At 57.4% G+C, this 56,361-nt stretch carries 59 protein-coding genes (2 of these 59 running past the window's edge); 27 read left to right on the top strand and 32 right to left on the bottom strand.

Features of this window, described 5'->3' with window-relative positions; translation table 11 throughout:
- The 7 genes from C7964_RS03630 to pdeM all read left to right on the top strand — a co-directional run.
- Positions 1–562, top strand: partial view of a type II secretion system F family protein gene (locus C7964_RS03630; RefSeq protein WP_110278274.1) — the 3' portion only. Its footprint begins 410 nt before the window's first position; 562 of the gene's 972 nt are visible here — the last part of the coding sequence; the start codon falls outside the window, past its left edge; its stop codon occupies positions 560–562.
- Between the two features lie 6 nt (positions 563–568).
- On the top strand, positions 569–1,132 hold the full coding sequence (locus C7964_RS03625) for a tetratricopeptide repeat protein (protein WP_110278273.1): 564 nt from the start codon (positions 569–571) through the stop codon (positions 1,130–1,132).
- A gap of 27 nt (positions 1,133–1,159) precedes the next feature.
- Complete coding sequence (locus C7964_RS03620; RefSeq protein WP_110278272.1) at positions 1,160–2,014, top strand: tetratricopeptide repeat protein; 855 nt, start codon at positions 1,160–1,162, stop codon at positions 2,012–2,014.
- Between the two features lie 12 nt (positions 2,015–2,026).
- Positions 2,027–2,512, top strand: coding sequence for a prepilin peptidase (locus C7964_RS03615; protein ID WP_110278271.1), 486 nt, complete (start codon positions 2,027–2,029; stop codon positions 2,510–2,512).
- A 124-nt stretch (positions 2,513–2,636) separates the two neighbouring features.
- Positions 2,637–3,947 (top strand): DUF8689 domain-containing protein, encoded by a 1,311-nt coding sequence (locus C7964_RS03610; protein ID WP_110278270.1) that lies wholly within the window; start codon positions 2,637–2,639, stop codon positions 3,945–3,947.
- Between the two features lie 103 nt (positions 3,948–4,050).
- A complete protein-coding gene (locus C7964_RS03605) occupies positions 4,051–6,456 on the top strand; it encodes a ligase-associated DNA damage response DEXH box helicase (protein WP_110278269.1) in 2,406 nt (801 codons plus the stop codon).
- Between the two features lie 38 nt (positions 6,457–6,494).
- Entirely contained in the window at positions 6,495–7,136 is a 642-nt protein-coding gene (gene pdeM, locus C7964_RS03600; protein ID WP_076661048.1) for a ligase-associated DNA damage response endonuclease PdeM, read from the top strand.
- Here the strand turns inward: pdeM and folD are convergent.
- From folD to ruvC, 16 genes are all read right to left on the bottom strand, one after another.
- Positions 7,133–8,026, bottom strand: coding sequence for a bifunctional methylenetetrahydrofolate dehydrogenase/methenyltetrahydrofolate cyclohydrolase FolD (folD, locus tag C7964_RS03595; protein WP_110278268.1), 894 nt, complete (start codon positions 8,024–8,026; stop codon positions 7,133–7,135). The two genes, pdeM and folD, sit on opposite strands and share 4 nt — an antisense overlap.
- A gap of 60 nt (positions 8,027–8,086) precedes the next feature.
- Positions 8,087–9,763, bottom strand: a complete 1,677-nt coding sequence (locus C7964_RS03590) for a formate--tetrahydrofolate ligase (protein ID WP_110278561.1) — start codon at positions 9,761–9,763, stop codon at positions 8,087–8,089.
- A gap of 142 nt (positions 9,764–9,905) precedes the next feature.
- A complete protein-coding gene (locus C7964_RS03585) occupies positions 9,906–10,484 on the bottom strand; it encodes an MOSC domain-containing protein (protein WP_110278267.1) in 579 nt (192 codons plus the stop codon).
- 107 nt (positions 10,485–10,591) lie between these two features.
- Positions 10,592–12,511: an ATP-dependent zinc metalloprotease FtsH gene (ftsH, locus tag C7964_RS03580; RefSeq protein ID WP_502693549.1), complete on the bottom strand. Its 1,920-nt coding sequence runs from the start codon at positions 12,509–12,511 to the stop codon at positions 10,592–10,594.
- A 79-nt stretch (positions 12,512–12,590) separates the two neighbouring features.
- On the bottom strand, positions 12,591–13,865 hold the full coding sequence (gene tilS / locus C7964_RS03575) for a tRNA lysidine(34) synthetase TilS (RefSeq protein ID WP_110278266.1): 1,275 nt from the start codon (positions 13,863–13,865) through the stop codon (positions 12,591–12,593).
- Positions 13,856–14,668, bottom strand: a complete 813-nt coding sequence (gene ybgF / locus C7964_RS03570) for a tol-pal system protein YbgF (RefSeq protein ID WP_110278265.1) — start codon at positions 14,666–14,668, stop codon at positions 13,856–13,858. The genes tilS and ybgF overlap by 10 nt, the downstream gene beginning before the upstream one ends.
- A gap of 22 nt (positions 14,669–14,690) precedes the next feature.
- Positions 14,691–15,218: a peptidoglycan-associated lipoprotein Pal gene (gene pal, locus C7964_RS03565; RefSeq protein WP_110278264.1), complete on the bottom strand. Its 528-nt coding sequence runs from the start codon at positions 15,216–15,218 to the stop codon at positions 14,691–14,693.
- 79 nt (positions 15,219–15,297) lie between these two features.
- A complete protein-coding gene (gene tolB / locus C7964_RS03560) occupies positions 15,298–16,614 on the bottom strand; it encodes a Tol-Pal system beta propeller repeat protein TolB (protein ID WP_110278263.1) in 1,317 nt (438 codons plus the stop codon).
- Between the two features lie 105 nt (positions 16,615–16,719).
- Positions 16,720–17,838 carry a cell envelope integrity protein TolA gene (gene tolA, locus C7964_RS03555; protein ID WP_110278262.1) on the bottom strand — a complete coding sequence of 373 codons (1,119 nt, stop codon included), beginning with the start codon at positions 17,836–17,838 and terminating at the stop codon, positions 16,720–16,722.
- A 3-nt stretch (positions 17,839–17,841) separates the two neighbouring features.
- The gene (locus tag C7964_RS03550; protein WP_110278261.1) at positions 17,842–18,318 is read right to left on the bottom strand and encodes an ExbD/TolR family protein; all 477 of its coding nucleotides are present in this window, start codon (positions 18,316–18,318) and stop codon (positions 17,842–17,844) included.
- 1 nt (position 18,319) lies between these two features.
- Entirely contained in the window at positions 18,320–18,994 is a 675-nt protein-coding gene (tolQ, locus tag C7964_RS03545) for a protein TolQ (RefSeq protein ID WP_181417095.1), read from the bottom strand.
- A gap of 113 nt (positions 18,995–19,107) precedes the next feature.
- Positions 19,108–19,494 carry a tol-pal system-associated acyl-CoA thioesterase gene (ybgC, locus tag C7964_RS03540; protein ID WP_110278260.1) on the bottom strand — a complete coding sequence of 129 codons (387 nt, stop codon included), beginning with the start codon at positions 19,492–19,494 and terminating at the stop codon, positions 19,108–19,110.
- A complete protein-coding gene (locus C7964_RS03535; RefSeq protein ID WP_286163736.1) occupies positions 19,491–20,120 on the bottom strand; it encodes a hypothetical protein in 630 nt (209 codons plus the stop codon). Before C7964_RS03535 ends, ybgC begins: the two co-directional genes overlap by 4 nt.
- Positions 20,121–20,149: 29 nt before the next feature.
- Positions 20,150–21,169, bottom strand: coding sequence for a Holliday junction branch migration DNA helicase RuvB (gene ruvB / locus C7964_RS03530; protein WP_110278557.1), 1,020 nt, complete (start codon positions 21,167–21,169; stop codon positions 20,150–20,152).
- A gap of 9 nt (positions 21,170–21,178) precedes the next feature.
- Positions 21,179–21,838, bottom strand: coding sequence for a Holliday junction branch migration protein RuvA (gene ruvA, locus C7964_RS03525; protein ID WP_110278259.1), 660 nt, complete (start codon positions 21,836–21,838; stop codon positions 21,179–21,181).
- Positions 21,835–22,341: a crossover junction endodeoxyribonuclease RuvC gene (gene ruvC / locus C7964_RS03520; RefSeq protein ID WP_110278258.1), complete on the bottom strand. Its 507-nt coding sequence runs from the start codon at positions 22,339–22,341 to the stop codon at positions 21,835–21,837. Before ruvC ends, ruvA begins: the two co-directional genes overlap by 4 nt.
- A 310-nt stretch (positions 22,342–22,651) precedes the next feature.
- On the opposite strand from ruvC, the gene C7964_RS03515 reads away from it, so the two are divergent.
- The gene (locus C7964_RS03515) at positions 22,652–22,861 is read left to right on the top strand and encodes a DUF1127 domain-containing protein (RefSeq protein ID WP_055296229.1); all 210 of its coding nucleotides are present in this window, start codon (positions 22,652–22,654) and stop codon (positions 22,859–22,861) included.
- A gap of 74 nt (positions 22,862–22,935) precedes the next feature.
- On the opposite strand, the gene C7964_RS03510 is transcribed toward C7964_RS03515, so the two are convergent.
- The 5 genes from C7964_RS03510 to C7964_RS03490 all read right to left on the bottom strand — a co-directional run bounded on the left by C7964_RS03510 (position 22,936) and on the right by C7964_RS03490 (position 26,967).
- Positions 22,936–23,316 carry a hypothetical protein gene (locus C7964_RS03510; RefSeq protein ID WP_286163734.1) on the bottom strand — a complete coding sequence of 127 codons (381 nt, stop codon included), beginning with the start codon at positions 23,314–23,316 and terminating at the stop codon, positions 22,936–22,938.
- Between the two features lie 66 nt (positions 23,317–23,382).
- Entirely contained in the window at positions 23,383–24,261 is an 879-nt protein-coding gene (locus tag C7964_RS03505) for a 50S ribosomal protein L11 methyltransferase (protein ID WP_110278555.1), read from the bottom strand.
- Between the two features lie 30 nt (positions 24,262–24,291).
- A complete protein-coding gene (locus C7964_RS03500) occupies positions 24,292–25,041 on the bottom strand; it encodes an SGNH/GDSL hydrolase family protein (RefSeq protein ID WP_286163733.1) in 750 nt (249 codons plus the stop codon).
- Positions 25,034–25,684 (bottom strand): peptide-methionine (S)-S-oxide reductase MsrA, encoded by a 651-nt coding sequence (gene msrA / locus C7964_RS03495; RefSeq protein WP_110278257.1) that lies wholly within the window; start codon positions 25,682–25,684, stop codon positions 25,034–25,036. Before msrA ends, C7964_RS03500 begins: the two co-directional genes overlap by 8 nt.
- 53 nt (positions 25,685–25,737) lie before the next feature.
- Positions 25,738–26,967, bottom strand: a complete 1,230-nt coding sequence (locus C7964_RS03490) for an MFS transporter (RefSeq protein ID WP_110278553.1) — start codon at positions 26,965–26,967, stop codon at positions 25,738–25,740.
- A gap of 198 nt (positions 26,968–27,165) precedes the next feature.
- Between C7964_RS03490 and C7964_RS03485 the strand changes: the two genes are divergently transcribed.
- The 14 genes from C7964_RS03485 to C7964_RS03420 all read left to right on the top strand — a co-directional run bounded on the left by C7964_RS03485 (position 27,166) and on the right by C7964_RS03420 (position 43,205).
- Complete coding sequence (locus tag C7964_RS03485) at positions 27,166–29,523, top strand: choice-of-anchor F family protein (RefSeq protein ID WP_220000156.1); 2,358 nt, start codon at positions 27,166–27,168, stop codon at positions 29,521–29,523.
- Between the two features lie 146 nt (positions 29,524–29,669).
- The gene (locus C7964_RS03480) at positions 29,670–30,320 is read left to right on the top strand and encodes a DUF924 family protein (protein ID WP_110278255.1); all 651 of its coding nucleotides are present in this window, start codon (positions 29,670–29,672) and stop codon (positions 30,318–30,320) included.
- A 107-nt stretch (positions 30,321–30,427) separates the two neighbouring features.
- Positions 30,428–31,576 carry a Hint domain-containing protein gene (locus tag C7964_RS20195; RefSeq protein WP_286163732.1) on the top strand — a complete coding sequence of 383 codons (1,149 nt, stop codon included), beginning with the start codon at positions 30,428–30,430 and terminating at the stop codon, positions 31,574–31,576.
- Between the two features lie 145 nt (positions 31,577–31,721).
- Complete coding sequence (gene ccoG, locus C7964_RS03470) at positions 31,722–33,137, top strand: cytochrome c oxidase accessory protein CcoG (protein ID WP_110278254.1); 1,416 nt, start codon at positions 31,722–31,724, stop codon at positions 33,135–33,137.
- Positions 33,134–33,586 (top strand): FixH family protein, encoded by a 453-nt coding sequence (locus C7964_RS03465; protein WP_110278253.1) that lies wholly within the window; start codon positions 33,134–33,136, stop codon positions 33,584–33,586. Before ccoG ends, C7964_RS03465 begins: the two co-directional genes overlap by 4 nt.
- Positions 33,583–35,730 carry a heavy metal translocating P-type ATPase gene (locus C7964_RS03460; protein WP_110278252.1) on the top strand — a complete coding sequence of 716 codons (2,148 nt, stop codon included), beginning with the start codon at positions 33,583–33,585 and terminating at the stop codon, positions 35,728–35,730. Before C7964_RS03465 ends, C7964_RS03460 begins: the two co-directional genes overlap by 4 nt.
- On the top strand, positions 35,727–35,885 hold the full coding sequence (ccoS, locus tag C7964_RS03455; RefSeq protein ID WP_055687411.1) for a cbb3-type cytochrome oxidase assembly protein CcoS: 159 nt from the start codon (positions 35,727–35,729) through the stop codon (positions 35,883–35,885). The genes C7964_RS03460 and ccoS overlap by 4 nt, the downstream gene beginning before the upstream one ends.
- Before the next feature lie 268 nt (positions 35,886–36,153).
- Positions 36,154–36,438, top strand: coding sequence for a co-chaperone GroES (locus C7964_RS03450; protein ID WP_055296136.1), 285 nt, complete (start codon positions 36,154–36,156; stop codon positions 36,436–36,438).
- A gap of 48 nt (positions 36,439–36,486) precedes the next feature.
- On the top strand, positions 36,487–38,130 hold the full coding sequence (gene groL / locus C7964_RS03445; RefSeq protein ID WP_110278551.1) for a chaperonin GroEL: 1,644 nt from the start codon (positions 36,487–36,489) through the stop codon (positions 38,128–38,130).
- 169 nt (positions 38,131–38,299) lie between these two features.
- Positions 38,300–39,394 carry a carboxynorspermidine decarboxylase gene (locus tag C7964_RS03440; RefSeq protein WP_110278251.1) on the top strand — a complete coding sequence of 365 codons (1,095 nt, stop codon included), beginning with the start codon at positions 38,300–38,302 and terminating at the stop codon, positions 39,392–39,394.
- Between the two features lie 27 nt (positions 39,395–39,421).
- Positions 39,422–40,663, top strand: coding sequence for a saccharopine dehydrogenase family protein (locus C7964_RS03435; RefSeq protein WP_110278250.1), 1,242 nt, complete (start codon positions 39,422–39,424; stop codon positions 40,661–40,663).
- 63 nt (positions 40,664–40,726) lie between these two features.
- A complete protein-coding gene (locus C7964_RS03430; RefSeq protein WP_110278249.1) occupies positions 40,727–41,572 on the top strand; it encodes an NAD(P)-dependent oxidoreductase in 846 nt (281 codons plus the stop codon).
- An 18-nt stretch (positions 41,573–41,590) separates the two neighbouring features.
- Positions 41,591–42,427: a DMT family transporter gene (locus C7964_RS03425; protein ID WP_110278248.1), complete on the top strand. Its 837-nt coding sequence runs from the start codon at positions 41,591–41,593 to the stop codon at positions 42,425–42,427.
- Positions 42,428–42,479: 52 nt separating this feature from the next.
- Entirely contained in the window at positions 42,480–43,205 is a 726-nt protein-coding gene (locus C7964_RS03420) for a lipase family protein (RefSeq protein ID WP_110278247.1), read from the top strand.
- On the opposite strand, the gene C7964_RS03415 is transcribed toward C7964_RS03420, so the two are convergent.
- From C7964_RS03415 to C7964_RS03405, 3 genes are all read right to left on the bottom strand, one after another.
- Entirely contained in the window at positions 43,202–44,272 is a 1,071-nt protein-coding gene (locus tag C7964_RS03415) for a 5-(carboxyamino)imidazole ribonucleotide synthase (RefSeq protein WP_110278246.1), read from the bottom strand. The two genes, C7964_RS03420 and C7964_RS03415, sit on opposite strands and share 4 nt — an antisense overlap.
- Positions 44,265–44,753, bottom strand: coding sequence for a 5-(carboxyamino)imidazole ribonucleotide mutase (gene purE, locus C7964_RS03410; protein WP_110278245.1), 489 nt, complete (start codon positions 44,751–44,753; stop codon positions 44,265–44,267). The genes C7964_RS03415 and purE overlap by 8 nt, the downstream gene beginning before the upstream one ends.
- A 72-nt stretch (positions 44,754–44,825) precedes the next feature.
- Positions 44,826–45,044, bottom strand: a complete 219-nt coding sequence (locus tag C7964_RS03405) for a YdcH family protein (protein ID WP_110278244.1) — start codon at positions 45,042–45,044, stop codon at positions 44,826–44,828.
- 164 nt (positions 45,045–45,208) lie between these two features.
- Here C7964_RS03405 and C7964_RS03400 point away from each other — a divergent pair, with 164 nt between their 5' ends.
- Both C7964_RS03400 and C7964_RS03395 read left to right on the top strand, forming a co-directional pair.
- Positions 45,209–45,622, top strand: coding sequence for an Hsp20 family protein (locus C7964_RS03400; protein WP_110278243.1), 414 nt, complete (start codon positions 45,209–45,211; stop codon positions 45,620–45,622).
- 3 nt (positions 45,623–45,625) lie between these two features.
- Positions 45,626–45,850, top strand: a complete 225-nt coding sequence (locus tag C7964_RS03395; RefSeq protein WP_076661025.1) for a DUF1150 family protein — start codon at positions 45,626–45,628, stop codon at positions 45,848–45,850.
- 46 nt (positions 45,851–45,896) lie between these two features.
- Here C7964_RS03395 and C7964_RS03390 read toward each other — a convergent pair whose 3' ends face one another.
- Complete coding sequence (locus C7964_RS03390) at positions 45,897–47,606, bottom strand: bifunctional sulfate adenylyltransferase/adenylylsulfate kinase (RefSeq protein ID WP_110278242.1); 1,710 nt, start codon at positions 47,604–47,606, stop codon at positions 45,897–45,899.
- A 178-nt stretch (positions 47,607–47,784) separates the two neighbouring features.
- Positions 47,785–48,753, bottom strand: coding sequence for a thioredoxin-disulfide reductase (gene trxB, locus C7964_RS03385; RefSeq protein ID WP_110278241.1), 969 nt, complete (start codon positions 48,751–48,753; stop codon positions 47,785–47,787).
- 163 nt (positions 48,754–48,916) lie between these two features.
- Here trxB and C7964_RS03380 point away from each other — a divergent pair, with 163 nt between their 5' ends.
- Positions 48,917–49,417 carry an Lrp/AsnC family transcriptional regulator gene (locus tag C7964_RS03380; RefSeq protein ID WP_110278240.1) on the top strand — a complete coding sequence of 167 codons (501 nt, stop codon included), beginning with the start codon at positions 48,917–48,919 and terminating at the stop codon, positions 49,415–49,417.
- 62 nt (positions 49,418–49,479) lie between these two features.
- The gene (locus C7964_RS03375) at positions 49,480–50,592 is read left to right on the top strand and encodes a Hint domain-containing protein (protein WP_286163731.1); all 1,113 of its coding nucleotides are present in this window, start codon (positions 49,480–49,482) and stop codon (positions 50,590–50,592) included.
- A gap of 139 nt (positions 50,593–50,731) precedes the next feature.
- Here C7964_RS03375 and ccoP read toward each other — a convergent pair whose 3' ends face one another.
- The 4 genes from ccoP to ccoN are packed head-to-tail and all read right to left on the bottom strand — an operon-like array spanning position 50,732 to position 54,169.
- Positions 50,732–51,604: a cytochrome-c oxidase, cbb3-type subunit III gene (gene ccoP / locus C7964_RS03370; RefSeq protein ID WP_110278239.1), complete on the bottom strand. Its 873-nt coding sequence runs from the start codon at positions 51,602–51,604 to the stop codon at positions 50,732–50,734.
- The gene (locus C7964_RS03365; RefSeq protein ID WP_110278549.1) at positions 51,601–51,792 is read right to left on the bottom strand and encodes a cbb3-type cytochrome oxidase subunit 3; all 192 of its coding nucleotides are present in this window, start codon (positions 51,790–51,792) and stop codon (positions 51,601–51,603) included. The genes ccoP and C7964_RS03365 overlap by 4 nt, the downstream gene beginning before the upstream one ends.
- A gap of 12 nt (positions 51,793–51,804) precedes the next feature.
- Positions 51,805–52,560, bottom strand: a complete 756-nt coding sequence (gene ccoO, locus C7964_RS03360) for a cytochrome-c oxidase, cbb3-type subunit II (RefSeq protein ID WP_110278238.1) — start codon at positions 52,558–52,560, stop codon at positions 51,805–51,807.
- Positions 52,561–52,573: 13 nt separating this feature from the next.
- Entirely contained in the window at positions 52,574–54,169 is a 1,596-nt protein-coding gene (gene ccoN, locus C7964_RS03355) for a cytochrome-c oxidase, cbb3-type subunit I (protein ID WP_110278237.1), read from the bottom strand.
- 220 nt (positions 54,170–54,389) lie between these two features.
- Here ccoN and C7964_RS03350 point away from each other — a divergent pair, with 220 nt between their 5' ends.
- On the top strand, positions 54,390–55,223 hold the full coding sequence (locus C7964_RS03350) for a universal stress protein (RefSeq protein WP_110278236.1): 834 nt from the start codon (positions 54,390–54,392) through the stop codon (positions 55,221–55,223).
- Positions 55,224–55,252: 29 nt separating this feature from the next.
- Here C7964_RS03350 and fnrL read toward each other — a convergent pair whose 3' ends face one another.
- A complete protein-coding gene (fnrL, locus tag C7964_RS03345) occupies positions 55,253–55,975 on the bottom strand; it encodes a transcriptional regulator FnrL (RefSeq protein ID WP_110278235.1) in 723 nt (240 codons plus the stop codon).
- A 94-nt stretch (positions 55,976–56,069) separates the two neighbouring features.
- Positions 56,070–56,361 carry the end of an IclR family transcriptional regulator gene (locus tag C7964_RS03340; protein WP_110278548.1) on the bottom strand. The gene runs 488 nt beyond the window's last position, so 292 of the gene's 780 nt are visible here — the last part of the coding sequence; the start codon falls outside the window, past its right edge; it ends in the stop codon at positions 56,070–56,072.

Below are 56,361 nucleotides of genomic sequence, written 5' to 3'. Positions count from 1 at the left end.
CGAGGCCACGACACAGCAACTTGCGATGTGGATCTTGATCCCAGGCGGTTTTGGTTACGTCTTGCCAAAATACTGGGTGACACGTCGCCAACAAATGCGTCAGGAGGCAATCACGAACGCTTTCCCTGACAGTCTTGACATGATGCTCGTCTGCGTTGAAGCAGGCCAATCCTTGGACCAGTCCATCATCCGCGTTGCACGCGAACTGAAGTCCGGCTTTCCTGATCTCGCTGATGAGTTCGAGATCGTAAGCCAAGAATCCAAAGCCGGTAAGGACAAGAACACTGTTCTCAAGGACATGTCCGATCGCTGTGGTGTTCCGGATATTGCCAGCTTTGTCACTGTGCTCGTGCAATCCTCGCAATTTGGTACCTCCATCGCTGACGCGCTGCGGGTCTATTCCGCAGAGATGCGCGACAAACGCGTGATGCGCGCTGAGGAGAAAGCGAACAAGCTGCCAACGAAAATGACCTTGGCAACCATGATGCTGACCGTGCCGCCACTGATGGCAATGCTGATTGGCCCGTCAATCTATGCGATCGCCGTAAACCTGGGAGGCTAGCCCGCCATGAAGCTACGGCCGCTTGGTATTGGCCTCGTCATGCTATCTTTGGCCGCCTGCGCGACAGGCGGCCTTAATCGTTCTCCGGATGGCGTATTTGCGCCCGGTGTGGCCCGTGGTGAAAGTGCAGACGGCCTGATCGTTGGCCACCGCCTGATGGCGGCAGGTGAATATGAATTGGCCCTCAAAGCCTATAACCGCGCCGCCGCACAGCAGGGTCTCAATGTCGATACGATGTCCGCCATCGGTTCGGCCAACCTTAATCTGGGGCGCTTGGGACAGGCCGAACGATGGTTGCGCCGTGCTGTTGAAGAAGATCCGACATTCCCCCCCGCCTGGAACAATCTTGGCGTCATCTTGATGGAAAGGGGGAATGTCAGTGAGGCAAGCGAGGTTTTCCGTCGCGCATTTGCCGCGGATAACGGAAATTCGGACGAAATCCGCGACAATTTGCGCTTAGCACTCGCAAAATTGGAAAATCCGATCAATACTGAGGAACAAGAATATCAGAACTTTAATCTGATCCGGCGCGGTGCAGGTGATTTTGTATTGATGTCGGAACCACTATAGGCAAGAGCAGCAAGAGGACGCAGAAAAATGCGCCACCCAATTATACTGACGCTTTTTGCGGCAACCGTCGGGTTGTCCGCTTGTGATCAATCCGGCGAGGCACAAGTCGAGCGTGCCATGCAAGATATTAACGTTGTCGACGAAACCAACCTCAACGATGTAATGCTGACAGTCGGTGACCCCGATGAGGCCGTGCGCTATTTTGCCAACGCCAACGCCAATGACCCCGGGCGGATCGACCTGCAGCGCGGCTTGGCAAAGTCACTGATCCGCGCCAAGCGACCGACAGAGGCCATCACAGCATGGCAGGCTGTTGTCGCAAACGAAGATGCGACGAACACCGACCGCGTTGAACTGGCCGATGCATTCATCCGTGCAAATCAGTGGGACGAAGCGGCGGCGACGCTCAATACCGTGCCCCCGACTTATGAGACATTCCAGCGTTACCGGCTTGAGGCAATGGTCGCAGATAGCCGCCAGCAATGGGAGAAGGCAGACAGTTTTTATGAGACAGCAGTGGGGCTAACGACACGCCCTGCGACAGTTTACAACAACTGGGGTTTCTCCAAGCTGACACGGGGCGATTATGCCGCCGCCGAGCGTCTTTTTGGTGATGCATTGCGTTTCAACAGCAATATGTTCACCGCCAAGAACAACCTCGTGTTGGCCCGTGGTGCACAGCGGAACTACGCGATCCCTGTCATTCCGATGACCCAGATCGAGCGCGCCCAGTTGATGCACACAATGGCACTTGCCGCGATCAAGCAAAACGACATCACAATCGGCAAATCGCTGTTGAATGACGCGATCAATACGCATCCCCAATATTTCGAGGAAGCTGTCCGCGCACTGGAAGCTCTTGAAAACAATACTGGCAACTAGGCACAATCAGGAATGACTGCCTACGCCGCCTACTGGTTCCTTCCGGCCGTCATTCCGCTGGCATTGTTCATTTCATGGAACGACATGCGTGACATGAAGATCACCAATAGAACGGTGGCTGTCATGCTTGTCGTCTACGCGGTGCTCGGGCCTTTTGCCTTTGGATGGGAAATGTATCTGTGGCAATGGCTACACTTTCCAGTCGCACTGGTGGTCTGTATGGCGCTTTGGGCCTTGCGTGTTATGGGCGGCGGGGACGCCAAACTGATCGCAGCAATGGCCCCCTTCTTTGTCATGTCCGATATCGACGTGATCTTACGTGTTTTCGCAGCCAGCCTCCTGGGGGCATTGGTCGTGCACACATTGTTTCGCCTGACACCGCTCAAACGGCCTGTGGCTGGGTGGAAGAGCTGGAATGCCGGTCGGTATTTCCCGAAGGGCTTCCCGTTAAGCATGACGCTTGTACTATATCTTGTGCTCGCCGCAGTTTATCTCTGAAACTCGGTCAATGCCTTGGACAGGCACATGTTTATCCACTATTTTGCCATAGTTTCCACTACACTCGACGGCAACTGCCGCTGAGTCTGCGGCCAGGATGTGATTTTGATGGGCGGGACCTGACATGAATGTGCAAACAAACGGTGTAATGGCGCCTCCGGCGCCGCGCAGCCTCGAAGCCATGCTTTTGCCAATGGCCATGATGCGCGACATCTTGATCAAGACGATGTTCCGCATGAACCTCGATCTGGTATCGACGATCAGCCGCGCCATTTGCCTGCCGATTCCTGTTACGCAGGAACTGGTTGACATGGCACGGGGCCAGTTGCTGCTGGAAGCGACTGGTACACTGAACGCCAATAGCGGCAACGAAATGGGCTATCAACTGACCGACGCAGGCCGTGCGCGCGCACTCGATGCGCTTGGCCAGTCAGAGTACTACGGCGCGATGCCTGTGCCCCTTGATATCTATCGCCAGCAGATCCAACGCCAGTCAATCCGCAACATCCAGTTGACCCGCGACCAGTTGCAGACGGCTATGGGGCACCTTGTTCTGCCGGAAGACCTGTTGTCCAACCTCGGTCCGGCAGTCAGTGCCGGTCGTTCGATCCTGATGTACGGGCCACCCGGTAACGGTAAGTCCTCGATCTCGAACGGTATCCGTGACGCATTGGGCGATAAAATCTATGTGCCTCGCGCGATCGAATATTCCGGTCAGGTCATCACCGTTTATGACCCGATCGTCCACAGCGCGGCTGAAGACGACGTGGATGATCCCAACAGCCTGCGCCGCACGTCTGGCCGCTTTGACACCCGCTATGTGCGTTGCGAACGCCCCACCGTGATTACCGGTGGTGAATTGTCGCTGTCGATGCTCGACCTTGTCTATAACCCGACCGCGCGGACCTATCAGGCGCCTTTGCAGCTGAAATCAACCGGCGGCATCTTTATCGTGGACGACCTTGGCCGTCAGGCCGAACCACCGCAGACGCTCGTGAACCGCTGGATTGTTCCGCTGGAAGAAAACAAGGACATTCTTGCGCTGCAATCAGGTGAAAAGTTCGAAGTGCCCTTCGATACGCTCGTTGTGTTCTCGACCAACTTCCACCCCAACGCGATCTTCGATAAAGCGGCCCTCCGCCGTATTTTCTACAAGATCAAGATTGACGGCCCAAATCAGGAAGACTTCCTCAAGATTTTTGCGATGGTCGCACGCAAGCGCAAGATGCCACTGGACGAGGATACGCTCGTGCATCTGCTGAACGTCCGCTATCCGGAAATCGACAACGTCTACGCGAACTATCAGCCGATCTTCCTGATCGACCAGATGATCTCGATCTGCGAGTTCGAGGGCATTCCTTACCAGATGTCACCCGAGCTGATTGACCGCGCATGGGCCAACATGTTCGTGAAAGAAGAAGATATCGTTCACTAGCATTTCCCGGAATTGGCCCCCTCATGGGGGCCTTCTTCATTGCTTGGCGTTCAAAACGTAAGGTGCGTCTTGACGCACCGTCCCTGCACGTCACCTTAGCAGCATGACCGCCCTGCCCCCCATTTTCCAAGATTGGTTCACCTCCCGCGGCTGGACCATCCACCCGCATCAACAGGCCATGCTTGATCAGGCGGCAAGCCCTGCCTTGATGCTGATCGCACCCACGGGTGGCGGCAAGACACTGGCCGGATTCCTGCCCTCCCTGATCGAACTGGCAGACGGCAGGCACGAAGGCCTACACACCCTCTACGTCTCCCCGCTCAAAGCACTTGCCGCTGACATCAAACGGAACCTGCGCCGCCCTGTCGAAGAAATGGGTCTGCCCATCCGGATTGAGGACCGCACAGGCGATACCACTTACACCCAAAAACGCCGCCAACGCGCCGACCCGCCCCATATCCTGCTGACGACGCCCGAATCTCTCGCCCTGCTGACAAGCTATGAGGACGCGCCGCGCATCTTCAAAGGCCTGCAGCGCATTATCGTCGATGAGATCCATGCACTGGCCGAGAGCAAACGTGGCGATCAACTCATGCTCGCCCTCAGCCGCCTGCAAACCCTTGCCCCTGACCTGCGGCGGGTAGGCCTTTCCGCAACAGTGGAAGATCCGGCCGCCATCGCGCGCCAACTTACCCGCCACCCCGATCCTTGCGACATCATCAACGCCGATCCCGGCCCTGATCCGGATATCGCGATGCTGGTCACGCAAGAGAGACCACCATGGTCCGGCGGCGGCGCGAAATATGCGATCCCTGCCGTGCTCGAAGAGGTCAAGAAACACAAAACGACGCTGATCTTTCACAACACCCGCGCCCAGGCCGAGATTTTCTTTCACAACCTCTGGCTTGCCAATACCGACGACCTGCCCATCGGCATCCACCACGGCAGTCTTGCCCGCGAACAACGCGAACGGGTTGAGGCAGCGATGGTCGCAGGGCAGTTGCGCGCCATTGTCTGCACAGGCTCGCTCGATCTGGGGATCGACTGGGGCGATGTGGATCTGGTGATACAGGTCGGCGCGCCCAAGAACGTCAAACGGCTGGTGCAACGTATCGGCCGCGCCAACCACCGCTATAACGCCCCCTCCAAGGCGCTTTTGGTCCCTGCCAACCGCTTTGAAGTGGTCGAATGCATCGCCGCACTTGAGGCTGTCAAAGCCCATGACCTTGACGGTGACCCCAAAGGTGGCGGCCCCCGCGACGTGCTGTGCCAACATATCCTGATCACCGCTTGCGCCGGACCTTTCGACGCAGATGCGCTTTACCGCGAAATCAGGACTGTCGGCGCCTACCGTGATCTGTCGCGCGCAGCCTTTGATGACTGTCTCGATTTCTGCGCCACCGGCGGCTATGCCCTGCGCGCCTATGACAAATGGAAACGCCTGCTCCAAACCGCAGACGGACGCTGGCAGTTGCGCGACCCGCGGGCGGCGCAACGTATCCGCATGAACATCGGAACCATTCAGGACACAGATACCCTCAAGGTGCGCATGAAGGGCAATTACAAACCCTTGGGCGAGGTCGAAGAGGCTTTCGCTGCCACCCTGACCCCCGGTGATACTTTCCTTATCGGCGGACAAGTTGTCCGCTACGAGAACCTGAAGGAAATGACAGTCGAGGTATCGCGCCGCGCTGATAAAACGCCGAAAATCGCCACCTTCATGGGCACGAAATTCGCCAACTCTACGCAGCTCTCGCAGCGTATTTTGCGCATGTTCGACCAAGCCGACTGGCCCGAACTGCCCGCACATACCGCTGAATGGCTTGGCCTGCAGCGTAAATTCTCAAAACTGCCCGAGGCGGACCGTATTCTGGTGGAAAGCTTCCCGCACGAAGGCCGCCACCATCTGTGCGTCTATGGTTTCGCGGGTCGTAACGCGATGCAGACCCTTGGCATGCTTGTCACGCAGCGCATGGAAGAGTTGAACCTGCATCCCATGGGTTTTGTCGCAACGGACTATGCCACACTGATCTGGGGCCTTGATCCTGTCACGGACCCGACCCCCTTGCTGCAACCCGACAATATGCGCGCGGATTTTGAAACGTGGTTGTCTGGCAATGCGGTGATGAAACGCACATTCCGTGGTGCGGCCACGATTGCCGGTCTGATTGAACGCAACCTGCCCCAAGCCCGCAAGAGCGGGCGACAGGCCACGTTTTCCTCCGATATTCTCTATGACACCCTGTCCAAATACGATCCCGATCACCTCATGCTGCGCATCACCCGCGAAGAGGCCATGCGCGGGCTGGTCGATTTTGGCCGGATCGAAGAAATGCTGACACGCACCGCAGGTCGCATCGACCACCTGAACCTTGACCGCGTGACCCCGCTTTCCCTACCCATGTTCCTTGAACAGGGGCGGATCGCCGTTGCGGGCGCGGGCCGGGAACGCCTGATGGAGGAAGAGGCCGCCCGACTGATGGCTGCCGCTGGCGTGTCATCGCTTTGACGCTTGAACTCGCGTAGGACTTACCCCAAGAACAGAGCATGAACGCATATAACTTTGATTTTTGCGGAACCCGATGCTGCGCCCTGCCCTCGGGTGCGCTGTATTTGCCTGAACACGCAGTACTTTGCGTCTCTGACCTGCATCTTGGTAAATCCGAACGGATCGCGCGGCGCAGCGGCGTGATGTTGCCCCCTTATGAGGTGCAGGAGACCCTGCAAAAGCTGGAAACCGATATCACCACGACCCAACCCCGACAGGTGATCTGCCTCGGAGACAGCTTCGACGACCTTGATGCCGCCAACAGCCTTGATGAGGATGCGCGGCTTTGGCTGACACGTTTGCAGGCAGGCAAATCATGGGTGTGGATCGAGGGAAATCACGATCCGGGTCCGGTTGACCTTGGCGGAACACATCGGTCGCAAATGACTATTGGCACACTCATCTTCCGCCATATAGCTACGGCGGAAACAGCCGAGGTGTCAGGTCACTATCACCCCAAACACCGCGTTGCAGGGCGCAGCAGGCCGGCGTTCCTTTATGATGCGCACAGGCTGATCATGCCCGCCTATGGCGCCTATACGGGCGGGCTCTCCAGCCAAGCCGCAGACTTGCGCAAACTCTTTAGCGGACAGATCATCGCGATCATGACAGGGCACAAAGCCATACCTGTGCCCGTTTAAGCGGTCAGACCCTCCGGCTCGGCCAACCCGTTGGCGCGGCAACAGGCGGTCAGCGTATTGGCCAGCAGACAGGCAATCGTCATCGGCCCCACGCCACCAGGCACGGGGGTAATTGCACCGGCGACGGCGGCGCAACTGTCGTAATCCGCATCCCCCACCAGACGGGTGCCGCCTTCGGGCTTATCGATCCGGTTGATGCCCACATCAATCACTGTGGCACCCGGTTTGATCCAGTCGCCCGTGACCATCTGCGGACGCCCCACAGCGGCCACTACAATATCGGCCCGTCGCACGACATCGGGCAAATCCTTGGTCCGGCTATGGGCGATTGTGACGGTGCAACTGTCATTCAACAAAAGCTGCGCCATCGGTTTGCCCACGATATTCGAGCGGCCGATCACAACGGCATTCATCCCCGACAAGGACCCATGATGATCGCGCAGCATCATCAAACTGCCCAAAGGCGTACACGGCACCATGCTTTTCTGCCCCGTACCCAACAAGCCCACGTTCGAGATATGGAAGCCATCAACGTCCTTGGCCGGATCAATGCTGTTAATCACCAGATCGCTGTTGAGATGCTTGGGCAGCGGAAGTTGCACCAGAATACCATGCACAGCAGGATCATCGTTCAACTGCGCAATCAGCGCCAGCAAATCCGCCTCGGAGGTGTCTGCATCCAACCGGTGCTCGAAAGACGCCATCCCGACCTCGACGGTCATCTTGCCCTTTGACCGGACATAGACCTGGCTGGCAGGGTCCTCGCCCACCAGAACAACAGCCAGACCGGGGGTGATGCCATGATCGGCCTTCAGCTTGGCCACACCGTCGGCGACTTGCCCGCGGACCTTTGCGGCAAAGGCTTTTCCGTCAATTACTGTTGCTGTCATTACGTCTTCTCTTTGTTGGTCGGATAGGAAATGGGCGGGGCATGGCCCCGCCCGTATCAGTTAGAACAGCCCTTCGATCTCGCCTGCATCATTCAGCATGATCTGCTCGGCCGAAGGCACACGCGGCAGGCCCGGCATGGTCATGATCTCACCGCAGATGGCAACGATGAAGCCGGCACCGGCGCTCAAACGCACCTCGCGGACCGGTACCGAGAACCCTGTCGGCGCACCGCGCTGGGTGGGATCGGTGGTAAAGCTGTATTGTGTCTTGGCCATACAGACCGGCAGATTGCCGTATCCCTGCTCTTCCCACGTCTTCAACTGCTCGCGAATTTTGCCATCAACAACAACACCATCAGCGCGGTAGATTTTCTTGGCAATCGTGTCGATCTTGTCAAAAAGGCTCATGTCATCGGGATAGATCGGTGCGAAATTCGCTTCACCTGCGTCGGCAATCTGGGCAACGCGCGTGGCAAGGTCCTTGGTGCCTTCTGATCCCAGCGCCCAGTGCTTGCACAGGATCGCCTCGGACCCTTGGGTTGCGACATAGGCTTTGACCGCTTCAACCTCTGCATCGGTGTCGGTGACAAAGTGGTTAATCGCCACGACGACCGGTACGCCAAAGGATTTGACGTTCTCGATGTGCCGGCCAAGGTTGGCGCATCCCGCCTCGACCGCCGCGACGTTCTCTGTCCCAAGGTCGGCCTTGGCAACGCCCCCGTTCATTTTCATCGCGCGCACCGTGGCCACAACCACCACGCAAGACGGTGCGATGCCAGCCTTGCGGCATTTGATGTTCATGAATTTCTCGGCACCCAGATCGGCACCGAAACCTGCCTCTGTGACGACATAGTCCGCCAACTTCAGTGCAGTTGTTGTCGCGGTGACCGAGTTGCACCCATGCGCGATATTGGCAAAAGGTCCGCCATGCACAAAGGCGGGATTGTTTTCGAGTGTCTGCACAAGGTTCGGCTGCATCGCGTCTTTCAGCAGCACCGTCATCGCGCCATCGGCCTTGATGTCACGGCAGTAGACAGGGGTGCGGTCGCGGCGGTAGGCCACGATGATATCGCCCAGCCGCTTTTGCAGATCGTCCAGATTGCGGGCCAAGCACAGGATCGCCATGACCTCGGATGCCACAGTGATGTCAAATCCTGCTTCACGCGGGAAGCCGTTGGCCACACCGCCCAAAGACGTCGTGATCTGACGCAAAGCGCGGTCGTTCATGTCCAGCACGCGCCGCCACACCACACGGCGGATATCAATCTCGAGTTCATTGCCCCAGTAGATGTGGTTATCAATCATCGCCGACAGCAGGTTATGCGCCGAGGTGATCGCATGGAAATCGCCTGTGAAATGGAGGTTCATGTCTTCCATCGGAACGACCTGCGCGTAACCACCTCCCGCAGCGCCGCCCTTCATACCGAAACACGGCCCGAGCGAGGCTTCGCGAATACAAACCGCGGCCTTCTTGCCGATGGCATTGAGACCGTCGCCGAGACCCACAGTCGTGGTTGTCTTGCCCTCGCCCGCAGGTGTCGGGTTGATTGCAGTGACAAGGATCAGCTTGCCATCGGGGCGGTCTTGTACCGCGTTGATCAGTCGCTGGCTGACCTTTGCTTTGTCGTGGCCATAGGGCAGCAGATCGTCGCTCTCGATGCCCAGCTTCGCACCGATTTCCTGAATTGGGCGCTTATGTGCGGCGCGCGCGATCTCGATATCAGACTTATATTCCATGAAAACCTTACCCATTTCTTGGCAATTGCCGTGTGTGTCCCTGATCGCTTCTATCGCTTGGTTATCACCCCATGCACTGTGATTGCGACATATTCACCGCCGGAATCGTCGGCAGTCCGTCTGCTTGTGTCGGATGGGAAACCTAAGGGGCCCATGGGCGTTGGTCAGGGATATGCAACGTAACGGTATCACCCAGATGGATTTTCCCTTCACGTTCGACCCAAGCCGTCACGCCGCGTTTGCCTTTCGCCGCGGTTTTGAATTTGTCGCCTGCACCGGGATGGTCGGCATTGATCACCTTGGCGGGCAGATGGCAGGGGCGGTTCTGCATATCAACAACAATCATGGACCCGTCCGCGAATTGCAGCCGCGATGAAGGGGGCAGGTGACTAAAGTCAGGGATACCGCCAATCACCAAAGACGCGCCGATCAGCGCAGGGTCCAGCGTTTCCAACCCGCAATCCGCAGCAATCTCGGCCAGTTCCTCGGCAGAGACTACCGACAGTTGGCGCACGTTGCGGATTTCGGTGTTGCGCGGATACTGGCTTAGAACACGGCTACAGGATGGGCGCGTCAGCCCACCATGCACTTCACCCGGAATACCCGCATAGGTCAGTTCTGCCATATCCGCCGCTTGCGAGCGCAACGAAGCAAGTCGGTCAGGCACATGGCCGATCCAGACAACTTCACCGCTGATTTTCGTGGGGGCCAGTGCAGGCATAATGCGCTCCTCTTTGTCGTTGGCCTATGCTTACGGCAGACAAATGAAGGCTTCAATTGGCAGGCACCAAAGAAAAACGCCGCTCTGTAAAGAGCGGCGTTTTGTTCTTATGCAGAAGGTTCCGGTTCCATCCCGCCATCATCAGAAGCGCGCGGCTTCTTGGGCTTGGTTTTCGGAATTGCCGTGACCGATGGGGTCCCACCAGCAGACGGCGTATCATCGCTATCGTTGCCGGCCTGTGGAGGTTCACCCGCCATCACGCGCTTGATCTCGTCACCGGTCAGCGTTTCATACTCCAACAGCCCCTGCGCCAGACGCTCGAACTCTTCGTTCTTTTCGGTGATGATCTTATACGCCAACTCATAACCGGCCTGGATAAAGCTGCGCACCTCATCCTCGATCAGCTCTTTGGTGTGGGCGGATACCGATAGACCAGCGGTATTGCCGGAATACCCTTCATGCGCCTCGGAATAGTCGATGTTGCCGACCTTATCCGACATGCCCCACCGCAGGATCATGGCGCGGGCCAGTTGGCTGGCCTGCTGGATATCACCGGCAGGGCCGTTGCTGACCTGATCGGCACCGTATTTGATCGTTTCCGCCGCCTTGCCTGCCATGGTCATGGCCAGACGCTGGTGGCATTCATCACGGAACATGTTCAGGCGGTCCATCTCGGGCAGGCTCATCACCATGCCCAAAGCACCACCGCGCGGAATGATGGTGGCCTTATATACCGGATCACATTTCGGCAGCGTGATCCCGACAATCGCATGGCCTGCTTCGTGATAGGCGGTCATCTCCTTTTGCTCGGCAGTCATCACCATGGATCGGCGCTCGGCCCCCATCATGACTTTATCCTTGGCGCTTTCGAAGTCGACCATCGTCACAAAACGGCGTCCCACGCGCGCTGCCATCAGGGCAGCTTCGTTCACAAGGTTCGCCAAATCGGCACCGGAGAAACCCGGAGAACCGCGCGCGATGATGCGCAGATCCACATCAGGGCCCAGCGGGATTTTACGCGCATGCACGCCCAAAATCTTTTCGCGACCTTTGATATCGGGGTTAGGTACCGTGACCTGACGGTCAAAACGGCCCGGACGCAACAGCGCGGGGTCAAGCACGTCGCGACGGTTTGTCGCCGCAACAATAATGACGCCTTCGTTGGCTTCAAAACCGTCCATCTCGACCAGAAGCTGGTTCAGTGTCTGCTCGCGCTCGTCGTTGCCGCCACCGATGCCGACACCACGTGCACGGCCAACTGCGTCAATCTCGTCGATGAACACGATACAAGGCGCGTTTTTCTTGGCCTGCTCGAACATATCGCGGACGCGGGATGCACCCACACCAACAAACATTTCGACAAAGTCAGAACCTGAGATCGTAAAGAATGGCACACCTGCCTCGCCCGCGATTGCGCGCGCAAGCAGCGTTTTACCTGTCCCCGGAGGGCCGACAAGAAGCGCACCTTTGGGAATTTTACCACCAAGACGCGAGAATTTTTGCGGGTTCCGCAAAAATTCGACGATCTCTTCAAGCTCTTCTTTGGCTTCGTCAATGCCCGCGACATCATCAAACGTGACGCGCCCGTGTTTTTCGGTGAGCAGCTTTGCCCGCGATTTGCCAAAGCCCATCGCACCACCTTTGCCGCCGCCCTGCATCCGGTTCATGAAATAGATCCAAACACCGATCAAAAGCAGGAAGGGAAGCAGGCTGAGCAGGAATGACTGGAATACCGATGTTTCCTGGCTGCGGGCTTCAACCGGCACGCCAGCGGCCAGCAAAAGCTGCGTGACTTCAGCATCTTGCGGGCGGATCGTTGTAAAGCTGCGACCTGCTTCGGTGAAGCGGATATTCTCACCATCAATGACGGCGCTTGTTACGCTGCCACCTTCGACGGCTTCGACAAAAGCAGAGTAGCTGCGCGTCTCACTATTCGTGGCGCCCTGCGGACTGCTGAAGAGATTGAACAGGGCCAGAACCATAAGGAACAGGACGACCCAAAAGACCATGTTACGCGCGTTGCCCAAGGGGGAAACTCCTTTGAAATGGGGAAGTGGGACGACAGAGTCGCCGCACAAGCGTTTCAACTAAAATAGAGGTTAAACCTCAATCTTCAATGGCAAACGCCGATGTATGGAAATCCGCGACAATCCGCGCAGACCATTCGTTCGATAAACCGGCCAAAGGTGCCGCGATCAAACGCCCCCCCTGCCAGACCGAAGGCGAGGCCATCAGAGACGCGCGCGGGACGCCAGCATCGCGCCAATCGGGGCACTCCTTGACCCCTGAGCCCAGCGCCTTGAAGGTCAAATCATCGTGCACAGGCCCCTCAAGGAACCAGCGTTTATCCCAAAATACACCCAAGGGTCGTCCTGCATCCGATTGCAAGCGCACAGCGGAAGTAGTCGCCGCCGCCTCACGCATCAGGCGGACTGCGCCCGCTTCACAAGGTGTCATGATGCAACCGCCCAAGGTAATCGTAGCGCCCTTGCGCGCCTGCGCGACCGTTTCCAGTAATTGCTCAAAACGCGGCCGGTAGTTGCGGCTGCCCACCCAAGCAAACGCAGCAGCCATGACACGACGTGGTGCATCGGCCTTGCCAAGATCAAGTGCGGCAGGTGCCAGGATAAGATCACCTGCATCTTGCCGCACATGCAGCTTGGCAAAGCCGAGCGCAGCCTCTTGCAATGACAAATGTGCCGCCTGCATGTGGTCGACGGTTTGCAGCAACCGTTTGCGTGTCATGCCCAAGGTTTCCAGCTGTGCGAACATCTGGCGCGCGCGCACGCGGTCAAATCGTGGGTCTTCGTTGCTGGGGTCTTCGGCCCATGTGATCTTCTGTTGCGTCAACCACGCGCGAAGATCGGCCCGCGACAGGCCCAAAAGCGGACGGAACACTTGCAGACCGTCACGCTGCGTCATCGGATACATCGCAGTGAGACCATCAATGCCAGAGCCCCGAGCCAACCGCATCAGGAGCGTCTCAACCTGATCATCCTCGGTATGACCGAACCAGACCGTGCGCAGATCATGCATCAGGGCCCAGTCACGCACGGCGGCCCAGCGCCCCTCGCGGGCGGCGGCCTGTAGATTGCCTTTGCCGGCCCATGTCCAATTGACGACCGCATGATCAATGCCAAGGGTCATGGCCTGTACGGCCACCAAGGCGATCTCGTCTTTCGCTTCGGGGCGGAGACCATGATCAATCGAAATCGCGAAAAGCTTACCTGCTGGACGAAACCGCGCGGCCAACTGCATCAATGCAATGGAATCGCCACCGCCCGAAACAGCAAGGCCAATAGCTTGGTCAGATTTGCCTGAAGCCGCGATTGCAGTCTGGAACCGCGCCTCTACACTGTCCAACGGCCGGTTTACTGGCATCCCAAGGCTTGCATTTCCATCTGGGCGTCAAGCACGGTCGCGTTGCCGGGGAAACGGACGTTGACTTCGGCAAGTGTCAGGCAGGCATCTTGTGTCTGACCGATCTTGCCAAGCGAAGAGCCCAGTTTGAACAAGGCATCCGGCGCCTTTGGTCCTGTCGGGTTGCCGGAGAAGGCATCAAGATAAGCACGCGCCGCATTTGTCATTTCACCCAAACCTTCCAAAGCCTCGCCGCGCAGATAATTCGCATCAGAGGTCAGCGGACTACCCGGGTAGGTCGCGACAAAGGTCTCAAGCTGGTCAAGGGCGCTGCGAAAGTCACCCGCAGCGAGCGCCTCCTGGGCCCGCTCGATGTCGCTTTGTTCACCAATCGCCAAGGCTGGCCCGCCTGTGTTCTGGTTCGTTACCGGCGCAACAGCACCCGGCACTTCAATGCCGCCCAAAGGCGTATCGTCCAGCTGGCCGATATCACAGCCCGGCTCGAGCTCACAAAGGCGGAAGTTCAGATCACCGATACGATTATTCGCATCGGCAGTAATGCTGTTCACACGGAATTCGAGCTGTTCGGTGTTCGACGTCAGGCGCTGCAACTCCGCCTCGATCGCGTTCAGACGATCAAGCGGTGTATTGCCCGCAACGCCTGCACCAAGCCCGCCTGTCGTCGACAATTCACGTTTCAGACGCTGCACATCAACGAAAAGCACCGTCAACTGTTGCCTGATATCCGCCAAGGTTTCTTGCTGCGCAACGGCAGGAAGCGGCGAGATCAGCAAAGCGCAGACAACAGCAAGACGGTACAACATATGGGCTTCCTTCAGGTCTTGATCAGCTTGTCATCGCAGAGAACGACAGAACGGTGACGGCGCGACGGTTCTGCGCATAGCAGCTTTCCTCTGAACAAATCGCAATCGGGCGTTCCTTGCCAAAGCTTGTCACTTGCAAACGGCTCGATGGAACACCACGCGAGACAAGGTATTCACGCACCGCATTTGCACGGCGCTGGCCCAGCGCGAGGTTGTATTCACGTGTACCCTGTTCATCGGCGTGGCCTTCGATTACCGCGCGGTAATCTGCGTTCGTCAGCAACCACTGCGCCTGCCCGTCAAGAATGGTCTGGCCTGCGGGCGTGATCGTGGATGAATCCACTGCAAACAGAACACGATCACCGATGGTCTGGTTAAAGAAGAGCGGGCTTGTCGGGTCGCTTGCCGATCCGGCCATACCGACGCCCATACCTGCATTCGCGCCGGCACCGGCGCCGCCATCGCGGCCAGCGCCAAAGCGATCAGGGTTCGTACATGCTGCTGTTGCCAGCACCAAGAGCACAACCGCCGTTGTCTTAAAAAGTGTCATAGGGTTTCATCCTGTTTCATAACTGCTCGGTTTTTTTCTTACTCTAGCATGGCTTTCACCATTAGGGAATCACACATCGTTACGGCTGCAACGGGCCCCATGAAGGATCGGACGCGCCGCTTGGCAAAGGCACGGCCTTGAGGTTGCGACCCGAAATATCAACCGAATACATTGATGAGGTCCCGGCCGCCCCTTGGGTTTCTCGGCTGAACATGATGACGCGACCGTTGGGCGACCACGTCGGCCCTTCATCAAGGAATGACGAGGTGAGCAAACGCTCTTCCGAGCCATCAGTGCGCATCACGCCGATATGGAACCGCCCAGCGTTTTGTTTGGTAAAGGCCACAAGATCACCGCGCGGCGACCAGACAGGCGTGCCATAGCGCCCCTCGCCAAAGGAAATGCGCCGCGCCTCACCGCCATTGGCGGACATGATGTAAAGCTGCTGGTTGCCGGAACGGTCGCTTTCGAAAACAATCTGGCTACCATCCGGTGACAGGCTTGGCGCGGTTTCGATGGAAGGCGCCGAGGTCAGGCGCACATGCTGGCCGGTTGCCAGATCGGTGCGGTAGATGTCGGTATTGCCGCCATTCGAAAGACTATAAATCACCTGCCGCCCATCGCGGGAAAAGCGCGGGCTAAAGGCCATCTCTCCGGGGGCCGTCTGTAACTGCTGGCGGTCCACGTTGGCCACGTTCAACACGTTGATCCGCGGAAATCCGCTTTCGAAACTGGTGTAAAGCACGCGGTCGCCACTGGGGGAAAAGCGGGGGGCAAGCACAATGCTGCTGCTGTCTGTCAGGAACTGTACGTTCGCGCCATCAAAATCCATGATCGCAAGGCGCTTTTGACGGTTATCCTTGGGTCCAGTCTCAGAGACAAACACAACGCGGCTGTCAAAATAACCGCCCTCGCCGGTAATCCGGCTATAGACCGCATCCGCAACCTTGTGCCCCATGCGCCGCCATCCGGCAGTGGTGCCCGCAAATTGCAGACCCTGCCCCAGCTCTTGGCCAGAGAAGACGTCATACAGACGGAATTTCACTGTGAGCTGATCCCCGTTCACCGTAACCGCCCCGACAATCAGGGCCTGCGCGTTGATCGCGCGCCAGTCTGCAAAGGCGACAGGCTGCACAAAGGAACTGATCTGCGAAATAAAGGCCGTGGCGGGCACTTCTCGGAAAAGGCCGGTGCCCGCGAGGTCCTGCACCACAAGGCGTGAAATATCCGAGGCCGCTTGCTGTGCGGCAGGTGTTTCGGCCTCAAAACTTGGCACGGCAAAGGTGATTGGCTCAATCACACCATCCGTGATGGTCAGCCGCAAGGGGCCGCTTTGCGCCATCACCGGCCCTGCCAGCATCAAGGCCATCAAAACTGTCAAAAGTCGTTTTATCATTTTTGCCTCACTCTGCCTCACCGGAACCCTGCCCGAATCTGCACTGTCTTTCCTCATTATGGCAGGGGGAAAAAACCATTTCACCTCACCTACGCGTGTCTTTGCCTATCGCAACCGCATCCCGCTTGGATCAAAGGTGATCACAACGTCCTGCCATTGGTCGTATTTGTCGGCGGGAAGCTGATAGCCCCCGGATTGACACCGCAGGATCGCGCGGCGCGCGGCCTCAAATGCGGTGTTGGTGGCGCTCTGGTCACCGTCAGATGACATAAGGCGGACTTCGTTGCCGATTACGCGGCCCTCGCGATCAAGGCTAAAGCCCACCTCAACTGTTACACGTGCCGCAACCGATCCAGGATCAACGTTCCAGCAGCGGTTCACCGACAGGCGGAAGCTGTCACGCTCGGACCCAGTCATCGGCGGACCGGCTGCAATGGCAGGGGCATCAGCAGCACTTGCCAAAGCTGCGGCCAAAGCATCTGCGACGTCATCTTCGCGCACGGCAGGTTCCGTCTGCGTCGGTTGGGTTGGGGCAGGCTCCTGTTGCGCCGCTGCCGTCTGTTGCGGTGGCGCAGGGCGGCTGGGACGCGTTGACGGGCGGATAGATGTGGTCGGAGCCAGATCCTCGATCACGATCGCCGTTGTCGTCTCTTCAGGTGCAGTGGCCTCTTGCTCTTCGGCCACAACCTCGGCCTCGGCGCTGTTGTCCGGCACAACCTCTTCGCGCACCACATCATCCACCCGTGCATCAGGCGGAGGGGGCGCGGAAATAGTCGAGGCGACTGTCGGTGCCTGTGGTGGCGTCGGGGTCTCACTCACCTGTACATCCGGTGTCGGTGGCGGAGTGACGGGCGGCGCAGGCTCTGCGGGTGGCGCATCCACAACTTCGGCCTGCGGCGGAGCAGGCGGAGGGGGTGGCGGCGGCGCTTCTGCCGCGGGCGGCTCGATCGGCGCAGGCGGCGGGGCAGGTTCAACAGTCGCTTCTTCTGCAGGCTGCGGCGGCGGGGTCTCTTCGATCACCGGCGGAACGGGGGCCGCCGGATCAGCCAACCCTGGCTGGGGCGTCGTGCGGGCACGCATCTGTTCAAATTGATCACCGGACACCAGCGAGACATCCATCGTCTGTATCTGCAACGGTTCAGACGACATCCCCCAGCCGACAATCAGCCAGCCGATCAGCCCGACATGGCCAATCCCCGAAATGATGGTGCCCGGCGTTGTCATGATTTACCCGTCAGAGCCGCCTGTGGCGGGCGGCGCGATATCGGTCACAAGACCAATGTCCGAGAACCCGCCAGCGTTCAACAGGCCCATCACCTCGGCCACACGGTTCCAATCGTTGCGGCCATCTGCGCGCAAGAAGATCTTGTCGCTGCTGCGCTCTGCGGCAATGGCCTGCAAACGGGCGACCAGTTCGGCCTCGGTGGTATCGGTTTCCTGAATCAATACGCGGCCATCATTGGTGATTGTCACCGTCAACGGCTCTTCTTCATCACCCGGCAAAGCAGTCGCCGACGTCTGGGGCAGTTCCACCGGAATGCCGACAACCGAAAGCGGTGCGGCCACCATGAAGATGATCAACAACACCATCATCACATCGACAAAGGGTGTGACGTTGATCTCGGACATCGGCTGTCCGCGCCGCGAGCGGCGACGGCGGCGTCTGCCTCCGTCATCGCCTGATTTCATGACCCCCGCGCTCATCTTAGCTGTCCAACTGGCGGCTCAGGATCGTGGCGAATTCATCGGCAAAGGCCTCATAGCCGCTGACGATCTGGTCACTATCCGATGAAAGCTTGTTGTAATAAATGACGGCCGGGATCGCGGCCAGAAGGCCAAGACCGGTCGCCAACAAAGCCTCGGCGATGCCCGGTGCGACAACAGCCAGATTGGTGGTCTGCGCCTCGGCGATCTCGATAAAGGCATTCATGATGCCCCAGACGGTCCCAAACAGCCCCACAAACGGAGCGGTGGAGCCTACGGTCGCCAGAATTGGGAGGCCCTTTTGCAAACGCGCCGCCTCTTTCACGATCGCCACATCCATCGAGCGGTCAATCCGCGCGGTCGCACCCGCAATCAATCCGCCATCCTGCCTGTGCGATCTGCGCCATTCCAGCATACCTGCGGCAAATATCTTTTCCGATGCCCCCTCGGGGTCAGCCCCGATCTGCTCGAACAATCCGTCCAGCGGCTCACCCGACCAGAATGCACGGTCAAACACCTCAGCCTCGGCGCGCGCTTTGCGATATTGGATGATCTTGTCGATAATCACGGCCCAGCACCACACGGATGCCAGGACCAACATGATCATGACGATTTTAACAGTAATTGTGGCGCGCGCGAATAACGCCCACATGGTGAATTCGTGTGCTGCTTCCATATGCCTGCTCTGCCTGTAGGCCCGATTTTGGGTTCTGATTACGCCTCAACGTATCGCATCAACTTACAGAAATCCAACCAATCCCGCATCACTTTCGCGAAATCGAGCGGTTTTTAATGCACAAACCGGCGGATCACTGCCGGAAGACGGGCAACAGCACCCTCAACAGTCATACAAATGATGGTGACGATCGCGGAAAACAGTACGACATCACCGCGCATGACGTCTTGCTTAACAACCAGACGCGCACCCGATCCCGGCTGCATGGTCGTGTGCACCACAAGTTCATCATCATATTTCGCCGGCAGCAGATAATCGGCCTCGACCCGGCGGACAGCGAACACCAGCCCGTCTGCCTTCATCTGCACCTGATCGACACCCAACTCGCGCACCCATTCACTGCGCGCGCGTTCGATGAATTTCAGGTAATTTGCATAATAGACAATGCCCGCCAGATCGGTGTCTTCGTAATAGACGCGGATAGGAAATTGATGCGTCATGATGCCTTTTGCACCCGCGCCGCGATCCGCAAAGCATGGCTGGCATCGCGCGCCATTGCTGGCATGACCGGATCATAGGCCGCACGGATCACATCCGCGATTTCAGGACGCAACATCGCCTTATCCCCAATCATCGCCAAAGGCGGTATCTCGTCAAATGCCGTATCCGACCACAACAGTATCGTCTGCACTGCCTGGCTTAGCGCCAACGTATCCGCAGGCACCGCCGCCAGATGATCGTCCATGCGCAGAAACACAAAGGCCGCCCGTATCGCGCCCGCCTCATCAAACCGGAAAATCCGGTATTGATTGGCGTCGGCCTGCTTCAAACGTCCTACCAACGGCGCAAGATCAGGCACCAATTTGTCCAGATGCGGCACCTCGGTCATCTCGTCCCAATCATGACAGAAAAACACCATCAGGTTCGCACCCAATTCCATATCCGTCTCGGCCATCTGATGCGACGCCAGTGTCACCACAGCCTCGATCGCGCCTTTGAAAACCGCCAGTGTGGCATCATCGACCCCGAACACCACCGGCACGATCGGCCGCCCCCAGCGGGCAAACACATAGGCCTCGTCCGCGCGGGTAAAAAGCTGCTCTATCGCCTGATTTTCCATGTCCATTCAAACTTCCGCCGGAGGCATCTGCCCCTTCAACCAAATAAATCCGTCTGCGATTTGGGCGCGTTCAGCCCCAGATGCGTCCAAGCAAGCTGCGCCAGCATCCGGCCTCTTGGCGTACGCTGGATCAAACCTTTTTGCAGCAGATAGGGCTCTATCACATCTTCCAGACTATCACGGCTTTCCGACAGGGCCGCAGAAAGCGTCTCGACCCCCACAGGCCCGCCTGCGTAGCTCTCCGCAATCAGCCGCAGATAGCGACGGTCGGCATTATCAAGGCCCAGATGATCCACGCCAAGACGGGTCAAGGCACTATCCGCAATGGCCTGGGTGACCGTTCCATCCCCCTCGACAATCGCAAAATCCACCACACGGCGTAGCAAACGGCCCGCGATGCGCGGCGTACCACGGGCACGGCGGGCGATCTCGCGTGCGCCTTCAGGGGCGGCAGGTGCGCCCATCAGGCGCGCGCCGCGCGTGACGATTTCGTGCAATTCATCTTCGGTGTAAAATTCCAAGCGCGTCGGAATGCCGAAACGATCCCGCAATGGCGTGGTCAAAAGCCCCATCCGCGTGGTCGCCCCCACAAGCGTAAAGGGCTGCAATTCAATCCGCACGGTGCGCGCCGCAGGGCCTTCGCCGATCACCAGATCAAGCTCGAAATCCTCCAGCGCGGGATAAAGCACCTCTTCCACCGCCGGATTAAGCCGGTGGATTTCGTCGATAAACAAGACATCCCGCGCTTCCAGATTGGTCAGGATCGCCGCAAGATCACCCGCCTTGGCCAGAACCGGCCCCGAAGTCATCCGGAAATTCACCCCCAATTCGCGCGCCATAATCTGGGCGAGCGTGGTCTTGCCCAATCCGGGCGGGCCATGAAACAGGGTATGGTCCATCGCCTCGCCGCGCCTGCGCGCACTTTCCAGAAACACCGACAGGTTGGCCCGCGCCGCCTGCTGGCCGATAAACGCGTCGAGCGTCTGCGGCCGCAGCGCGCGGTCTTCATCCTCTGGCCGTGGGGCCGCGCGCAATGTTGGGTCAGGCTGGTCCATCGCCATCCCCTACCCCTTTGGTGCCAGCAATTTCAAGGCAGCACGGATCAGGGTCGATGTATCCGCATCCGGCGTGGCCCCTGCAGCTTCAGCCACGGCACTCGCGGCCTCACCCGGCGCATAGCCAAGGTTCCCAAGCGCCGACAACGCCTCTGCACTTGCCGGATTGCCCTGCGATACTGCCGCCTTACGCGGGGCTTTGGGCGCATCCACCTCGATCACGTCATCGCCCAGCGCCTCGGCGACAGATCCACCCATCGCCATCACACCGGGGGCCTTGTCCTTTAATTCAATCGTCACGCGCTGCGCGGTCTTGGGGCCGACACCTTTGGCCTTGGCCACAGCATTCCAATCGCCCAGCGCAATCGCGCGGCTGACGCCATCGGCCCCCAAAGTGCCCAAGATCGCCATCGACGCCTTAGCCCCAATGCCCTGCACCGACATCAATAGACGGTGCCATTCCTTTTCAACAAGCGTAGTAAAACCGAATAGCTGCAAGTTATCTTCACGCACCAACAAATCGGTATAGAGCGCCACCGCCTCGCCATTGGCGGGCAGGCCCGCCATCACGCGATCAGAGACATAAACAATATACCCCACGCCGCGCACATCAATCAGCACATGATCAGTGCTGCGATAGTCCAGCCGTCCTGCAATCTTGCCAATCATGCGCCAGCCTTTGCCAATGCGGCAGCAAGGCTGCTGGAAGACTGTACGTGAAACGAATGACAGATCGCGATGGCAAGCGCATCGGCCGCATCAGGCCCGGCCAGTTGCACACCGGGCAATTGCACTTTGACCATATGCGCGACCTGTACCTTGTCAGCATGGCCAACACCCACCACGGCCTTCTTGACAGCATTGGGGGCGTATTCACCAACAACAAGACCCGCCTGCGCAGGTACCAGCATCGCAATACCGCGCGCCTGACCCAGTTTCAGCGTCCCTGCCCCGTCCTTGTTGACAAAGGTCTGTTCGACTGCCGCCGCCTGTGGCTGGTACTTTTGCAAGACTGCAGTCAGTTGCTCATGCAATGACAAAAGGCGGTCGGCCATATCACCCACCTGCGAGTGACAGATCCCGTTGGCCACATGTGTCAGCCGTGATCCGGCCACGTCGATAATACCCCAACCCATATTCCGCAGGCCCGGATCGATCCCCAAAACACGCATCGCTCGCCTCTTTTTTTGTTCTAAGAGCATCGCTAGCACAAAACGCGAACAAAGACCAAGAGGCTTGGCATAGCGCCAGTTATGCGCCGAAAAGGTCACACCGCCTGAATGCGGCACTCAAAGGGTGAAAAGCGCCTCCATTAAACCCTTATAAATAAATACTTTGCGGCAGCATATGCACAAAAATGAGGCATGATGAAAACGCATATGACCCATGCTAAGATGGCACTAGTCAACCCGTGCTTTCCCTCATAGATGCCCCCTATCAGATCAACGCTGCACCTGCAGCATAGACAATAGGAATATGGCCATGGCCTCTTTTGACACAACCCGCCCCGTCGCTGGCCAATCCGCTGGCAAGATTTCTGGTTTCTTCATGAACATGTTCAGCGCCGTTGCTGCATGGAATGATGCCCGTATCACGCGCAATTCGCTGTCCAAGCTGACAGCCCGTGAGCTGGACGATATCGGCCTGACATATGGCGACATCGAAGAAATCGCGACACGCACCGCACGCTAAGCAAAAGCGACCGACCAAAAGCGAAAGGCCGCGTCCATTTGGAACGCGGCCTTTTCGTTTTCTGTTATGCTGGCTTAGTTCTGCGGCAGCACTGTTGCGATACCCGCAGCTGCAACCATGGTCACAGGATCGGGCTGCATCACCCAAGCGCCGGCCTGTTCAAGTACGGTGCCGCCTTGCAGTGCCGCAACGCGCTCACCGTAGGCTGCTTCGCCCAGATAAGCGAACAGGAACCCCTTGAACAGGAAGCCAAGGAAGAGAACCGCCAACAGACCTTTGAGCGGGAAGCGCGGGCGGTAGAGCCGCGGCTTGGCCACGATCAACCCGTCAGAGTTTACTGTCCGCACAACGCCGTTCGCCATTTTTTCATGGCGACGGACGATCTTTTTCAGTCTTTTATCAAAAGGGACGTGGGCTTGCACCGAATCATCCTCCAAAGTTTGACGGTTACTCATAATACAACAACATCTTTACATTCGCACCAACCGCGTGAATTTTCAATTAATCTGGGCAATATGGCCCTATTTGGACGAAACTTTGCCTAAAATTAGCGTCGTCCAGTCAACAATCACATGCCGTTCAATCAGATTGAACCCGTTTTGAGCATAGACGGCGATCACCTCGTCAGCCTGCTCATTGAGAATCCCCGATAGAATCGCATAGCCGCCGTTTGCGATATTGGCTCCCATATCCGGCGCCAGACCGATCAGCGGAGCCTTGAGGATATTCGCGAAGATCAGGTCATATGGTGCACTGTCTTTCAGGACAGGCGCTCCGAAACCGGCTGCGACAACGCAGTTCACGCGGTCCTGCAGCCCGTTGCTGACAACATTGGCCTGCGCCACTTCAACGGCGGTCGGGTCAATATCACTGGCGAGAACCGTATCAGGCAGCGCTTTGGCAGCGGCCATCGCCAGCACTGCCGTGCCGCAACCCACATCCAGAATATTCTTTCCGGCGAAACCGTCCGTCAGTAACTTGTCGAAGGCCTCGAGACAGCCCTTTGTTGTACCATGATGCCCAGTGCCAAAGGCCATGGCCGCATCAATCAGCAAAGGGATCTTATCGGCTGGCACCTTGTCTGCATCATGCGTGCCGTAGACGAAGAACCGTCCTGCCTGCACAGGGGACAGTTCCCGCTGCACTTTTGACACCCAATCCTGTTCGGGGATTTCCGAGATATTAAAGGGCTTTGCGTCATAGAGTGCCGATAGCACGGCGAGCGCTCCGGCATCGGGCCGGTCCATAAAGTAGGCCGCGACCTCCCAAAGGCCTGATCCGTCTTCAATCTCGAAGACACCTACGCCTGTCGGTTCCGGCTCGAGCCCTTCAATCGCTTCGGCCAAGGCATAGGCCGGGTCTTCACCGGTGATCGTTGTCAAAGCCGAATAGGTAATCATCATCTTGCCCTTGCGCTGGTTCACTTTCCGTTATGGCGCGCCCCGCGCCCCGTCAAGCAATTCACGGTCCGCAAGGATGATCTGCGCAATCTCCTTGGCCCAAGCCGCATAGACCGCAGGGCCGGGGTGGAACCCGTCTTCCGACATGTTCGTTTTGTCCAGACCCAGATCAATACGCGCCATCGTACAGGCAGGCCGTGCCACGACAAGCGCATGCAGATGCCTGTCGAAGCGCGCCGCCTGACGCCCCAGTACCCAACGCAAGGGATGTGGCAAGAGCGGGAACTGGCCCATCGGTGGCAGGCCCGAGACGACGATCTTACGCGCACCGCACTGTGTCGTCAGCCGATCAAGCAAAGCTGTTTGTTGTCGCTGCCATCGCCCGAGCGACACAGCCTTTGTCACGTCATTCACGCCCAAAGCGGTGACGGCAACGTCGTATGGCCCTTCTTGCAGCGTATCGAGCCACGCCAATACATCTGATGTCTTGGCACCGGTCACAGCGTGCAGATGATATGTCACGGTCGCATGGGGGGCCAAATGCGTGGTCAACTGCCCCAGCAAGGCCTGCTCTTGCCGCGCGACACCTACCCCCACGGCCGAGCTGTCGCCAAGGATCAAAAGCCGTAATGGCGGCCCCTGTCCGATCGTCCCTGTGCGATCTCCCGTTGGTTCCGGCAATGCAATATAGCGTTTGCGCACGAATACTGCCTGCCCCAGCAAGACAGGCAGCAGCAGAATCCGTGCGGCAATATGAAGTGTATCGCGCGTGTCAGGCACCCACGCCAATCGGGCAGGTCACGCCCGTGCCACCAATCCCGCAGTAACCCCCGGGGTTCTTGGCCAGATATTGCTGGTGATACTCTTCCGCAAAATAGAATGGCGGTGCATCAATGATCTCGGTTGTGATAGCGCCGTAACCGGCCTGCGACAAACGCGGGGCGAAGGCCTCTTTTGCAGCTTCCGCAGCAGCTTTTTGTGCTGCTGAATAGGCATAAATACCGGAACGGTACTGCGTTCCTGTATCATTGCCTTGCCGCATTCCCTGGGTCGGATCATGGCCTTCCCAGAAGACCTGTAGCAATTGATCATAGGAAATGACCGCAGGATCATAGATCACGCGCACGACCTCGTTATGGCCGGTCTTGCCGGAACAGACCTCTTCATAGGTCGGGTTGGGGGTATAGCCGCCCGCATAGCCCACCATGGTCGATTGCACGCCGTCCAGTTTCCAGAACATCCGCTCGACACCCCAAAAACAGCCCATACCGAACATGGCTTCTTCCATGCCCGCAGGCACCTCGCCTGTCAGCGGGGTCTCGAACACGTAATGGGTCTTGGCTGTGGGGATCGCATGCGCACGGCCCGGCAGTGCTGCATCCTTGGCTACCATTTCAGATTTCGCGCGGGACATGAAAAACATATGAACGCCTCCTATCAGGTTCGCCTTTAATATAGTGTGGTCAGGCGGATTTACTACTCTGCCGCAGCCAACAACCGGCCCTGAAACACGGTCTCGTGACCGGGGGCCGGATGGCGCGGGATCAAAAGCGAGAGCAACAGCGAAATAATCGCCATTCCCGCCGCCATCAAAAACACCAAACCCGGCGATTGCAGCCAGACATAGCCCAGCAGCGCCGGCAAAAAGACAGCCGCAATGTGGTTGATCGTAAAGGCCACCGCCGCGGTGGGCGCAATGTCCTGCGGATCAGCGATCTTTTGAAAGTAGGTCTTGATCGCAAGTGCGAGGCTAAAGAACAAATGGTTCACGATATAAAGCCCCGTCGCCAGCAAAACGCCCCAGCCGAAATAGTAAATGCCACCATAGGCGAAGAACACCAGACACAGCCCCACATATTCGAAAACCAGCGCCCGGCGTTCACCGAAGACCTGCACAATCCTACCGAGCAACGGCGCTGCAAACATATTGATCAGCAGGGTGAACATGAACAGCTTGGTGATGTCATCAACGGCAAAACCAAACTGCTCGACCATCATGAAACCCGCGAAGACGACAAAGATCTGCCGCCGCGCGCCCGACATGAATTGCAGCGCATAGTAGAGCCAATAGCGCTTGCGCAGGACCATCTTCTTGACCTGCGGGTGCGGTGCCTCAAACTGCGGATAAGCAAGCAGACACATCGTGGCGACAACGGCCGTAAACCCGCCAGAGAGCCAGTAGACAGTACTATATGTCAAACCGAACCGTTCCCAGCTCACGACGATCAGCAGATACACAATCAGCGTTGCGCCCGATCCCGCCGACAATATCCAGCCCAGCGTTTGCGGCGCGCGCTTCTTGTCAATCCACTGCAACTGCAGCGATTGATTGACTGTCTCGTAATAATGGAACCCGATCGACGACAGCATTGTTACCGTCAAAATGCCTGCCATTTCGGGAAATTGTGCCGTCACAGCCGTGGCCGCCCCCAGCATAATCAGTGCGACCAGCCCCAAGACCTGCTCGCGAATAAACATGATCAACGCAATCACACCGATTGCAAAGAAGCCCGGAATTTCGCGTACAGTATGCAGCCAGCCGATATCGGCGCCATCAAAATTCGCGACCTCAATCACAAAGTTATTAAGCAGCGCCGACCACGTCGCAAAGGCAACAGGCATCGCCATTGCCATGACAAACAAGAGCGATGTGGGCCTGCGCCACAGCGGTAAGTTTCGGGCATCTTCGAGGCGAACAATATTCATGTCGAAACGCTTACGCCTCCTGATCGCGAAAAGCGAGACTTTGGTTGCATATGCCCGTTGCTCGGTCTTCCAAACCAGACCCAAACATTCAATTTTTGACATATATCAATAGCAACACATCACTGCATCGCTACCCCTTAATAATTCCGAATCTGGAATGTGTAGGAACCACTTTGAGAGTTAGGGGAATTCGAGATGATGAAACAAAGGACAAGGTTTATCACCGCGGGATCGGTAGCAGCACTTACCCTTGCCGGTACAACTGCTTGGGCGGACACACTTTCTGAGAACCCGCTGATAGGAACATCGGGTGATGGACTGATTTTTTCCGATCCTGAAGAAGGTGTTCTGGCGCCGGGCGTCAAGGCCGTTACGTTTACACGCACGCGGGTTGACGACCCCGAAAACCCTGGCGAGTTCCTGTACCTTGATCCGTTTGAAGTGATCATCACGGATTTCTCGGACACCAGTGAGGATATCGAGTCGCGCGGTGATGTCGTGAACTGTCTGATGGCCAACAACCCAGACATTTACTGCGATTCCGCCCCTGGTTCGGGCAAGCGGATCAAGACATGGCTGACCGGTCCCGATCCGTTCGAAATGACCTTCCAGACCAACAGCGATCCGTACTTTGATGAAGAAAGCAATCTGGTTGATACGTCTTCGGTCGACTATTTCACATTCGGCAAAGTGTCGAACTTCACAGGTGCGCGCATTACCGGCTTCTCGCTTGAATTAAGGGATTCTGATGGTGTGCTGATGGACCCGTCGGACCCTGCAAATGCAGTTCTGTTCAATCTCGCTGCAACTGAAATCGGCCTTGGCGGACGGCTGGTCGATGGCCTGTTCGGCGAAGGCGGGAATGAGGGCGATATCGGGTTCTTCTCCGAGAGCCGCGCAGGCTTTACCTCGGATTTCAGTGAGGACGTTCTTGCCTTTGGCACAGCCAGCGGTGCGGACGCAGCGTTTACAAATAGCGACTACACAGCAGCGTTCGGCGATTTCTTTCTCGACAATACCATGGTGCCTGATGGCTTGTTCTGGGACGACAACGACAATCCCGATGACGAATCTGCTCTGATCGCGTGGTACAATATCGCGGATGGCGAATGGAACTACGGAAACCTCGCTCTTACGGAAGTCCCCGACGACCTTCCGGGAAGCGCCGAACCACCCGTTCTTCTGCCTGAACGTCTGGCAGAATTGGCAGCAACCCTCGGCGTCGAAGTAGCCGATCTGGATTATGCATCCGGTGTCGTGCCTGATGCTATTGTCGCCGCAGCAGAAGCGAACGGACTGTTTGCAGTCGATCCGATTGAGGATTTGCGCAATGCAAACCTGAATTACGATATTACCATTGGCACGATCGAAGACGGAGTATTCACCCTGCGCTGGGTGCCGGAATTCGTCCCGATCGTGACAGAGGCCCAGTCCGACTACCAGTTCAAACTGGCGGGTTATCTCGATGCAGCAGCGAACGTGCCCTACTGGGACGTCGGCAATGCAGAGGAGTATGAGGACGCTATCGCAGCAATCCTCGCGCTGGAACCAGCCGAGCAAGCTGCCGCTCTGACCAGCACGGGGTTCACCATTGCACCTGCTTACACTGCGATGGGCTTTGAAGCAGCGCAGGGTCATGTCGGTGCGATCACCGGTCTGGCGCCGGTTGCTGGCGGCGATAGCATCGGTGTCACGCAAAGCGGCGGAGCGCAGTCCTGGCTCATGGGCGGAAACCTCTATGGCCTCGCGTCACTGGGTGGATCGGCTGCGACCTATGATGCAACGTCGGGGTCGATCGGCTATGATGTCGACGCGACATCCTTCACTGTCGGTGTCGAAAACCGTGTGAACGCGAATACCTCGGTCGGTATCGCGGTCGGCGGAACAACATCAACTGCCGAAGCTGCTGACGGGCTTGGTGACGTTGAAATGACCGGTCTGTCCTTGATCGGGTTTGCGCGCGCGAATATGGAGACCGGCGCAAGCTTCAAGGCCCTTTTCGGGTATCAGGACGCAACCTACGACAGCACCCGCAATGTCCTCGACCAAACGGCAACCGGCAATACCGAAGGCTCGCAAACCTTTGGGGCAGTCGAAGCCAGTTATCTGCGCGATCTGGGCGGCTTTGCAGTTGGTCCGATGGCATCCATCGGGTTCTACAATGTCACAGTCGACGGCTTCACCGAGACCGGTGCTGGTGCGTTCAACCTGACAGTAGGAGAGCAATCTGGCAGCACATTCATGGGATCATTCGGCCTGAAAGGCGCATATGACATCCCCGGCGCCACGGGTCAGAACAAGCTGACAGGCAGTGTCGCCTACAACACAATGTCCAGTGATGATCTGCTGATCGAAACCGGCTTTGACGGATTGCCCGCTGCATCCTTCCCGATCGAAGGGCGTGACGACGACTTTGTCGGGGTCAATCTCGGGTTCCAGAGCCTGGTCTCATCCAGTGCCGCACGCGATATCCGGATTGAAGCGGGCTATGGTGGCGCATTCGGCGACACCTACGAAAGACACGGCTTTCAGTTCGGCCTGAACGTTCAGTTCTAAACAGCCAAGGAACGCGAAACAAACGGGGGCGGCCTACATTGCGTGGGCCGCCCCCCGCGTTCAAGGCCATTGCTATACTCCCTCGAACAGGTGACTATGACGGAAGGTCAGGCGGTGCTGGCGCAATCTAAAAGGGGTTTTTGAAGATGGCCGACCACAGCTTTAAACCGGACCAGGTGCTTGATCTGTGGTTTCCCGATAACGGGTTCTGGGAAAGCGAAGAGCGGTTCTCGGCGTGGATTGAGGAGCGCATGTATGGTGGAATGGATGAAACCATCATTCAAAACCACGCCGATCTGACGCGTGCCGCGGCGAGATCCGAACTGGATCATTGGGCCGATACCGCCGAAGGGCGCATCGCGCTGCTGATCGCATTGGACCAGTTCCCCCGCTCGCTTTGGCGCGACACGCCGGGGGCCTATGCACAAGATATCAAAGCAAATCGGCTGGTGCTTGAAGGGATCGCCAACGGGCATTTCGCAGCCGTGAAGCCGTGGAAGAAGCTCTTTTATCTGATCGCGCTGGGTCACTGTGAAGGCCCCGATCATCTGGACCGCATCGCGTTGATCGACGAGCTCTCCGAGACGCTTATCTCAGAGATGCCTGCGGTTCTGGCCAATATGGGGGACTCTCTGCGCGCGCAAAACACGCGGGTACGCGGGGTAATTGAACGCTTTGGCCGTCACCCGCACCGCAACGTTCATTACGGGCGCGTTTCAAGCGCGGATGAGGAAAGCTACATCTCCACAGGCGATTTCCCGCATCTTCCACGGACCGAACCGACCGACGGGAGTTAACCTTCGACGGTTGTTTCGGTTAGTCCACACCCCGATATGAATTTCTCTTAACGGTTGGCCCGTTATGCTTTAATCTCCGCACAGATCATCAGGACCAGTGACCAACAGTGCCAGATTTCAACATAGTCAGTGAGACGGCAACCTTCTTTGACGAAACGCCCAACGGCGGCCTGATCATCGACTTTGCCACGCTCGACAACAGTTTCAGTGTTCAAATCAACGGTGTTGATCTCTTTGTCGGCGGCCCTGCTGGCGCGCCAAACGAGGTCGAGTTTCAAGCAAACGCTACCGCAGGGCAGACGATCCGCTTCACCGACGGTCGCACATACGGGTCGAATGTCGGCAGTGATCGCATCCCTGAAATCTGGCAGTTGGGCACGGTTGACGGCGCGCCCTTGGTCCGCTTGGTGATCAACCCCGACGGCACTGTCGAACTCTTTGGCGCGCGGTCCACGGGCGGAGCACTCGAACCGCTCGAACTCTTTAACGGATTAACCGTTAACACCGCAGCGATTGATGCCGCATGGAATGACACCGGTACGAATACGATCGTTGTCAACCAAGCAATAACGGGTCCCACAAATGCCAGCGGCGAGTTTGTCGATGTCCCCTGCTTTGCCGCAGGAACTCTGATTGAAACTGCAGACGGGCAAGTCCGTGTCGAAGACCTGAAGATTGGCGATCTGGTGCTCACGTACGACCACGGGCTTCAACCCATCCGCTGGATTGGCGCATGCAGTCTCAGCTCGGACCAACTTGAGGCGAAGGAGCGGTTGAAACCGATTCTGATCCGCGCGGATGCATTGGGTGCGGGATACCCCCGACAAGACTTGATTATATCACCACAGCACCGCGTTCTTGTTTCTTCAATCATCGCTTTGCGGATGTTTGATTGCGAAGATGTCTTGATCCCCGCCAACAAACTCGTTGCGCTGGATGGCATCGACATCATCGACGATACGACAAATGGCGTGACGTATTTTCACTTCTTGTTTGAGGCGCATGAAATTGTCTGGTCAAACGGCGCACTGACAGAAAGCCTATTTACCGGCCCCGAAGCGCTCAAGGCCGTCTCTGCCGAGGCCCGACAGGAAATCGAAGACCTGTTTCCAGAATGCTGTGACCCAAATTACAAGGCAGTTTCCGCGCGCTATATACCGGAACAAGGAAAGCTGATGCGAAAGCTAGCCATGCGGCATCAGGCCAATCAAAAGCCGCTCTTTGGCGGATCAGAAGGGCAAAGCGCGTCTCTTTGAGGACACCGAGGCCGGTTCAGCGGACATGAAACTGCGACAGCGCACCGCAGGCATGACCTGTGCCTCCTTGATCCACATCAAAGAGTTTCACCGCCCACCCCTTAGAACCGGACCTGCGAACAGAACTTAAACTTGCAGGTCACCTATGTCCTCTTCCGAGAACCAACCGCTATACGCCGCGCGCGAACCTATTTTTCCGCGCCGCGTGAAAGGCTTTTACCGGAACCTCAAGTGGTGGGTCATGGCTGTGACCTTGGGGATCTACTATCTGACGCCATGGATCCGCTGGGACCGCGGCCCGAACCTGCCCGACCAGGCCGTTCTGATCGACATGGCCAACCGTCGTTTTTATTTTTTCTGGATCGAAATCTGGCCCCATGAATTCTATTTCGTGGCGGGCCTTTTGATCATGGCAGGCCTTGGCCTTTTTCTCTTCACCTCCGCACTTGGCCGCGTCTGGTGCGGCTATACCTGCCCGCAAACCGTCTGGACCGATCTTTTCATCCTCGTCGAGCGCTGGATCGAGGGCGACCGCAATGCGCGGGTGCGCCTGTGGAACGCCGATTGGAGCCTGCACAAAGCCCGCCTGCGTATCACAAAATGGACTGTGTGGCTCTTGATTGCCTTGGCGACAGGCGGCGCCTGGGTTTTTTACTTTGCCGACGCACCCACTTTGGCCGCCAGCCTTGCGAATTTCACCGCACCGCCCATTGCGTGGATCACCATCGGTGTCCTGACCGCGACCACCTTTGTCTTTGGCGGTTTCATGCGCGAACAGGTCTGCAACTACATGTGCCCCTGGCCACGTATTCAGGCCGCAATGATGGACCCCGAAACGCTGACTGTTGCCTACCGTGAATGGCGCGGCGAACCACGTGGCAAGAAACGCATCGAAGGTGCGGGTGACTGCATAGACTGCATGGCCTGCGTGAACGTCTGCCCCGCCGGCATTGATATCCGCGATGGCCAGCAGATGGAGTGTATCACCTGCGCGCTCTGCATTGACGCCTGCGATGACGTGATGGACCGGATCGGCAAGCCACGCGGTTTGATCGACTATCTTGCGCTCTCCGACCAAGAGGAAGAAGCCAAGGGCAAACCCGCCAAGAAACTCTGGCAGCACGTCTTCCGTTTCCGCACGATGCTCTACACGACCATGTGGGCCGCGATTGGCGTCGGTCTGGTCTTTGCGCTTTTCATCCGCGCCGATATCGAAATGACAGTGGCGCCGGTACGTAACCCCACCTTCGTGACCCTCTCTGATGGCACAGTGCGCAACATCTATGACATCCGCTTGCTGAACAAACACGGCGAGGACCGGACCTTCCGCCTCTCGCTGACCTCAGATGAAATTTTGCGCATCGAACTGGAAGGCACCTCGCAAAGAACCATCGTCGTGCCCGCCAATGAAACCTTTCTGCAACGCGTCTATGTCTCGGCCCGCCCGATTGACCCCGCCTCCAGCATGGACCGCGTCGATCTGCGCTTCTGGGTCGAGGATGAGGCCTCGGGCGAACGCGCCTACAAAGACGCAATCTTTAATGGGAGAGTTCCACAATGACCCGTGAATTTACCGGATGGCACATGCTGGCCCTTATGGTCGGCGGTTTTGGGATCATTATCGCTGTGAACCTGACATTGGCATGGAACGCGATTGCCACGTTTCCGGGGCTTGAGGCGCGCAACTCCTATGCCGTCAGTCAGACCTTTCAAGCAGATCGCGCAGCGCAAAATGCGCTCAACTGGGATGTCAGTGCCGATATTACAGGCGGTGTACTGACTGTGGACATCCTTGATCATCGCGGCGTCCCCCTGCAGGCAGAAATCACGCGCGCCATTCTCGGGCAAGCAACGAACGTCAATATGGATACCGTGCCAGAATTCTCCTGGACAGGGACGCAATACACCGCGCCTGTCACCATGACAGAAGGCTATTGGAACCTGCGTCTGGAATTGATCGCGCCGGACGGCACGAAGTTCCGCCGCCGCTTTCCGCTCACCGCCAAATGAGCGACGCAACCTTCTGTCCGGCCTGCATCGGCCTGCCCGAGGGGCAGCTTGAGAAAGCCGCCTCAAACGGTACATCGCAGATCGTACTTTCCTTGCCAGGCATCCATTGTGTCGCCTGTATCAATGGGGTCGAGCGGGTTTTGCGTGACATCGAAGGTGTCGCGAATGCCCGCGTGAACCTCAGCATGAAACGGGTGACCGTCGGTACGGATCAACCCATTTCACCGGAAGTCCTAATCGATACACTGGAAATGGCAGGGTTCGAGGCGCGTGTTCTCGATACAAGCCTGCTTGGCGCAGACACCGATACCTATGGCCGCGGTCTGATGACCTGTCTTGCGGTTTCGGGGTTTGCCAACATGAACATCATGCTGCTGTCGGTGGCTGTTTGGTCGGGCGCCATCGGCGCTACCATGCATATGTTCCACTGGATCACAGCGATCATTGCGATACCGACGTTGTTCTATTCCGCACAGCCGTTCTTTGAGAGCGGATGGCGGTCACTGAAGGCCTATCGTCTGAATATGGATGTGCCGATTTCGCTGGCGATCCTTCTTGCGTCCGGCATTTCGCTTTACGAGACAATTTACGGCGGGCGTCATTCCTATTTCGATGCCGCCGTGACACTGACGTTCTTCCTGCTGATCGGCCGCTACCTCGACCACCGCAGCCGCAAGGCGGCCGCCTCTGCCGCAGCGCAGCTCTCCGCGCTTGAGGTTCCCCGCGTCATGCGTGTGCGCGATGGTGTGCGTCAGATGGTCAACTTTGCCGATCTCGCGATCGGAGACCTGGTACAGGTTTTGCCCGGCGGCCGTATTCCCGTCGATGGTACGATCACCGAGGGGGCCAGCCAGATCGACCGCTCTTTGCTGACCGGTGAAAGCCGCCTCAGCAACGCAAGTGCCGGCACGACCGTCACCGCCGGTGAGGTAAACATGACCGGCCCGCTTACTATCCGCGCAACAACCGTCGGCGCGGACACGACACTGCGCAAGATGGTCACGATGGTGGACGAGGCCGAAGCCACCCGCAATCGCTATACCGCCATCGCAGACAAGGCCGCAGCACTCTATGCACCGGTCGTGCATTTGCTGGCGCTTTTCGCCTTTGCCGGGTGGATGCTCTATTCCGGCGATTTCCGCCTGTCGTTGAATATTGCGGTGGCCGTGCTGATTATTACCTGCCCCTGCGCCATGGGCCTGGCAGTTCCTGCGGTGTCCACGACCGCCGCAGGGCGATTATTCCGCGCAGGTCTCTTGGTCAAGGATGGCACAGCCCTCGAACGTCTGGCCGAAGTCGATACCGTGGTTTTCGACAAGACCGGTACACTGACCATGCCAGCAGCCGCACGCGATACGCTGGATGCCGAAACACAATCCATCGCACTCGCCCTGACCCAGAACGCGACACACCCGGTTTCACAAGCCATCGCGGCGTCCCTGCAAGGCGTCACGCCGGCCAAGCTGCGCGACCAGCAGGAGCACGCAGGCAAGGGTCTCAGTACGCATTATCAAGGCCAAACAGTCCAACTGGGCTCAGGTGCGTGGCTTGGTGCTGGCAAAGGCACCTACATCAAAATTGGCGACCGGACGCCGCAAAAGATCACCCTGCGCTCAGAACTGCGCGACGGGGCGCAAGCACTGGTGCAAGGCTGGCAAAAAGCAGGCCTTACCATCCATCTGGTCTCGGGCGATGATGCGGATGAAACCGCCAGAATTGCACGCATGTTGCACATCACGTCATGGCAAGCCGAAACAACGCCAGCAGACAAGATCGCCTATATCAACGACCTGTCCAGCAGGGGCGCCAAAGTCCTCATGGTTGGTGACGGTCTGAACGATACCGGTGCGCTCGCTGCCGCCTATGCATCGGTGTCACCGGCAACGGCAGCAGATGCCTCTCGCGCCGCTTCGGACATTGTTCTTCTCAACGACAGCCTGACACCGCTGATCGAACTGCCCTTGGTGGCACGCGCCGCGCGGGCGCGCATCAAGGAAAACTTTGCTTTATCCACACTCTACAATATTATCGCCGTGCCAATCGCACTGGCAGGCTTTGCGACACCGCTGATCGCCTCAATTGCGATGTCGACATCCTCGATCACCGTCCTGCTGAATGCATTGCGTCTGAAAGGGAAGCTATGAACATCCTTGTGGTCCTGATCCCTGTCTCGCTGTTTCTTGGCGGTGTAGGCCTTGCTGCGTTCCTTTGGAGCCTGCGACACGACCAGTACGAGGACCTTGAAGGCGATGCCTGGCGTATCCTCTCCGAAGACGACGACGCACCGCACAAGCCCTGACGGTAATACCTACCTTTCCCATTATCGGCCCGAAAATATCCTGGGGAGCGCGAAGGGTGAAACCCCTCGCTTAGCGCGCCGTGCACGCACAGCGCAAACCCACGAAAACAAAGCAGCATTCCAGCTTTTTGAGACGGATTTCAAAAAACTGAAAAATCGATGCACCGTGCTGTTGACTCACACTGATGTGATCCTTACCTACGCATCGTTATCACTCGACCCTGTTGAGTGCTAACATGGGAGAAACACGAACTGGAGAAGTTCAGAGATGGCATTTAAACCACTTCACGACCGTGTACTGGTCCGTCGCATTGAAGGCGACGAAAAGACAGCAGGCGGTCTCATCATTCCTGAGAACGCAAAAGAAAAGCCAGCAGAAGGCGAAATCGTCAGCGTTGGTGAAGGTGCGCGCAAGGACAGCGGCGAGCTGATTGCGATGTCTGTCAAGGCAGGCGATAAAGTGCTGTTTGGCAAATGGTCCGGCACCGAGGTCAAGATCGACGGCGAAGAGCTGCTGATCATGAAAGAAAGCGACATCCTCGGCATCATGTAAGCCGACCGGTCGCCCTCACATTTCCAATCATTCAAGGAGCACATGAAAATGGCTGCTAAAGAAGTAAAATTCGATACCGATGCACGGAACAAGATGCTCAAAGGCGTCAACATTCTTGCGAACGCGGTAAAAGTCACTCTCGGCCCCAAAGGCCGCAACGTGGTTCTGGACAAGTCGTTCGGCGCGCCACGCATCACCAAGGACGGTGTCTCTGTCGCAAAAGAGATCGAACTGGAAGACAAGTTCGAGAACATGGGCGCGCAGATGGTCAAAGAAGTGGCCTCACGCACCAATGACGAAGCAGGCGACGGTACAACAACCGCAACCGTTCTGGCTCAGGCCATCGTCAAAGAAGGCATGAAATCTGTTGCCGCCGGCATGAACCCGATGGACCTCAAGCGCGGCATCGACATGGCAACAGCCAAAGTCGTGGAAGCCATCAAAGCCGCTGCCCGTCCTGTCAACGACAGCGACGAAGTTGCGCAGGTTGGTACAATCTCTGCCAACGGTGAAACTGAAATCGGTCGTCAAATCGCTGATGCGATGCAGAAAGTCGGCAACGAAGGCGTTATCACTGTCGAAGAGAACAAGGGTCTTGAGACAGAGACCGATGTTGTTGAAGGCATGCAGTTCGACCGCGGTTACCTGTCACCCTACTTTGTGACAAACCCCGACAAAATGACAACAGAGCTGGAAGACGCCATCATCCTGCTGCACGAGAAGAAGCTTTCTTCGCTGCAGCCAATGGTGCCACTGCTCGAGTCTGTCATCCAGTCCGGCAAGCCACTCTTGATCATCGCGGAAGACGTTGAAGGCGAAGCGCTGGCAACTCTGGTTGTCAACAAACTGCGCGGCGGCCTGAAAATCGCAGCGGTCAAAGCCCCCGGTTTCGGCGATCGCCGCAAGGCCATGCTGCAGGACATCGCGATCCTCACAGGCGGTCAGGTCATCTCCGACGATCTGGGTATGAAGCTGGAAAGCGTCACAATCGACATGCTGGGCTCAGCCAAGCGCGTTTCGATCACCAAAGACGAAACAACCATCGTTGACGGTGCAGGCGACAAAGCCGAAATCGAAGCCCGCGTTGCACAGATCCGTGGCCAGATCGAGGAAACAACATCCGACTACGACCGCGAAAAACTGCAAGAGCGCGTGGCCAAACTGGCCGGTGGTGTTGCTGTTATCCGCGTCGGTGGCATGTCCGAAGTGGAAGTGAAAGAGCGCAAAGACCGCGTTGATGATGCGCTGAACGCCACACGCGCTGCCGTACAAGAAGGTATCGTTGTTGGTGGTGGTGTTGCGCTGATCCAGGCTGGCAAAACACTCGAAGGACTGAAGGGTGCAAACTCTGACCAGGATGTTGGTATCGCTATCATCCGCAAAGCCATCGAAGCACCATTGCGCCAGATCGCAGAGAACTCTGGCGTCGACGGTTCCGTCGTTGCTGGCAAAATCCGCGAAAGCAACGATAAGTCCTATGGTTTCAACGCGCAGACAGAAGAATATGGCGACATGTTCAAGTTTGGCGTGATCGACCCGGCCAAAGTGGTGCGCACTGCTCTGCAGGACGCAGCCTCTGTTGCAGGTCTGCTGATCACAACCGAAGCCATGGTTGCAGACAAGCCTGCCAAAGAAGGCGCTGGCGCTGGCGGCGGCATGCCCGACATGGGCGGCATGGGCGGCATGATGTAAATTGCGGTTTGGGCCCGGCCCAAACGCTGTTTACCAGCTCAGAAAACGAAGGGCGGTCCCGCAAGGGGCCGCCCTTTCTGCTTGATCGACATGTAAAAAGACTACTTTCGGTGCAAAGCGATGCAGGCTAAGCACCCGCCAGAACACGCCCAACCGGAGGGACCCGACCATGCAGACACCCTATTACCTGATCGACAAATCCCGCCTGTTGCCAAACCTCGAAAAAATCGCGTGGCTGCGCGAAAACTCCGGTGCGAAATCCCTATTGGCGCTCAAATGCTTTGCAACATGGTCCGTCTTTGACCTGATGTCCGACTATATGGACGGCACAACCTCATCGTCGCTCTACGAGGTGCGCTTGGGAAAGGAAAAATTCGTAGGTGAAACACACGCCTATTCCGTGGCATATGCCGATCACGAAATTGTCGAAGTTCTGGAGCATTCCGACAAGATCATCTTCAACTCCATCGGTCAGTTGAAAAAATTCGCCGACGCGTCGCAGGGCCACATCCGCGGCCTGCGCGTGAACCCGGGCGTTTCTACTTCCGAATTTGACCTCGCCGATCCTGCCCGCCCTTTCAGCCGTCTGGGCGAACATGATCCTGCTGAAATTGCGAAAGTCACCGACCAGATCAGCGGGTTGATGTTCCACAACAACTGCGAGAACGACGACTTCGACCGTTTCGACGAAATGCTGACCCTGATAGAGGACCGCTTTGGCGCGATCATCCACCGAATGGACTGGATCAGCCTGGGCGGCGGGATCCATTTCACAGGCGAGGGTTATCCGCTCGACAGGCTTGCGGCGCGGCTGAAATCCTTTGCGGCCACCTACGGTGTGCAGGTCTACCTTGAACCAGGAGAGGCCGCGATCACAGGGGCCGCAACGCTCGAAGTCACTGTGCTCGACACCATGCACAACGGTAAAAACCTTGCCATCGTCGATAGTTCGATCGAAGCGCACATGCTGGACCTGATCATCTACCGCGAGCCTGCCAAGATTGCGCCGAACACGGGCGATCATGAATGGATGATCTGCGGCAAATCCTGCCTCGCAGGCGATATCTTCGGCGAGTTCCGCTTTGCCGCCCCGCTCAAAGCGGGCGACCGGCTTTCGTTTCAGGACGCGGCAGGTTACACAATGGTTAAGAAAAACTGGTTTAACGGGGTCAAGATGCCCAGCATCGCCATTCGCGAACTGGATGGCACGGTCCGTTTGGTGCGCGATTTCAACTATGATGATTTCGCCGCCGCGCTCTCCTGAAACTACAACAAGAGGTCTTTTGGATATATGAAACGCAATGTCTTGATCATCGGCGCGGGTGGCGTCGCACAGGTTGTCGCGCATAAATGTGCGCAGAACAACGACGTGCTCGGCGACATCCATATCGCAAGCCGCACAATCGCCAAATGCGAGGCGATCATTGAAAGTGTGCATGAAAAATCCGCGATGAAACAGGACGGCGTTCTGCAAGCCCATGCTGTGGATGGCATGGATAGCGCGGCTGTGGCCGATCTGATCAAAGACACGAACAGCCAGATCGTGATCAACGTAGGCAGCCCTTTCGTGAACATGACGGTGCTTGAGGCCTGTATCCAGACAGGTGCTGCCTATATCGACACCGCGATCCACGAAGACCCTGCCAAGATCTGCGAAACCCCACCGTGGTATGCCAACTACGAATGGAAGCGCCGCGACGATTGCGCCGCCGCTGGCGTCACTGCGATCCTCGGTGCAGGCTTTGATCCGGGCATGGTCAATGCCTTCGCGCGTTTCGCGGTAGATGAATTCATGGACGAGGTCACCTCGATCGACATCGTCGATATCAACGCAGGCAACCACGGCAAATATTTCTCGACCAACTTCGATCCGGAAATCAACTTCCGCGAATTCACCGGCACCGTTTATAGCTGGCAAAACGGCGCATGGCAGGAAAACAAGATGTTCGAGGTGGGCCGCGAATGGGACCTGCCCGTCGTCGGCAAGCAAAAGGCCTATATGTCCGGCCATGACGAGGTGCATTCGCTCGCCACCAACTATCCGCAGGCGGATATCCGGTTCTGGATGGGCTTTGGCGATCACTACATCAACGTCTTCACCGTGCTGCAGAACCTTGGCCTGTTGTCCGAACAGCCCGTTGTTACGGCAGAGGGCCTTGAAGTTGTGCCGCTGAAAGTAGTGAAAGCCGTCCTTCCCGACCCGTCCAGCCTTGCGCCCAATTACACAGGCAAAACCTGCATCGGTGATCTGGTCAAAGGCACCAAGGACGGCGAAGAGGTCGAGGTGTTCGTCTACAACGTCGCTGACCACAAAGACGCCTATAACGAAGTCGGCAGCCAGGGGATTTCCTATACCGCTGGCGTGCCTCCAGTGGCTGTGGCCATGCGCATTGCCGACGGCACCTATGACCACGGCAAGATGATGAACGTCGAAGAGCTGGACCCCAAACCACTGTTTTCCCTGCTTGATAAAATCGGCCTGCCCACACGCGTCAAAGACGCCAAGGGCGACCGTGCGTGGGACGCAGCCTAAGCAACCCGCCTTCCCTTTTCCGGTGATCCGGTATCATATCGCCTCTGACAAAGGAGGCGTAGCATGACAAAGACCGGTATCATCGGATTAGGGCGCATGGGCAGCGCGATTGCCCAGCGGATGCGTGCGCAAGGCCACATCGTCCAGGGCTGGACCCGCAGTGGCCGCGCAGTTGACGGGATCGCCACCGCTGCGAACCTTTCCAGCCTGATCGACACCTGCGACACGCTGATCCTCAGCCTGCTTGACGATACCGCTGTGGCTTCCGTTCTCGACACCTGCCTCACTCAGGACCTCACCGGCAAGATCATCATCGACACAAGCACGGTCGTCCCCACGATCATCAAAGACCGCATTTCGCGGATTGAGGCCAAAGGTGCTCTGGCCGTCGATGCCCCGATCTCCGGCGGACCGGAACTGGTGCTTGCAGGCCAATGCAGTGTCTTTATCGGCGGCAGCGATGATGCGGCAGCACGCGCGGAACCCATCCTGAGCGCCATCTCTGGCCGCGTCTTCCACGTGGGGCCGCTTGGCACTGGCCTTGTGATGAAAACAATCAACAACAGCATGCTGCAATGCTACTTCAGCGGCCTTGATGACATGATGCCACTGGCAAAACGTGCAGGCCTTCCGCTGGAAACCGCACTTCGCATCCTCTGCGGTGGCCCTGCCGGTATTCCCATGATCGCGGACCGTATTCCCAAAATCCTCGGCGATGACGAAACGGTCGGCTTCGAAATCCAGGCAGCCCACAAAGACAACGGCGTCTTCCAACGTGTGGTCGAGGCCTACGGGCTCTCCTCTCCCATCCTGGCACTCGCAGGCGAACGCCAAAAACAGGCTCTCGCTGATGGTCTGGGCGCAAAAGACCCCGCAGCACTGGTCACGGCAGCCTACAACCGTGGATAACGCGAGCAGGCCTGCATAATGCGGCTTTTCGCCCTTGTCGCACTCACGATGTGCGCCTTTGCTGCCAATTCAATCCTCAACAGGATTGGTGTGGCGCTGCAAGGCATGGACCCGTTGGATTTCGCGACCATCCGGACAGGCGCAGGGGCGGCAATGCTGTGGATCCTGGTGATGGCCCGCAAAGCGCCAAGGCCAGAGGTCTTCACGGCGCGCCGTTGCGCAGGCGCGCTGGCGCTCGCCATCTATATGGTCGGTTTTTCTTTGGCCTACATCACGCTTGACGCGGGGCTTGGCGCGCTGATCCTTTTTGGCGTTCTGCAAATCCTGATCTTTGGCTGGGCTGTCTTCGAAGGTGGCCGCATCCCGCTTTTGCGCTGGGTCGGGGCCGCTATCGCGCTGGCAGGTCTTTGTGTCCTGCTCTGGCCCAACGGCGACATCACCGTCCCCATCGGTGGCGCCATTTCCATGACCGTCGCGGGGGCGGCCTGGGCGGCTTACACGCTTCTGGGACGGGCCGAGGCCGACGCCCTAGGCGCCACCGCCAGCAACTTTCTATTGTGTTTGCCGCTTGTCGCAGTGGTGATGATCGCAACCGGCATAGGCGGCATGCCTGCCCCCGCTATCTTTACCGCCATCATCGCAGGGGCGATCACTTCGGGGCTTGGCTATGCACTCTGGTACCGCGCCCTGCCCGCCCTGCCGACCACCATTGCAGGGATCGCACAACTCAGCGTGCCCGTTATCGCTGTAACAGCAGGCGTGCTGTTTCTGGGCGAACCGCTTACCCCCCGTCTGATCGCGGCAGGCACGCTGGTTCTTGGCGGCATCGCTGTGTCGCTGATCGCACGACGTTAGGTTTATGCACTTTTGGACTTTTGCACGCCCCCATGGATGCTACCTATGGGGTATGAGACTGATTTGGACATCACTTTTCGGCATTTTCCTCTCTGGCGCAGCGGTGGCGCAAGAGTGCGTTGTCATGCTTCACGGTCTGGCGCGGACCGAAATTTCTCTGACCTCCCTCCAGCTGGTGCTTGAAGACGAAGGGTATTTCGTGGTGAACCGCGGCTACCCCTCGACAGAGGCGGATATCCCGACATTGGTGCAACAAAACCTACCCGAAGATGTGGCCGCCTGTGGTGACCGCCGCGTCAATTTTGTGACCCATTCGATGGGCGGCATCCTTGTGCGTGCATGGCTGACCAACAACCGCCCCGCTGACATGGGGCGGGTGGTCATGCTGGGGCCACCCAATGGCGGCTCCGAACTCGTCGATATCTTCGGCGACTTCGAACCGTTCCAATGGGTCAACGGCCCCGCTGGCCTGCAACTGGGGACCGAGGCAGGCAGCCTGCCGAACCAACTGGCGGAAGTACCGTATGAAATCGGGATCATCGCGGGCAATCGCACCCTTAACCCTGTCTATTCCGCCCTGATCGAAGGGCCCGATGACGGGAAAGTGTCGGTCGCGTCCACGCGGCTGGAAGGTATGAAAGACCACCTTGTCCTGCCGGTCACCCATACCTTCATGATGAACAATCCTCTGGTCATAGAAGAGGTCGTAGCCTTCCTGCGCGACGGCGAATTCGACCGCAGTCTCAGCCTCACGGGGATTATCTTCGGGACCGACTAAGCGGGTTTTACAACCCGATTGACATGGCCCATCTTGCGCCCTGCCTTGACCTCGGCCTTGCCATAAAGGTGGATCGCCACATCAGTTTTGGCCAGTTCGGGCACACGGTTCATATCGTCACCGATCAGGTTCTCCATCACCACATCCGAATGGCGCGAACCGTCCCCCAAGGGCCAGCCGGCCACGGCGCGGATATGCTGCTCGAACTGGCAAATGGTGCAGCCATTCTGTGTCCAATGGCCCGAATTATGGACACGCGGCGCGATTTCATTCACGATCAAACCCTGCGGAGTGACGAACAACTCGACCCCCATGACACCGACATAGTCCAGCGCATTCAGAATGCGCGCAGCAATCAGCACGGCATCCGTGCGCTGGCCGGGCGTCAGTTTCGCAGGCACGGTCGTGGTGCGCAAAATGCCCGCCTCATGCACGTTTTCGCCCGGATCATAGCATGCCACCGCCCCGTCAGGCCCGCGGGCGCCAATAACTGACACCTCATGGCTGAAATTCACAAAGCCTTCCAAGATCGCAGGGGCACCGGCCATATCGGCAAGTGCACTGGCCGCATCATCCGGCGTCATGATCCGCGCCTGCCCCTTGCCGTCATAGCCCATCCGCCGCGTTTTCAGGATCGCAGGCGTGCCAATCGTGGCAAGTGCAGCGTCCAACTCGGCCGCGTTGCCGACATCCGCAAAAGGCGCTGTTTGCAAACCCAAGTCCTGCAAGAAGGTCTTTTCCGTCAAACGGTCCTGACTGGTGGCCAATGCCTGACGCCCGGGATGGATCGGGGCCAGTTTTTCAAGTAGATCAAGCGCGCTCGTCGGGATGTTCTCGAACTCATATGTGATGACATCAACCGCTTTTCCAAAGGCAGTCAGCGCTGCGATGTCATCATAGGAAGCTGTGGTCACACGGTGCGCGACATCACCCGCAGGTGCATTCGCGCCAGGTTCAAAAATATGGGTTTTCAGGCCAAGGCGGCTTGCAGCAACGGCCAGCATACGACCCAATTGACCACCGCCCAAGATACCGATCGTGGCCCCGACAGGAAGAGCGTCAGACATCGCTGGGTTCATCCGGAATAGAAGCGCTCAAATCGCTGCGCCATTGGTCCAATCGCGCGGCCAAATCGGAGTCATGAAGCGCAAGAATACCCGCCGCCATCAAACCACCGTTCTTGGCCCCCGCCGCACCGATTGCCATTGTTGCCACAGGATAGCCGCGCGGCATTTGCAGAATGGAATAAAGGCTGTCCACACCCGACAAGGCGTTCGTCTGCACCGGCACGCCCACGACAGGCACGCGGGTCTTCGAGGCCATCATGCCCGGCAAATGCGCTGCACCACCAGCACCGGCGATAATGACGTGCAAACCACGGTCCACAGCAGTCTTGCCGTATTCCCATAGACGATCAGGGGTCCGGTGCGCCGAGACAATCTTGGTCTCGTAAGGAACCCCCAAAGCATCAAGCACATCTGCCGCTTCGCGCATCGTGGGCCAGTCCGACTGGCTGCCCATAATGATACCGACAAGGGGTTTGGTCATGATATTGTCCCACCTTCAAAACGAAGCGGCACTATAGCCAAGCCCGGCGGCGCGGCAATGCCCTCTGGCGTGTTATGCAATGATATCAGGTAAAATGCGGTCTTCGAGTTGGGCAATCCGGTCTTTCAGCGCCAGCTTTTGCTTTTTCAACCGCTTGATGGTGAGCATATCAGCCGAGCCGCGCTCATGCAGGGCCTCAATCGCTTCGTCCAGATCACGGTGCTCACGACGCAGCACCTCCAGCTTGATGCGAAGGACCTCTACTTCTTCCATTTTGTTCGAAGTGTTCATCAACAGCTCATTTAGGGGCGGGATCTTGCCCCACTCTATAGTGTGAAAGCATCAAGAACCTAATACTTCCTCTTGATCAATGCCCCATCCACACCCATATTTTTAGCAACGGTCGCCGGAATGGGGCCACAACCTGACAGTCGCTTCAACAAAGGGCATGTCTTATGACAAAATTGGCTTTGGGAACGCATCCGTTCCTTTTGGGTTTTGAACAGCTGGAAAGGCTGGTCGAACGGACCGCGAAAAGCGGCAACGAAGGGTACCCGCCCTATAACATCGAACAAACGTCGGAAAACTCCTACCGCATCACGCTGGCCGTTGCCGGTTTTGCGGAAGGTGATCTGTCAATCACGGTTGAGGACAATGCGCTGGTTATCCGTGGCCGCCAGTCTGACGACAGTGAAGGCCGCATCTTCCTGCATCGCGGAATCGCGGCGCGTCAGTTCCAACGCTCTTTTGTACTGGCCGATGGCGTCGATGTCGGCGAGGCGATCATGGAAAACGGTCTGCTGCACGTCGACCTGAGCCGCGCGGTCCCGCAGCGTGTCGTGCAAACCATCAAAATCAGGAAGGGGTAAGTTATGAATACCAAATTCGATCTCGAAAAGCTCGGTCAAGGCATCGTCTATGTGAAACCTATCCTTGCAACCGACCTTCCCGAGGAAATGCGTGAACGCGTCGGTGACCTGGAAGAGCTGTTTTCAGTCCACAACGCCGATGGCGAACAACTCGCACTGGTTGCTGATCGCAAGCTGGCTTTTCATCTGGCCCGCGAAAACAACATGCAGCCAGTCACGGTGCATTGATCATGTAAGGTGGATCTTGATCCACCTTACCTTTGACACCAATGCGTTAGCCTTTGATCAAGCCAAGACTTTCAAGCTTCAGAATCACCTGATGCGCGCAGTTGTCGACAGGCACACTCTCGGTTTCCAAACGCAGTTCAGGGTTCTCAGGCACATCGTAGGGGTCTGAAATGCCTGTGAATTCCTTGATCTTGCCTGCACGTGCGAGTTTATAGAGCCCCTTGCGGTCGCGCCGCTCGCATTCTTCGATTGAAGTCGCGACATGCACTTCAATAAACGCGCCGAACTGCTCGACATCTTCGCGCACGGCACGTCGGGTCGCCGCATAGGGCGCGATCGGGGCACAGATCGCGATGCCGCCGTTCTTGGTGATCTCGGAGGCCACATAGCCGATCCGGCGAATGTTCAGATCGCGGTGCTCTTTGCTGAAGCCCAGTTCGGATGACAGGTTCTTGCGCACGATATCCCCGTCCAGAAGCGTGACCGGACGCCCACCCATTTCCATCAGCTTGACCATCAGCGCATTGGCGACCGTTGATTTTCCAGAACCCGAAAATCCGGTGAAGAACACAGTGAACCCCTGCTCTGCACGTGGGGGACGCGTCTTGCGCAGTTCTTCAACAACGGCAGGAAACGAGAACCATTCAGGAATCTCAAGCCCTTCAGACAAACGGCGGCGCAACTCAGTGCCCGAGATATTGAGGATCGTCACATCATCCTTGTCCAAGATCTCGTCCGCTGGCTCATATTGGGCGCGGTCCTGCACATAAACCATGTGCTTGAAGTCGACCATTTCGATGCCCATTTCCTCCTGATGCTCGCGGAACAGGTCCTGTGCATCATAGGGGCCGTAAAAATCCTCGCCCGCAGAATTCTTGCCGGGGCCTGCATGATCGCGACCGACGATGAAATGGGTACAGCCGTGATTTTTACGGATCAAGCCGTGCCAGACCGCCTCGCGGGGACCGGCCATGCGCATCGCAAGGTTCAGCAAGGACATTGTGGTGGTAGATGAAGGGTATTGATCCAGCACCGCCTCGTAACAACGCACGCGGGTAAAGTGGTCAATATCGCCCGGTTTGGTCATGCCCACGACCGGATGGATCAGAAGGTTCGCCTGCGCCTCTTTGGCCGCGCGGAACGTGAGTTCCTGATGCGCGCGGTGCAGCGGGTTGCGGGTCTGGAAGGCCACGACTTTGCGCCAACCCAACTTGCGGAAATAGGCGCGCAATTCGTTTGGCGTGTCGCGGCGTGCGCGGAAATCGTAATGCACAGGTTGCTGGATACCCGTGACAGGACCACCAAGATACACGGCACCTGCCGTGTTGTGCAGATAATTGACCGCAGGATGCGCACTATCATCCGCACCAAAGACCTTTTCAGCCTCATGCGCTTTGTTCGGCACCCATTTGTCGGTGATGGTCATCGTGGCAAGGATCACACCTTCCTGATCACGCAGCGCGATATCCTGACCAAGTTCAATTGTCTCGGCAAAGGCCTCTGACACATCCAGAGTAATCGGCATCGGCCAAAGCGTGCCGTCGGCCAGACGCATCGTGTCCACGACACTTTCGTAATCGGCCTGGCCCAAGAACCCTTTTAGCGGGTTAAAGCCCCCGTTCATCAGCAATTCCAGATCGCAAATCTGGCGCGGTGTCAGATCATGGCTGGTCAGCTCGGCGGCTTCCAGCTTCATCTTCTGGGCACTCTCGTAAGAAACATAAAGCTCTGGAACAGGTGTCAGATCATGCGACATAGTCTTCTCAAATACGCTAAAGGTCAGTTAGCCGTGGCATAGACGTGGCCCAAGGGGCTTGTCTAGCGGCCAGATCGAAAAAAACCGATAATGTCCACGGGCCTGAAAATACGGGGTTCACATCCTATTTTAAGGCCACAGATCAGAACACCCTCCCCAAAGGCAGCAGGTGAGGAACCTACTCGGCAGCCGCAACGGCTTGCGTATCTTCCAGTTCGGCGATGTATTTCTCGGCATCCAGCGCCGCCATACAGCCCATACCGGCAGAGGTGACCGCCTGACGATAGACGTGGTCCGTCAAATCACCTGCAGCAAAGACACCCGGGATGGCGGTTTTCGTCGTACCAGGGGCCACTTTGACATAGCCACCGTTGTGGGTCTCCAACTGGTCCTTGACCAGTTCGGACGCCGGCGCATGCCCAATTGCCACAAACACACCTTTCGCAGGGATCTCGGTCACTTCACCGGTTTGCGTATGCTTCACACGCACGCCTTCCACGCCCAAAGGACTATCGGCACCATAGACCTCGTCGATCTCATGGAACCACAGTGTCTCGATCTTGGGGTTGTTCATCAGACGATTCTGCAAAATCTTCTCGGCGCGCAGTTCATCACGGCGGTGCACCAGCGTAACCTTGGATGCAAAGTTGGTCAGGAAAAGCGCTTCTTCCACGGCCGTATTGCCGCCACCGACGACAACAATTTCCTGACCGCGATAGAAGAAGCCATCGCAGGTCGCACAGGCGCTCACACCAAACCCTTTGAATTTCTCTTCCGAGGGTAGCCCCAGCCATTTGGCACGCGCACCCGTGCATAGGATCACTGCGTCAGCGGTATAGACCGCGCCACTGTCACAGGTTGCGGTGAAGGGGCGGTTCTGCAAATCAAGCGAGGTCACGATATCACCGACGATTTCACAGCCCATCGCGCGGGCGTGCGCCTCCATCCGGACCATAAGATCAGGCCCCTGCACTTCGGTATCACCCGGCCAGTTTTCGACCTCGGTCGTGGTGGTCAACTGCCCGCCGGGCTCGATCCCCTGGATCAGGACCGGTTCCAACATCGCGCGCGCGGCATAAACGCCCGCCGTATAGCCCGCAGGCCCTGATCCGATGATCAAAACTTTGATGTGGCGCGTGTCGGTCATGGCAGTCTCTCCTAAATTTCCCTTTTGATATAGCCCTCTGCAGGCGATGATAAAAGACCAACTCGTCGCGCGCAGCCTGCGTTATTTTGTTGCTAACCCTTGAAATAATATTGCGTACAGGGCCTTCTTGGCGTAGTATTTGCAAAATATCAGGGAAAATCCGATGCCAGGGACCAAACTAGACGAAATCGACCGCATGATTCTGGCGGAACTGCAGGCCGATGGTCGCATGACCAACGTCGAGCTTGCCAAGCGTGTGGGCATCTCCGCCCCGCCATGTCTGCGCCGCGTGCGAACTCTGGAAGAGCAAGGCTATATCCAGGGCTATCATGCCGATGTCAACGCCCGCGAATTGGGTTTCGAGGTACAGGTTTTTGCGATGGTCGGACTGGTCAGTCAGGCAGAGGCAGACCTGAGTGCCTTTGAAAACCGCTGCAAGTTGTGGCCTCTGGTACGCGAATGTCACATGCTGAACGGCGAGGTGGATTTCATCCTCAAATGTGTTGCCCCTGATCTGCGGACGTTCCAGCGTTTCCTGACCGAGGAACTGACCAGCGCCGATAACGTGGCATCCGTGAAAACGTCACTGGTAATCCGTGGCGCCAAGGATGAACCCGGCGTGCCGTTTGACGTGCTTGAGGCCCGGTTGGCGCAAGAGGCTTAGAAAACTTTCTTTTGCGCCCAAAGTCGCCTAAACTCATGAGGTCAACCTTATGAGTATGCACTTTGGCAATATATTCGTTCTTTGTTTACGGCGAAGGGAATATCTCGCTTACCGGAACGCGGGTTGTCGATGGCGTTACCGTTCCCAAGACACTTGACGGGCTTGACCAGGGTGACGGCAGTCATCTGGTCGGCGAAACGCTCACGATCAACACGACAGGCAGGACAGAGATTTTTGTCGACGACAATGGTTCGGAAACGAATTTTGCGGATAATGACGGCGGTCAGAGCCTTGATGCCGATGTCACTATTGATGGTGTAACCTTTACGGCAGGCGCGGGCATTGAAGCCGAATATCAATTCGTCCTGCGTGATCCCGATGGCAACCTCTACACAGCGATCGCTGTCAATATCAACAATAGCAGTCCGAGCTTTGCGACAATCGAGGCGATCACCTTTGTTGATATCGTACCCCCGCCCAACACCCCGCTCGAGATCATAAGTGCATCTGAAGGTCCCTCAAATGGTGGCCCCGGTGCAATCGACGAATCCCGTCTTGTGCCTTGTTTCTGCGAAGGTACGCTTATTTCAACGGACCGAGGGCCGCAGCCGGTTGAGACACTCAGTGAGGGTGACCGTATTCTGCGCGCGGATCAGACATTTGGCGTCTTGCGCCGTGTCTTTACCACGACCGTTTCAAGGGATGAATTGCGCTGCAACCCGCGCCTCTATCCTGTCCGTATTGTCGCTGGCGCTTTGGGCAAAGACCTACCCGAGCGCGACCTCTTGGTATCGCGGCAACACAGGATGCTGATGTCCTCGAATATCTCGGAACGCATGTTTGGCGTGCGTGACGTGCTAATTCCGGCAATCAAATTGACCGCCCTGCCCGGCATTTACGTGGAAGAGGACGTATCCCACGTCACCTATGTCCACCTTCTGTTTGATCAGCACGAGGTGATCTTTGCCGAAGGCGCGCCAACGGAAAGCCTTTTCACCGGCCCAGAGGCACTCAGCGCCATTTCACCCGAAGCAAAGCAAGAAATTCTGACGCTGTTTCCGGAAATAGCAGACATCGACTACCGGCCGGAACCTGCGCGTTTTATCCCATCGGGGCGACAGCAAAAGCAGGCCATCGCGCGCCATCTGAAGAATCAAAAACCGGTTCTCATGTAGAGACTTCTGCGCCACGTCATTGTCAGCGATGACAACTAAATCAATCAAGAAAGAAAAGGACGCCCACTTTCGCAGACGCCCTCTCCTTCACATAGCCATCAGATATATGCGCGAACAGATGTTCCGAGGCCAGTGATCCCTATTCGCCCCCACCCAACTGGTGGACATAAGCGGTGACTGCTTTGATTTCTGCCTCTGTCAGGCGTTCGCCCCAAGGCGGCATGACACCAAAACGGGCATAGCGCACGGTTTCTTCGAGGGCATCCACGCTCCCGCCGTAGAGCCAGATCGCATCGGTCAAATTAGGCGCGCCCAGATCACGGTTACCTGCGCCGTCATCGCCGTGGCAGGCGGCACAGTTGTTGAGAAAGAGCTCTTCGCCTGCCGCTGCAAGACCCGCGTCATGCTCTTGATTGGAAATCAGACGCACATACTGGACGACCTGATCCACCTCTTCATTGCTGAAGATCTCGTCATAAGCGGTCATTTCAGAGTAACGCGCATCCCAGTCTTCCTCGTTCCGGATACCGTGACGGATCGTGTATTCGATGTTGTCGAAATCACCGCCCCAGAGCCAGTCATCATCCAGCAAGTTGGGATAGCCCACCGCACCTGCGGCACCCGACCCGTGGCACTGGGAACAGTTGTTGCGGAACACCGCACCGCCGGCAGAGGTCGCAAAGCGGGCCAGGTCCTCGTTCTCCAACAGGGTGTTCAGATCAGCAGAGGCCAGTTGCGCCGAAATCTCGGCGTTCGCATCTTCAAAACGGGCGATATCCTGCGCCACTTCGGCCCGTGTTGAATAGCCCAACAGACCAGCCGTTGCGCCGCTGATCATCGGCCATGCGGGATAGGCGATCGAATAGGCCAGCCCCCAGAAAATCGTGATGTAGAAGGTCCAGAGCCACCAGCGCGGCAAAGGGTTGTTCAGTTCCTTGATCCCGTCCCAAGTGTGACCTGTTGTGTCAGTGCCTGTGACGTCGTCGATGTCTTTTTGGTCATTGCTGCTCATTTCTGCAGCTCCTCAGTCTCGGAAGAACCGGGGCGGTCCTCGTTACGGAAAGGGATGTTGGCGGTGTCGCGGTGCAAGGCACGGGTCCCGGGGCGCAGGGCCCAGAGGATTGCGCCAATGAACAGCGTGAACATCGCCAGCAGCATCCAGTTTTCTGCCATCTGGGTCAGGAGAGATGTGTTTTCCATATCCATGCCTCCTTAGCGGCTTGCGTCTGGGGTGAAGGTCGAGAAATCGACCGTTGTGCCCAGCATTTGCAGATAGGCGATGAGAGCATCCATTTCGGACACACCGGGCGCGCCGTCGAAGTTGCGGATTTGCGCCCCCGGATAGCGTTCGAGAAGATCGTCATAGGCCTCTGTATTCGGATCGGCCTGCGCCAGTACATCCGCTGCAGCGACCTCGATCATTTCATCGGTGTAAGGCACACCAACAAACCGGTGGGTGGACACAAGATCGGCGGTATACTCCGCGTTCACCGGCGTATCGAGCAGGTAGGCATAGCCCGGCATGATCGATTCGGGCACAACCGAGCGTGGCGCGATCAGGTGATCAAGATGCCAAGCATCCGAGTATTTGCCACCCACACGGGCCAGATCGGGGCCCGTGCGTTTGGACCCCCACTGGAACGGATGGTCATACATGGATTCCGCCGCCAGCGAGTAGTGGCCATAGCGTTCAACCTCGTCCCGCATGGGGCGGATCATCTGGCTGTGGCATACATAGCATCCCTCGCGGATGTAGACATCGCGCCCTGCCAGTTCGAGCGGGGAATAGGGTCGCACCCCCTCTACCTCTTCGATCGTATTCTCAAGATAGAAGAGGGGTGCGATTTCCACGATCCCGCCCACCGTCACCACCAACAGGGAGGAGATCAGAAGCAACGTTGGACTGCGTTCAAGGATCGCGTGTTTGGAAAGGAAGCCTTTGGCTGGTGTGTTTGGTGTATCAGACATATCTCAGCCCTCCTTATTCTGCCGGCACGCCAACCGGTGCGTGGACTTTCGCCCCGCCACGGATGGTCATGTACATGTTCCACGCCATGATCAGTGCGCCGCCGAGGTACAGAACCCCGCCAAGGCCACGGACCACATACATCGGGAACTTCGCGGAAACGGTGTCGGCAAAGCTGTTCACAAGGAACCCGTTTGCGTCGACTTCACGCCACATCAGGCCTTCCATGATCCCGGTGACCCACATCGAGGCCGCATAGAGGATGATGCCGATTGTGGCCAACCAGAAGTGCCAGTTGATTGCGGACATGGAATACATCTGCGCGCGTCCCCACAGTTTCGGTGTCAGGAAGTAGAGTGCGGAGAATGTGATCATCCCGTTCCAGCCCAGCGCACCGGAGTGTACGTGACCGATGGTCCAGTCTGTGTAGTGTGACAGGCTGTTGACCGCACGGATCGACATCATCGGGCCTTCGAATGTGGACATCCCGTAGAAGGCAAGGCTGATCACCATCATCCGGATAATCGGATCGGTGCGCAGCTTGTCCCAGGCGCCTTGCAGCGTCATCAGACCGTTGATCATGCCACCCCAGCTCGGCATCCACAGGATGATCGAAAAGACCATACCCAGTGTCGAAGCCCAGTCAGGCAGCGCTGTATAGTGCAAGTGGTGTGGACCTGCCCAGATATACAGGAAGATCAGCGCCCAGAAGTGGATGATGGACAGCTTATAGGAAAACACCGGACGCCCGGCCTGCTTGGGTACAAAATAGTACATCATGCCCAGGAAGCCCGCAGTCAGGAAGAAGCCCACCGCGTTGTGGCCATACCACCACTGCACCATCGCATCCTGCACGCCCGAGAAGACCTGCACAGATTTGCTGCCCCAGATGCTGACCGGGATGCTCAGGTTGTTGACCAGATGCAGCATCGCCACCGTGATGATGAAGCTCAGCAGGAACCAGTTGGCGACATAAATGTGCTTTTCGACGCGTTTGAAGATCGTGCCCATAAAGACCGCCAGGAACGCCAGCCAAACTACTGTCAGCCAGATATCGACGTACCATTCAGGTTCGGCATATTCTTTCGATTGGGTCGCACCGAGCAGATAGCCGGTCGCCGCCAGAACGATAAAGAGGTTGTAGCCCCAGAAAACAAACCACGCGAGATTGCCACCCCACAACCGTGCGCCGCAGGTCCGTTGCACGATGTAGAAAGACGACATGATCAGGGCATTCCCGCCGAACGCAAAAATCACCGCACTGGTATGCAGTGGGCGTAGCCGTCCAAAGTTGCCATAGGGTTGCAGGACCTCGAAATTAAGGGCTGGGAAGGCGAGCTGGAAGGCAATAACCACGCCCACCAGAAACCCGACAACACCCCAAAAACCGGTGGCAATTACGCCGGCGCGGACGACATCGTCCATATAGCCGTCAGGCGTGGCGTAAACCGGCGCTTCCATCTGGCGCAACACACGCACAAACATAAAGGCCGCGACGCCCATGATGATGAGAGCATGCACGATATACGCAACATCACGCCCCCAGTTTGCAGCGAGAGCAGCAAAGAGCGTAACACCCCCCAATGCTATCAACTTTATATAGTTCCCCATAAGTGATCCCCTTTTCTTGCCGGATCGCAATAGGGTCCGACGGCTACTTGGTTCATGTGCTTATGGAATCCGGGGCGCGGCGGGTCTTTGATGTGGATCAATGGCGCGTTTGACATGGATCAAGGTCATGCAAAGCAAAGAAAGCCAGTGTTCTGGCAAGAGGCGGTTTTGCGCGAACGATCGCCCCCAACGTAAGACCGATATGGGGAAGGCCGGACCAATGTCATACAAGATTATCGCCACGATTCTCACCGACACAGACCAATCCGCAGAAGCGCTGGATGCGGCCATCGCGCTTTCAGACCGGATGGATGCGCATCTCGACGTTTATGTCGTGACAATCAGCCATACCGAAACAAACAATTACTACATCGGCGCCGAGGCGTTGATGGTGGCGCAACAAACCACCGATGCCATGGCCGAGCGCGAGGCAATCGAAGCATGGCTAACCGACCGGATGCGCGGCGAAGTCGTGCGCTGGTCATCACAGGCGGCCACTGTGCAAGGCCCTGCCCTAACAGGTTATCTGGCCCGCAAACTGCGATTCTCTGATCTGGTGGTATTGCCCCGCCCCTATCAGGACAATCCCGAGGCCGCGTCTCTTGTCGAGGCCTGCCTCTTTGCCGCCGAACGACCCGTCTTGATGATTCCCAAGGGCTGCAAAGCGCCTGATGCGGGCGGTCATGTACTGATGGGATGGAACGACGGGGCCGAAGCGTTGGCTGCGGCGCGGGCCGCGATGCCCCTTCTGGAGCAGGCCGACATCACAGATATCTGTATCATTGATCCGCCGATGCATGCCGCCGACCGGTCTGATCCGGGCGGCGCGATGGCGCAATACCTGATGCGTCACGGCACAAAATCCGAAGTCGCCGTTCTGGCCAAAACCGAACCGCATGTCAGCGATATCCTGTTGCGGCGCGCGAAAGAGGTTGGTGCAAAGATGATCGTCAGCGGTGCCCATGGCCATTCACGGCTACGCGAGGCTGTCTTTGGCGGCGCGACGCGCGACTTGCTGGAACTCGCCGACTTGCCAATCCTGATGTCGCGTTAGGATATCTGGCACCGAGTCAGAGATAGGAGCTAGAAGCCCTCTTCACCTGTCTCAGCCTTCAAGGCATCAAGATCGGGCACGCGGATATCGCGGCGTTCATCAAAAGCGATCAGCCCGTCTTTCTTCAAGGCGGACATCTGGCGGCTGACTGTCTCGATCGTCAGGCCCAGATAGTTGGCCATCGTCTCACGGGTGATTGGCAAGGTGAATGTGGTTGCTGCCGTCTCACCGGGTTTCAGCGATGCCATGCGTACCGCGATCATATGCAGCAAGGACGCGATTTTTTCGCGCGCGGTCTTGCGGCCCAAGACCAGCATCCACTCACGGGCAGCGTCCAGTTCATCCAGTGTCATCTCCAGCAGACGCTGGCCGACATGCGGCGTATCAAGGATCATCTTCTCAAAGGGTTTGCGCCGGAAACAACACAGCATGACGTCGGTTTCTGCGACCACGTCACAGTCGATCGTGTCGCGATTGGGGCGTCCCATGAAATCGCCCGGCAAAAGCAACCCCACCATCTGCACTCGGCCATCAGGCAACGTCCGCATCAGGCTGGAGACCCCCGACACAACCGAACCGACAAATTCCAGCGGGTCACCACCAAAAAAGATGGGCTGGCCCGCGGCATATGTCCGGTAATACTTGATCTCTTCCAATTGCAGCAATTCGTCCGGCTCACATTTGGAACAGACTGCACTATAGCGAATGGGACAATCATTGCAGGAGCGCAGCTTTGGAACGGCGAGCGTCATTTTGTAATTCCCCGGTCTTATTGGCTGACCCCAATATGGCGCAATTCCAGCGCAGGTTCAAAGGCGCATTTCGCACAGCACATATTGGGCCCGGTCACCGTCCGGCAATTGCAGCCAATTCGTCTGCCGCATCGCGCAATGTCTCAAGATGCTTTGTCAGTTCCGCAACCTGCACCCTTTGTTCGGGCGCATGGATCGAGAGTGTCGACAAGAGCCTCCCGCGGTCATCGAGAATGGGCACGGCAATGGCGCTCATGCCGGGCATGAATTCCTGGTCATCCGTGGCATAACCCCGCTCCCGCGTCCTCGCCAGTTCCTCTCGCAACAACGCCGGATCGGTGATTGTCTTATCCGTTTGCCGGCGCAACTCGTTGTTCTTCAGGAAC

Origin of the sequence: Loktanella sp. PT4BL (assembly GCF_003201935.1) — a bacterium.
GTDB lineage: Bacteria > Pseudomonadota > Alphaproteobacteria > Rhodobacterales > Rhodobacteraceae > Yoonia.
The sequence above is the reverse complement of the archived record's forward strand: the minus strand, read 5'-3'. Positions and strand labels throughout refer to the sequence as shown.

What these genes read in the sequence shown, in the direction of transcription:
- C7964_RS03625 (WP_110278273.1), top strand. Translation starts at nt 569, where the DNA reads ATGAAGCTACGGCCGCTTGGTATTGGCCTCGTCATGCTATCTTTGGCC.
- C7964_RS03620 (WP_110278272.1), top strand. Translation starts at nt 1,160, where the DNA reads ATGCGCCACCCAATTATACTGACGCTTTTTGCGGCAACCGTCGGGTTG.
- C7964_RS03615 (WP_110278271.1), top strand. Translation starts at nt 2,027, where the DNA reads ATGACTGCCTACGCCGCCTACTGGTTCCTTCCGGCCGTCATTCCGCTG.
- C7964_RS03610 (WP_110278270.1), top strand. Translation starts at nt 2,637, where the DNA reads ATGAATGTGCAAACAAACGGTGTAATGGCGCCTCCGGCGCCGCGCAGC.
- C7964_RS03605 (WP_110278269.1), top strand. Translation starts at nt 4,051, where the DNA reads ATGACCGCCCTGCCCCCCATTTTCCAAGATTGGTTCACCTCCCGCGGC.
- pdeM (WP_076661048.1), top strand. Translation starts at nt 6,495, where the DNA reads ATGAACGCATATAACTTTGATTTTTGCGGAACCCGATGCTGCGCCCTG.
- folD (WP_110278268.1), bottom strand. Translation starts at nt 8,026, where the DNA reads ATGACAGCAACAGTAATTGACGGAAAAGCCTTTGCCGCAAAGGTCCGC.
- C7964_RS03590 (WP_110278561.1), bottom strand. Translation starts at nt 9,763, where the DNA reads ATGGAATATAAGTCTGATATCGAGATCGCGCGCGCCGCACATAAGCGC.
- C7964_RS03585 (WP_110278267.1), bottom strand. Translation starts at nt 10,484, where the DNA reads ATGCCTGCACTGGCCCCCACGAAAATCAGCGGTGAAGTTGTCTGGATC.
- tilS (WP_110278266.1), bottom strand. Translation starts at nt 13,865, where the DNA reads ATGCCAGTAAACCGGCCGTTGGACAGTGTAGAGGCGCGGTTCCAGACT.
- ybgF (WP_110278265.1), bottom strand. Translation starts at nt 14,668, where the DNA reads ATGTTGTACCGTCTTGCTGTTGTCTGCGCTTTGCTGATCTCGCCGCTT.
- pal (WP_110278264.1), bottom strand. Translation starts at nt 15,218, where the DNA reads ATGACACTTTTTAAGACAACGGCGGTTGTGCTCTTGGTGCTGGCAACA.
- tolB (WP_110278263.1), bottom strand. Translation starts at nt 16,614, where the DNA reads ATGATAAAACGACTTTTGACAGTTTTGATGGCCTTGATGCTGGCAGGG.
- tolA (WP_110278262.1), bottom strand. Translation starts at nt 17,838, where the DNA reads ATGACAACGCCGGGCACCATCATTTCGGGGATTGGCCATGTCGGGCTG.
- C7964_RS03550 (WP_110278261.1), bottom strand. Translation starts at nt 18,318, where the DNA reads ATGAGCGCGGGGGTCATGAAATCAGGCGATGACGGAGGCAGACGCCGC.
- tolQ (WP_181417095.1), bottom strand. Translation starts at nt 18,994, where the DNA reads ATGGAAGCAGCACACGAATTCACCATGTGGGCGTTATTCGCGCGCGCC.
- ybgC (WP_110278260.1), bottom strand. Translation starts at nt 19,494, where the DNA reads ATGACGCATCAATTTCCTATCCGCGTCTATTACGAAGACACCGATCTG.
- C7964_RS03535 (WP_286163736.1), bottom strand. Translation starts at nt 20,120, where the DNA reads ATGGACATGGAAAATCAGGCGATAGAGCAGCTTTTTACCCGCGCGGAC.
- ruvB (WP_110278557.1), bottom strand. Translation starts at nt 21,169, where the DNA reads ATGGACCAGCCTGACCCAACATTGCGCGCGGCCCCACGGCCAGAGGAT.
- ruvA (WP_110278259.1), bottom strand. Translation starts at nt 21,838, where the DNA reads ATGATTGGCAAGATTGCAGGACGGCTGGACTATCGCAGCACTGATCAT.
- ruvC (WP_110278258.1), bottom strand. Translation starts at nt 22,341, where the DNA reads ATGCGTGTTTTGGGGATCGATCCGGGCCTGCGGAATATGGGTTGGGGT.
- C7964_RS03515 (WP_055296229.1), top strand. Translation starts at nt 22,652, where the DNA reads ATGGCCTCTTTTGACACAACCCGCCCCGTCGCTGGCCAATCCGCTGGC.
- C7964_RS03510 (WP_286163734.1), bottom strand. Translation starts at nt 23,316, where the DNA reads ATGAGTAACCGTCAAACTTTGGAGGATGATTCGGTGCAAGCCCACGTC.
- C7964_RS03505 (WP_110278555.1), bottom strand. Translation starts at nt 24,261, where the DNA reads ATGATTACCTATTCGGCTTTGACAACGATCACCGGTGAAGACCCGGCC.
- msrA (WP_110278257.1), bottom strand. Translation starts at nt 25,684, where the DNA reads ATGTTTTTCATGTCCCGCGCGAAATCTGAAATGGTAGCCAAGGATGCA.
- C7964_RS03490 (WP_110278553.1), bottom strand. Translation starts at nt 26,967, where the DNA reads ATGAATATTGTTCGCCTCGAAGATGCCCGAAACTTACCGCTGTGGCGC.
- C7964_RS03485 (WP_220000156.1), top strand. Translation starts at nt 27,166, where the DNA reads ATGAAACAAAGGACAAGGTTTATCACCGCGGGATCGGTAGCAGCACTT.
- C7964_RS03480 (WP_110278255.1), top strand. Translation starts at nt 29,670, where the DNA reads ATGGCCGACCACAGCTTTAAACCGGACCAGGTGCTTGATCTGTGGTTT.
- ccoG (WP_110278254.1), top strand. Translation starts at nt 31,722, where the DNA reads ATGTCCTCTTCCGAGAACCAACCGCTATACGCCGCGCGCGAACCTATT.
- C7964_RS03465 (WP_110278253.1), top strand. Translation starts at nt 33,134, where the DNA reads ATGACCCGTGAATTTACCGGATGGCACATGCTGGCCCTTATGGTCGGC.
- C7964_RS03460 (WP_110278252.1), top strand. Translation starts at nt 33,583, where the DNA reads ATGAGCGACGCAACCTTCTGTCCGGCCTGCATCGGCCTGCCCGAGGGG.
- ccoS (WP_055687411.1), top strand. Translation starts at nt 35,727, where the DNA reads ATGAACATCCTTGTGGTCCTGATCCCTGTCTCGCTGTTTCTTGGCGGT.
- C7964_RS03450 (WP_055296136.1), top strand. Translation starts at nt 36,154, where the DNA reads ATGGCATTTAAACCACTTCACGACCGTGTACTGGTCCGTCGCATTGAA.
- groL (WP_110278551.1), top strand. Translation starts at nt 36,487, where the DNA reads ATGGCTGCTAAAGAAGTAAAATTCGATACCGATGCACGGAACAAGATG.
- C7964_RS03440 (WP_110278251.1), top strand. Translation starts at nt 38,300, where the DNA reads ATGCAGACACCCTATTACCTGATCGACAAATCCCGCCTGTTGCCAAAC.
- C7964_RS03435 (WP_110278250.1), top strand. Translation starts at nt 39,422, where the DNA reads ATGAAACGCAATGTCTTGATCATCGGCGCGGGTGGCGTCGCACAGGTT.
- C7964_RS03430 (WP_110278249.1), top strand. Translation starts at nt 40,727, where the DNA reads ATGACAAAGACCGGTATCATCGGATTAGGGCGCATGGGCAGCGCGATT.
- C7964_RS03425 (WP_110278248.1), top strand. Translation starts at nt 41,591, where the DNA reads ATGCGGCTTTTCGCCCTTGTCGCACTCACGATGTGCGCCTTTGCTGCC.
- C7964_RS03420 (WP_110278247.1), top strand. Translation starts at nt 42,480, where the DNA reads ATGAGACTGATTTGGACATCACTTTTCGGCATTTTCCTCTCTGGCGCA.
- C7964_RS03415 (WP_110278246.1), bottom strand. Translation starts at nt 44,272, where the DNA reads ATGTCTGACGCTCTTCCTGTCGGGGCCACGATCGGTATCTTGGGCGGT.
- purE (WP_110278245.1), bottom strand. Translation starts at nt 44,753, where the DNA reads ATGACCAAACCCCTTGTCGGTATCATTATGGGCAGCCAGTCGGACTGG.
- C7964_RS03405 (WP_110278244.1), bottom strand. Translation starts at nt 45,044, where the DNA reads ATGAACACTTCGAACAAAATGGAAGAAGTAGAGGTCCTTCGCATCAAG.
- C7964_RS03400 (WP_110278243.1), top strand. Translation starts at nt 45,209, where the DNA reads ATGACAAAATTGGCTTTGGGAACGCATCCGTTCCTTTTGGGTTTTGAA.
- C7964_RS03395 (WP_076661025.1), top strand. Translation starts at nt 45,626, where the DNA reads ATGAATACCAAATTCGATCTCGAAAAGCTCGGTCAAGGCATCGTCTAT.
- C7964_RS03390 (WP_110278242.1), bottom strand. Translation starts at nt 47,606, where the DNA reads ATGTCGCATGATCTGACACCTGTTCCAGAGCTTTATGTTTCTTACGAG.
- trxB (WP_110278241.1), bottom strand. Translation starts at nt 48,753, where the DNA reads ATGACCGACACGCGCCACATCAAAGTTTTGATCATCGGATCAGGGCCT.
- C7964_RS03380 (WP_110278240.1), top strand. Translation starts at nt 48,917, where the DNA reads ATGCCAGGGACCAAACTAGACGAAATCGACCGCATGATTCTGGCGGAA.
- ccoP (WP_110278239.1), bottom strand. Translation starts at nt 51,604, where the DNA reads ATGAGCAGCAATGACCAAAAAGACATCGACGACGTCACAGGCACTGAC.
- C7964_RS03365 (WP_110278549.1), bottom strand. Translation starts at nt 51,792, where the DNA reads ATGGAAAACACATCTCTCCTGACCCAGATGGCAGAAAACTGGATGCTG.
- ccoO (WP_110278238.1), bottom strand. Translation starts at nt 52,560, where the DNA reads ATGTCTGATACACCAAACACACCAGCCAAAGGCTTCCTTTCCAAACAC.
- ccoN (WP_110278237.1), bottom strand. Translation starts at nt 54,169, where the DNA reads ATGGGGAACTATATAAAGTTGATAGCATTGGGGGGTGTTACGCTCTTT.
- C7964_RS03350 (WP_110278236.1), top strand. Translation starts at nt 54,390, where the DNA reads ATGTCATACAAGATTATCGCCACGATTCTCACCGACACAGACCAATCC.
- fnrL (WP_110278235.1), bottom strand. Translation starts at nt 55,975, where the DNA reads ATGACGCTCGCCGTTCCAAAGCTGCGCTCCTGCAATGATTGTCCCATT.